We start from the raw sequence: 56,548 nt of genomic DNA, 5'->3' as shown, positions 1-56,548 counted from the left end.
ACGTTCAGCTCGCCGCCCTTGGCGATGCCCGCGTCGATCCCTTCGGTTTCCGCCACCGCGATGACTTCGTCAACGGTCTCGTTCAGCAATGTCTGGAACCGGCCCACGAGGTCCCGGCCATGATCTTTTACATACTGTCCGCGGCCGCCGGTAATGCTGTTCGTGAGCCAGCCGCCGTTACGGCCGGAGGCCCCGAACCCGGCAAACCGGCTCTCCAGCACCACGACCCGCAGCCGCGGCTGTGCCTTTTTCAGGTAGTAAGCAGTCCACAGCCCCGTATACCCGGCACCAACAATAACGACGTCGGCACTGATGTCTCCGTCGAGGGCCGGGCGGGGTTCGGGAAGCCCCTGCCCGGCATACCAAAAGGAGACCTGCCCGTTGGTGGTTTGCTGTGTTCCGGCGTCCATCTGCATCAGAGGTGGTTCAGGCCCTCCACCAGCACCGAGCGGAGGATTTGCTCAATCCGGTCGAATTCGGGCTGTCCGATTGTCAGCGGTGGCGCGAGCTGGACGACAGGGTCGCCGCGGTCATCGGCGCGGCAGTACAGCCCCGCCTCGAAGAGTGCATTGGAGAGGTACCCGCGGAGCAGGTGCTCGGACTCGTCGTCGTTAAAGGTTTCCTTGGTCGCCTTGTCCTTCACCAGCTCGATGCCATAGAAGTAGCCTTCGCCGCGCACATCGCCGACGATCGGCAGGTCCAGCAGCTTTTCGAGTGTCGCGCGGAAGGCCGGAGCATTCTGCTTGACGTTGTCGTTCAGGCCTTCACGTTCGAAAATATCCAGGTTTGCCATGGCGACGGCGGCAGAGACCGGGTGCCCGCCGAAAGTGTAGCCGTGGTAGAAGGTGGTGTCGCCGTGTTTGAAGGGCTCGAAGAGCCGGTCGGAGGCAATCATGGCGCCAATGGGGGAGTAGCCGCTGGTCATGCCCTTCGCGCAGGTGATCATGTCCGGCACGTAGTCGAAGTCGGTGCTGGCGAACATCGACCCAATCCGGCCGAAGGCGCAGATAACTTCATCGGAGACCAGCAGGACGTCGTACTCGTCGCAGATCTCGCGTACCCGCTTGAAGTACCCGGGCGGGGGCGGGAAGCAGCCGCCGGAATTCTGCACCGGCTCCAGGAACACCGCCGCCACCGTGTCCGGGCCCTCGAATTCGATGGCCTCGCCGATCCGGTCCGCGGCCCAGCGGCCGAACGCTTCCGGATCCTCCAGGCCTGCCGGAGCGCGGTACTGGTTGGTGTTCGGAACCCGGAAGGCGCCCGGCACCAGCGGCTCGAAGGGAGCCTTCATGTCGGGAATGCCGGTGATGGACAGCGCGCCCTGTGGTGTGCCGTGGTAGGCGACGGCCCGGGAGATCACCTTGGTTTTGTCCGGCTTCCCCGTGAGCTTGAAGTACTGCTTGGCCAGTTTCCACGCCGTTTCCACGGCTTCGCCGCCGCCAGTGGTGAAAAAGACGCGGTTCAGGTCACCGGGCGCATAATGCGCCAATCGCTCGGAAAGGTCGATGGCAGCCGGGTGGGCGTAGGACCACAGCGGCATGAAGGCCAGTTCCCGGGCCTGGCGCGCGGCGGCCTGCGCCAGCTCATCGCGGCCATGGCCGACCTGGACGACGAAGAGGCCGGAGAGTCCGTCGATGTATCCGTTGCCTTGATCGTCGTAGATCATGTGGCCCTCGCCGCGGCTGATCACGGGCACTTTGCCGCCGTTGGCCAGATTGGAGTGCCTGGCCATGTGCATCCAGAGGTGGTCGCGTGCGGCCTGCTGCCGGTCGGTTCCAGCAGGTGTCGTCGGCGTGGTCAAGGATTGGGCAGTGCTGGTGATTGTCATCTGGTCCCCCAGTTGTATTCCTGCTTGCGCAGCGATAGGTACATGAACGTTTCGGTGCTGTTCACACCGGGAATGTCGCGGATTTCGCTGACCAGGCGGACGAGATCCTGATCGTTTTCGCAGACGATTTCGGCAAGGATGTCGAATGAACCGGCACTCACCAGGCAGTAGTCGACCTGCCGCAAGGCCGCCACCCGGTCTGAAACGGCCAGGACATCGTTGCCGGCTTTGATGCCGAGCATCGCCTGCCGGGAGAAGCCAAGCTGCATCGGATCAGTGACGGCAACTATCTGCATCACTCCGTGATCGATGAGTTTTTGGACCCGCTGGCGGACGGCTGCCTCTGAGAGCCCGACAGCTTTGCCGATCGAGGCGTAAGACCGCCGGCCATCTTCCTGCAATTGTTCGATGATGGCTTTGGCCACGTCGTCCACGGAGCCATTGCTGCCCGCTTCAGAATTCATTCGTCCACCTCCTCAGTGGGACTCATCGGTTTTGTTGCCGTCCTGCTATTGAATCCGTTGTAAATCAGAAGCGCAATAGGCAGATTCCGTTGCATAACGAAAATTTATCTACGGAACCTATTGTTTGCAGGGCCAACGTCTGGAATTATCTACGGCACAACTTGTCGGCTTAATAAGGGGAGAATGCGATGACGCCACGACGCTTACCGGAAGATCCACAGCTGCGGCGGTTGGTCGTGGCACAGATGTCCCGCCGGAATGTGCTGACCGGAGCAGGCGGACTGACACTTGCCGGCCTGCTGGCCGCTTGCGGAACCGGAGGTACTCCAACCAGCCAGGGTTCTGCCGAGGGCGGGGCCGTCGTCGACCGGTCCGCCGAGGAGAAAATCGTCAACTGGGCCAACTGGACCTTGTATTTGGACTATGACAGTGAAGCCCAGACGTATCCTTCGCTCGACGCCTTCACCAAGCAGACCGGAATCCAGGCGAACTACTCCGAGGATATCGACGGCAACGACTCATACTTCGGCAAGGTCCAGGGGCAGCTGGCCGCTGGGCAGGACATTGGGCAGGACATCGTCACGCTGACGGACTGGATGACTGCCCGGATGATCCGGCTCGGCTACACCCAGGAACTTGACCGGTCCAATATCCCGAACGCGAAGAACCTCCTTCCGAACCTGCAGGACGTGGACTTCGATCCGGGCCGCAAGCACTCGCTGACCTGGCAGTCCGGTTTTGCCGGCATCGCCTGGAACAAGAAAGCCATCCCCGGTGGCCTGAAGAGTGTTTCCGATCTCTGGAATCCCGAGCTCAGGGGCCGGGTGGAGGTCCTCGACGAAATGCGCGACACCTTGGGGCTGATGATGCTGGAAAACGGCGTGGATATCGGCGGAAACTGGGGCGACGACGAATTCGACAATGCCTTGGACGACCTGCGCAGGGAGATTGCCAACGGGCAGATCCGCCAGGTCAAGGGCAACTCCTACAAACAGGACCTGATCTCCGAAGATGCGCTCGCCGTCGTCGCCTGGTCCGGTGACATCACCCAGCTCAACTTCGAGCAGGGCGATAAGTGGGAGTTCATCCTGCCGGAAGCCGGCGGCACGCTCTGGTCCGACAATCTGATGGTTCCTGTGGCATCACCGCATAAGACCAACGCGGAGAAGTTGATGAACTTCTACTACGATCCGGAAAATGCGGCCACCGTCGCGGCCTGGGTTAACTACATCTCACCGGTGGCCGGAGCCAGGGAAGCAATGGAAAAGGTCGATCCGTCGCTGGTCGACAACCCGCTGATTTTCCCCACGGACGAGTATCTGGCCAATGCGCATGTCATCCGCACGCTCAGCGCGGATGAAGAGACCAAGTACAACGACCGATTCCAGAAGGCAATTGGAAACTGATGGTATTGACGCACGCAGCAAGCGACAGCCGCATGGAAACCTCTGAAGACCGCGGAGCCGACCTTCGATTGAACGCCATCAGCAAGCGCTTCGATGACTTCGTCGCCGTCGACAATCTGGACCTGACGGTTCCGGCGGGGTCCTTCTTCGCGCTGCTCGGCCCCTCCGGCTGCGGGAAGACCACGACGTTGCGGATGGTGGCGGGGCTGGAGCGGCCGACGTCGGGCACTATCAGTATTGGCGGCCAGGATGTCACCAAGACCAGCGCCCATGAGCGGCCGGTCAATACGGTTTTCCAAAGCTACGCTTTGTTCCCGCATATGAGCGTGTTCGACAATGTGGTGTTCGGGCTTAAGCGCCGGAAGGTTAAGGATGCCGCGGCGCAGGCGAAAGCCGTACTCGAACTGGTCGAGCTCAGCCATCTTGGGGCAAGGCGGCCTGCCCAGCTGTCAGGCGGGCAGCAGCAGCGGGTCGCTCTGGCTCGGGCCATCGTCAATCATCCGGCTGTCCTGCTCCTCGACGAACCGCTCGGTGCCTTGGATATGAAGCTTCGGCGGCAGATGCAGACGGAATTGAAGAAGATCCAGATGGGCGTGGGACTCACCTTCATCCATGTGACCCACGACCAGGAGGAAGCCATGACGATGGCGGACACGGTTGCGGTGATGAACGCCGGACGGGTTGAACAGATGGGCGCACCGCGGGATCTGTATGACCTGCCGAAAACCCCCTTCGTCGCGAACTTCCTGGGCAAGTCGAACCTTGTGGCCGGCACTATCACCGAAGACCTCGGCGATGCTGTGGCCCTCAATGCCGGCGGAAACCGGATTATGGTTCATAAAACCCGCACCACCAGTACCGCTGGCCCGGTGCTGGTGGGAATCCGTCCGGAGAAGCTGCAGATCCTGCACGCGTCCGACGCCGCTCCCGGTCCCAACCAGCTTCGCGGCCGTGTGAGCGATGTGTCGTTCACCGGCGTCAGCACGGAATACCTCGTCGATGTTCCGGGAATCGGGGCGCTGGGGGTCTTCAGCCAGAACCGCGGACAGGACTCGGCCGAGCGCGGCGATGAAGTTGTCCTGGTCTGGGATACCGCGCATACCTTTGGGCTGGCCGGCACGGAAGATGCGCTCAGCGGCGTCGAAGAGGCGGCCGTGCTATGAGTCTGCTGGCCACCCGGCGCCAGCAGCAAACCGGCGCCGGCAAGGGCAAGAACGGCAGAAGGCGCAACAAACCGGAGGACTTCCGCAGTCCCGAGGAAGTCGCGGCCGACAAGCGCAAAAGCCACATGGGATATTGGCTGATCCTGCCCGGTTTCATCTTCATGTTGCTGTTCTTTGTGCTGCCGGTTTTTTCGCTGCTGGCAACTTCGCTTTATACCAAGCCGCCCGGGGCGGACATCGGGCAGTTCGCTCCTGCACTGCAGTTCAGCAACTATGCGGTCGTGCTGCAGGATTACTGGGCGGAATTGCTCCGTTCGTTCGGTTTTGCACTGATTGCCACCGTCGCTGCCCTGCTGATTGGCTATCCGATGGCGTACCTGGTTGCGGTCCGGCTGCGTCACCGGAATCTGCTGCGCGGGATCCTGCTGGTGCTGATTATTGCGCCGTTCTTCACCAGTTTTATCCTGCGCACACAGGCCTGGAAGCAGATCCTGGCGGATGAGAGTCTTATCGTCTCTGCCCTGCAGGCGGTGGCCTTATTGCCCGAGGACGGCCGGCTGACCGCCACCGCCTTTGCCGTGGTCTGCGGCCTGACCTACAACTTTCTTCCGTTCATGACGCTGCCGATCTACGCCAGTCTGGAAAGGCTGGATACCCGGCTTCTGGAGGCGGGTTCCGACCTTTACTCCAATGCGTTCACGACCTTCCGGAGGGTGACCCTGCCGCTGTCCATGCCCGGCGTAATGGCGGGGACGCTGCTGACCTTTATTCCGGCGTCGGGCGACTACATCAATGCGGCACTGCTGGGCAACAACCAGGACACCACCATGATCGGCCAGGTGATCGACTCCAGGTTCTTCCGCGTCGTCGACTATCCGGGGGCGTCGGCCTTGTCCTTCATCCTGATGCTCGCGATTCTGGCGCTGGTCACCTTGTACGTGCGTCGCTTCGGCACCAAAGAACTGATCTAGGGGAGCTGCACGTGAAACAAGCCATCGGCCGCTGGGTGATCCCGGTACTCGGCGGATTCGCCTTCCTGTTCCTGCTGGTTCCTGTTGCCTACGTCTTCGCGTACTCCTTTAACGACGGCGGCCGGGCGAACCTGACCTGGCAGGGCTTCACCTTGGATAACTGGGGAAACCCCTGCGGCGCTCCAGCCGTCTGTGAAGCGCTCTCCAACAGCCTGCAAATCAGCGCCGTCGCCACGGTTTTCGCCACCATCCTCGGTACCGCGATCGCCATTGGTCTGGTGCGCTACAGGTTCAAATTCAACGCCACGGCCAACATGCTGATTTTCCTGCCCTTGGCGACGCCGGAAGTTGTGCTGGGAGCTTCGCTGCTCGCGCAGTTCCTGAACCTGGGCGCGGACCTCGGCATCGGGACCATCATTCTTGCGCACACCATGTTCTGCATCTCCTTTGTGGTCGTGACGGTCAAGGCAAGGGTCGCCAGTCTCGATTCCAGAATGGAGGAGGCCGCGGCGGACCTGTATGCGTCCCCGATCCAGGCCTTCTGGCGCATCACCTTCCCATTGCTGCTGCCGGGTATCGTCGCTGCGGCGCTGTTGTCATTCGCCATCAGTTTCGACGACTTCATCATCACGAACTTCAACTCCGGCAATGTGGAGACTTTCCCGAAGTTCATTTACGTGGCAGCCACGCGTGGCATTCCCGCCCAGGCCAACGTGATCGGCTCAGCCGTGTTCCTGATAGCGCTGGTAATCGTCATCGCCGTGCAGATCCTCTCCGCCCGGCGCGCGAAGATGCTCGCCGCCCGCTAGGTTAGGATAGGGCGCTCGTCAGATCCGTGTGGCCAAAATCGTCGCCCTTAAACAGCAGGGGCTCGTGACGTTCCGCGGCCAGGGCGTAGGAAAAACAGTCCCCGAAGTTTAGCTGTGCCGGATGCCCGCCGCCCTTTCCGAAGTCCCGGTACGCTTGTCGTGCCCGGTTCGCCTGCGAAGCTGTCACCTCGACGATTTCCATGTCGTGAATCCGCAGTAAGTCGTCCAGCTTTCTTGCGATTACTGGATCGCTCATCCGATCCGCAATGATGCCCGCTTCCACGTAACTGGCCGCGGATAGGCTCACGGAATTGGCGCGGGAGAGCGCGGCGGCAATGTCCGCGGCTTCAGGCTCCTGCTTAATGATGGCGATCAGAGCCGACGTATCGACGATCACGCCGGAAGACCGTCGTCGTCATAAAGGGCCTCCGTGATCAGGCCGCGGTCCGCATCTGTCAGCCGGGCGGCGCAGAACGCGGCGACCTCCATGGTTTCTTTGTAGCGACGCTCGGACTCGGTCTGCTCATCGCGGGAAAGTCCGGCGATGAATTGTTCCAGTGCCAGACCGATCACCTCCGTCTGGGAGCGGCCGGTTCTTTGTGCAGCGTCTTTGGCCAAGGCGTGCACCCGCTCATTCTTTATGTTCAAGCTCAAGGTCTACCCTTTCTACCTTGTACGTCTCTTATTCTACCCTAGCTGCGCTGTAAAGTGCAGGAGTAGGTCAAGGCAGAGAGGGGATGCGATGGCAGGCAATACCTCCCAGCCGGGTGCCACCGTGCTCTCCCGGACGATGCAGATCCTTGGCTGCTTTTCGGAGGAAAAGCCGCGGTTGAGCCTGCGTGAAATTTCCGCCCTGTCCGGACTTCCGGTCACTACCGCGCACCGGATGCTCAAGGAACTCCAGCTCCAAGGACTGCTGGACTACGACGACGGCGGCAAGCGGTATTCGGTCGGCACAAGACTGTGGGAAATCGGCGAACTGTCCGATGTCAGTCTCCGGCCGCGCGAAACGGCACTGCCCTACATGCTGGAGCTCTATGAAGCGGCCGGTGAAAACGTCCATCTGGCCGTCCTCTCCGGCGCCGAAGCGCTGTACGTTGCCCGGTTGATCGGTCACCGCTCGGTGCCGACCGTCAGCAGGATGGGTGGACGGCTCCCGCTGCACACCACCGGCGTCGGAAAGGTTCTGCTGGCATTCCAACCGGATGACTTTGTCGATAATTACCTGGGCGATGCGTTGGCCAGGCCGACCGCCTATTCCGTTATTTCCGCGCCGAAGCTGCGGGCCGAAATTGAGCAGACACGTCGGAGCGGCTTTGCCCTCACCAGCCAGGAGATGACCCTCGGCAATGTGTCGATTGCAGTGCCGATTACCGACTCAGGGGACCGGGTGTTCGCAGCCATCAGCCTGGTCCTGCACACCGCCCGCGCAGACGTGCGCCGTTTCGTGCCGCTGCTGCGCCGGGCCGCTGCCGGTATTTCGGAGAGTCTGGCCAGTCATTCCACTGAGCGGGATTAATCTGTTGCCCGGCTGGTACGGTGCTGACAAGGTGAACTGAAACGTGCACCAAGGGAGAAACCATGACCGTTGAAACGACGAACCTCCCGGACAGGGGAGAGGGGTCGCAGGCGCAGATTTCGAGCGAGATCGAAACTCTGCATGCCGGGTACCAGCAGCGGCGCCAAGAAGGGGAACCGCCGGCATTGCAGCCGAGCCTCGACTTCCCGCCCTACCGCAGCAGCATCCTGCGCCACCCCACGAAAAACCCCCGCCATGTGGATCCGGAATCCATTGAGCTCGCCTCGCCGGCTTTCGGCCACACCGACGTCTCAGAGCTGGAGAGCAATCTGACGATTGTCCATAGCGGCGAACCGCTCGGCGAACGCATGGTTGTCTCCGGCCGGCTGCTTGACGGCGAGGGCCGCCCGGTCCGAAACCAACTGATCGAGCTCTGGCAGGCCAACTCCGCCGGGCGCTACATCCACAAGCGGGACCAGCATCCGGCACCCATCGACCCCAACTTCACCGGGGCCGGCCGCTGCATCACCGACGACGACGGCAACTACAGTTTCCTGACCATCAAGCCAGGTGCCTACCCCTGGAAGAATCACCGGAACGCCTGGCGGCCGGCGCACATTCACTTCTCGGTGTTTGGCACCGCCTTCACACAACGGATCGTGACCCAGATGTACTTCCCCGGAGATCCGCTCTTCCCGCTGGATCCGATTTACAACTCCATCGTCGATCCGGATGCCCGGGAGCGCCTGGTGGCGAAGTTCGACCACAACCTCACCTCGCCGGAATGGGCGCTGGGATATCGTTGGGACATTGTCCTCACCGGATCCAAAGCCACCTGGGTTGAGCCCGAAGGAGACGACGAATGAGCACCCCCTTAACCAGGCCGGCCCCGACGCCGGGCCAGACTGTTGGCCCGTTCTTCGGCTACGCCCTGCCCTTTGACGGTGGTCCGGAACTGGTGCCGCCACACGACCCGAAGGCTGTACGGCTGCATGGGTATGTCTACGACGGGAACGGCGATCCTATTCCGGATGCCATCCTCGAAATCTGGCAGGCGGACCAGGACGGCAGGATCCCCACAGAGCCGGGCTCGCTGCACCGCGACGGGCATACCTTTACCGGATTCGGCCGCTCGGAAACCGATGCAGCCGGGCATTACCAGTTCTCCACGGTGATTCCCGGCGCTGCTTCAACCAGCGGAACCCCGTTCATCGCTGTCGCAGTGTTCAGCCGCGGGCTTATCAATAAACTTCACACCCGGATCTACCTGCCCGGAAACGAGGACCTGCACGCCACGGATCCGTTCCTCACCAGCCTGGATGCGGATGAACACACCACCGTGGTCGCCACCGCCGATGGGATCGGTTCCGTCCGGCACGACATCCACTTGCAGGGTCCGCAGGAGACGGTGTTCCTTGCCTTCGACTGAGCCGGCCGAGTCTTCCACTGATCCGACTGAAATGCATAATTATTCGTTGACGGCGCCGATGTGGTCCGGCACGCCGGCCGCGGCAGCCACTTCGGATGAGTCCTTCCTGGCCTGCATGCTCGAAGCGGAGGTGGCGCTGGCTGCGGCGTTGGCCCGGCACGGTGCGATCCCGCAACTCCACGTGGATACCATCCGTACCGCGGCAGGTCCGGGCAATTTCGACGTCCGCTCCATTGCGCTGCGTGCCCGCGGCGGGGGAAATCCGGTGATCCCCCTGCTGGCCGATCTGCGGGATCAGGTGCGCAAGCTCGATCCGGAGGCGGTGGCTTCCGTACACAGGAGTGCCACCAGCCAGGACATCGTCGACTCCGCCCTCATGCTCCTCGCGGTACGGGCGACCCGGATCATCCTGGCCGATCTCCGCACGGCGGCGGAAGGTCTAGCCACGTTGGCGGACCGCCACCGGCCCACCATCATGGCCGCCCGCACGCTGACCCAGCAGTCGGTGCCCACCACGTTCGGGCTCAAGGCCGCGGGTTGGTTATACGGATTGACGACGGCGGCACGGCGGCTTGAGCGTCTGGCACCGGAGTTGCCGGCGCAGCTTGGCGGAGCATCCGGAACGCTTGCCGCCACTGCCCAGCTGTTGAATCCAGGTGAGGCGCTCGCCGTCGTCGACGCCTTCGCCGACGAACTGGGACTGCATGCGCCGGTGATGCCGTGGCACACCCGGCGGGCTCCCGTGACGGAACTCGGTGATGCGCTGGCAGGTGTCAATGACGCGCTGGGCAAGATCGCCGTCGACATTGCCTTGTTGTCCCGGACGGAAATCGCCGAAGTCTCCGAGCCCGCCGCGGCCGGCAGGGGCGGATCGTCCGCGATGCCGCAAAAACAGAACCCCGTGCTCAGCGTCCTGATGAACGCCGCGGCGCGGAAAGCACCGGCGCTGGCAGCGGAACTGCACCGCAGCGCGCTCGCCGTCGATGAACGGCCCGACGGAGCCTGGCACACCGAATGGTCGAGCCTGCAGGAACTGCTGCGGCTCGTCGGCGGATCGGCCGCGCTCGCCGCCGAACTGACCCCCGGGCTGCAGGTCGACGACGCGAAAATGAAGACCAACCTGGAGTTGACCGGGGGGCTGGTGCTGAGTGAACGCCTGATGCTGGAGCTCACTCCGGTGCTTGGAAAAGAGCAGGTGCAGCAGCTGATCAGCCGGGCCGGAGCCGGAGAGGATCTGCGGGAAGTCCTGACCGCTGCCCTTGACAGCATCGACGGTGCGGACAGCGGGAAACGACCCTCCGTGGAGCAACTCCTCGACCCTTCCGGGTACGTTGGCTGTTCGGACGCCATCATCGACCGCGCATTATCCGCATACCAACAACACTTCGTTAGACAGGAGCCATAATGGCCGGAACCAACCTCATCCTCGGTCCCTCCCTGGGAACATCCTCGTTCGTCTGGTCGAAGGCCGCCGCCCTGCTGCCGCAGGACTGGAACATCGCAAACTACGAGCTCCCTGGGCACGGACCGCAGGTCCCCGCGATGGGTCCGCTGACGATCTCCGCCGTGGCCGACCAGGTGGTCGAGCTTGCCGACACCCTCAAGATGGACACGTTCCACTACGCGGGGATATCGCTGTGCGGCAGCGTCGGCCTCGACCTCGCACTGCGCTATCCGGACCGGCTCGAGAGCCTGGCCGTCATCTGCTCCGGGGCCAAAATCGGCGAGGCGGAGGCCTGGGAGGAGCGCGCCGGACAAGTCCGCAAGCAGGGAACACCTGTGCTCGTGGATGGCTCCGCCAAACGCTGGTTCGCGCCGGGCTATATTGAGCGGGACCCGGACTCGGCGGCCCGCCTGCTGCACGACGTTTCGGATGCGGACAACGGCTCCTACGCCTACCTGTGCGAGGCGCTCGCCGGCTTCGATGTGCGGGACCAGCTTGGCGCCATTTCTGTGCCAACCCTCGTGCTTTCGGGCGAGCACGACGGCGTCACGCCGCCGGAGCTGGGACGGTCAGTTGCCGATGGGATCCCCGGAGCGAAGTACGCGACCATTACGGATGCCTCCCATCTGGCGCCCATCGAGCAGCCGGACCAGGTGGCACAAGCGATGCTGAACCTCGTCAAGGAGTCCGAATGAGCACGCAGGACGACGCACGAACAGAAGATTCAGCCCGGTTCGACGCCGGCATGGCAGTCCGCCGGGAAGTGCTGGGCGATGAGCACGTCGACCGCGCCAACGCCGGAATCGACGACTTCACCGCCGACTTCCAGAACATGATCACCCGCACCGCTTGGGGCGAGATCTGGACCCGCCCGGGACTGGACCGGAAAACGCGGAGCGTCATCACCATCACGGCACTGATCGCGGGCGGGCATATGGACGAGCTCGGTATGCACATCCGTGCGGGCCTGCGCAACGGACTGACACCGGACGAAATTAAGGAAGTCCTGCTCCAGTCCGCGGTCTACTGCAGCGTCCCCTCGGCCAACTCCGCGTTCAAGATTGCCCAACCGATTATCGCCGGGTCCGCAGCCCGCTAGCCTGCCGTGGATTGCGGCCTATGCCGCTGAGCTCGATAAAGTCGCTGACTCGACAAAGCGGTTGGCTTGGATAAATGTGCGTGGTGCGTAGCTGTTGGGCAGACCTTGACGGGCTCCTTTCGAGTACGACTGGTCCGATAGGCCGGTCTTCCCCCGCCCGGAACGGTGCTTAGCGTCCAGGACGGAGGTTAGCACCACCGTTCTGGACGCCGAGGACCGCTCTGGACAGGCCGACACTTCCCGGAGATGTCGCACCAGCCCGCTAGCCGCAAGGTTTTCCCAAGACCGGTGGAGCATGATCATCTTCCCGCAGGACCGTCAGCTGGGTTGGGGCTTGGAAGATGACGTCGAAAAAAGAAGCAGAAGAAACGGGACTCTGGGGCGTTTCGCGCCGGCAGTTCATGGTGGTATTCGGCGCCGGAGCCGCGACGATTGCCGCGGCCGGAACCTACGGCGTAGCAACCTCAGGCGTGGACCCCGGTGCAGGACCGATGGTCGGGGCGCCGGACAAACTGCAGGTAACCCGCGCAGTCCGCGGAGCCCGCCTGGGCGCAGATGGCACACCTGCATCCAGTGCCTCGCCCGGACCGAAGGAATTCCTCCGCCTGGTCAGCGCAGCGCAAAATGGACCGCCAAACCAGATTGCGGCGGAGGCAGACACGTTGGAGCGGACCTCCGCAGTCTCGGCCACCGGCATCGCCAACAACCGGGCAAATGGACACGGTAGCCACGGTGGGCAGGGTGGTTCAGTGCCCGCCACTGGCTATCCGCAACCCGGGAACCAGACGTGGGGCGACGTCGTCGTACTGGAAGTAAAAGTCTTCAACGAGGAAAAGGTGCCGGTGCCCTTTTCCCCAGGGCAATTGAGACTCAGGCGTCATGGCGGAGAGACCATCACGCCAAAGGATTTCAGCCGCCGCGCCGGGTCGATCCCGCCCGGAGCCATGGAGCTGATGTGGGTCAGTTACCTTGCCCCATCGGACGCGGAGGGTTTCACTCTGGAGTTCACCGATGCATTGCACGGTGAGCGCTTGTCACTCGGCATTCCGTCATTTGTTTCGGGGCAGTCATGAAAACCCTGAATGTCTATATCAATGACGGATTCGTTCCCATGGTGGACGGTGCGCTCGTCTACCACCGTGGATTTGGTGACCGGCCGACGGCGGTTGACGACGCCGCGCCAAGCCTCACCCTTCCTCCGCACGTGTTTACGGCCGATGGCCGGGTGGTGAAGAGCCGGAAGTATCCGCTGAATGCCCAGTCCCCGCATCTTGGACGGCCGGAACCGCTCTACTCCGACCCGATCAATCCCGGCCAGTATCTGGTCCGCCGGGCCTACTGGGCCAGTTATTTCCCGGAACGCACCATTATCGCCGAGGCCGGCAGCACCATCAGCTTGCGTGTGCACAACACCCTCGCAGAGGAGCATGAACTGTCGTTCCTCAACACAGCTCCCGGCGACTCGCCCACCGCCATCCGCAGACACACCACCACCGGAAAGATTGCTCCCGGGTCCTCGAAACTGCTGGAATTCGAGGCGCCGCCTGCCGGTACCTACATTTACTGCGACCCCGGTACGGGTTCTGAGGACGCCTTCCTGGATCCTGTCCAGCGCACTCTTGGCCTGGCTGGAGCGCTGCTCGTGGCCAATACCGGGCAGCCGTGGCGGATCGTCCCCGATGGGGAGGAGTTCGAACGGCAGTGGCTCTGGTTCTGCCATGACATCGAGCCGGAGTGGGCGCGGCTGGCCTCTCAGGGTAAAACGGTTGATCCCGCAGTGACGCCGGCCTATCCGCGGTATTTCACGCTCAATGACCGCAGCGGCTATGAGTCCCTGGGCATCAGCATCGACGAAGATCTTAACCATCTCCGCGAGGAAGACACCTTGATGTCCGGCGCTGCCCGGCAGGTGGATGTTAGGAACTTCAGTCAAGGCGTCACCCCCGACACAGTGCGGACCGGCCACATGATGCGGTTCATCAACGCTGGAGTCGTGCACCACCAGCTGCACTTCCACGGAAACCATATTTGGACTGTCAGCCGGAATGGCGTGCCGTTTCCGCGGTCGGGTGGTTTCGTGGATGCTGAAGGACACGTGAACCTGCAGCAATGGGAAGACGTCGTCGAGGTGCATCCGCTCGACCGGAAGGACTCGGTTTTGCCGGTCAAGCGCCCGCCGGAAGCGACCGCAGCTGTTTGGAATGCTCGGTCAACCGACTGGATCTATCCCATGCACTGCCACGCCGAACCATCCCAGGTTGCCATGGGTGGCATGTATCCGGCCGGGCTCGTAGGGCACTGGGCGATTTCCGCGCCGGTGGACATTCCGCCGCCACCGACCCCCGTTGAGGTACCGCCGGGCGGCACCACACAAGGCAACTCAGGCACGGTTTCGGAAGGACAAACACCATGAGCGAATCACCACACCATCTCTATCGCAGCCAAGTGGAGTTCAGCTCGGACCAGATCCAGGAGGGCAGCCCGGAAACGGAGTTGCTGGAGGATGCTGACCAGTCCTATGAGTTGGACTTCCGCAGCGATGATATGGAGTTCGACGACGGCGCCGAGCATGAGATGTGGTTTTTTGAGACCGACGAAGTAGAGAAGATATTTCCGTCGCCGCTGTTACGGGTAACGGAGGGAGAAATATTCCACGGAACCGTCAGCCCCAGTAAGGGTGCCCACACCATCCATTGGCACGGGATCGAACCGGATCCGCGCAATGACGGAGTGGGACACACCTCTTTCGAAGTATCGGGACACTACACCTACCAGTGGGTGCCCGAGGTCGGCCATTCCGGAGATGCGAATTCCGGAGCTGCAGGAACATACTTTTACCACTGCCATGTCAATACTCCCCTGCACGTGCAGATGGGAATGTTTGGTCCCGTGGTCATCGATCCGGTGGTCGACCCGAAGTACCCGGTGCGGCCCAACACCAGGAGGGCATTCGTCGACGGGCCGGAATATGACATCGATACCGAGGCCATTCTCATCCCGTATTCCTTGGATCCCCGCTGGCATGAGATGAACCATGCGGACGGCCTTTCCGGTGAAGACGCGGGTCTGGACCGCTTCGAACCGGAGCACTTCTATCTGCTCGGCGGCGAGCTGGCAAAGGGTCCGGAGGACGAGGGGCCCTGGCAGTTGCGCGGTGCCCTGCGTGCCAAGGCACCCGGCACAGGCGGGGCACCGACTCTTGTGCGGTTGCTGAATGCGAATTACTTCCCGGTCGACATGCACTTCACCGACGCTGCAGGTGCCCCCGTCCGCATGGCGGAGCTCATATCCCACGATGGCAGGCCGTTCCGGGATACCTCGGACCCATTGGGGGAATCCCCGCCAATCCGCGACGCAGGCAGCCCGTTACTAACCAGCATCATCAACTTCGGTGCCGCCGAACGATACGACATCCTTCTGAATCCGCCCGCAGCAGGCACGTACACACTGACGGTCGACCTCCTGCACTGGATCACCGAAGCCGTCCTGTTTACCCGCGTTGTCACCATCACGGCGGAGTAGTCCAACGAACATCAATCAGGGCACTGTGACCACCTGATCTGGATAATCGCGCATCGCGCGTAAGCAGGGGACAGCAGAGGGCCACAGCCAACACAACGTACGCGGGGCGGCCCCAGGCGTGCCGTCCACTACGTTTGCCATCATTTGCGGCATTGCCTTGTGACACTCCTCATGCTATGTTCACTAGTAGAACATAAGTTTGTAATGCGTACAGCCACGCGCGGAAGGACACCATGGTCAACAAGAGAGCCGGCAGCGCCGGCGAAGCGGTTGCCGACATCCCGGACGGCGCCACCGTCATGATCGGTGGATTTGGAAGGGCCGGACAGCCGGTTGAGCTCATTGATGCGCTGCTCGAACATGGCGCCAAGGACCTCGTCGTCGTCAATAACAACGCGGGGAACGGCACCACTGGGCTGGCTGCGTTAATCGGAGCCGGGCAGGTCCGCAAGATGATCTGCTCCTTCCCGCGGCAAAAGGACTCGCAGATTTTCGATGAGCGGTACCGGGCCGGCGAGGTCGAGCTCGAAATCGTACCGCAGGGGAACCTGGCCGAGCGCATCCGGGCGGCCGGCGCCGGCATCGGCGCCTTCTTCACGCCCACCGGTTTCGGAACCATACTGGCCGAAGGCAAGGAGACCCGCGAAATCGATGGGCGGAACTACGTCCTCGAGTACCCGATCAAGGCCGACTTCGCGCTGATCAAGGCGTTGAAATCCGACCGCCGGGGCAATCTGGTCTACCGCAAGACCGCGCGGAATTTCGGCCCCATTATGGCTGCAGCGGCGACGACGACGATTGCCCAGGTGGACAGCGTCGTCGAACTTGGGGAGCTGGACCCGGAAGCGGTGGTCACTCCCGGCATTTACGTTGACCGGTTGCTGGAGCTGCCACAAGACCCTGCCGTGACAGAAGGAAAGGCATCATGAAACTCAGCCGCACTGAAATAGCCGGGCGTCTGGCCGGTGACTTCCCCGACGGCGCCGTCGTTAACCTGGGCATTGGATTGCCGACCCTGGTCGCGGACTACCTTCCCGAGGACCGGGAGATCATCCTGCACACCGAAAACGGCATGCTCGGCATGGGCCGCGCCGCCGCGGAGGATGAGATTGACGGCGACCTGATCAATGCCGGCAAGATCCCGGTCACCGAACCGCCGGGAGCCAGCTACTTCCACCACGCCGACTCGTTCGCGATGATGCGCGGCGGGCACATCGATTACTGCGTCCTTGGCGCCTACCAGGTGGCCATCAACGGTGATTTGGCAAACTGGCACACCGGCGCGCCTGACGCGATTCCCGCCGTCGGGGGCGCCATGGATCTGGCCATCGGAGCCAAGCATGTCTATGTGATGATGGATCTCTTCACCAAGACGGGCGAGTGCAAGATCGTCGAGCAGTGCACATACCCGCTGACCGGCCTGGGCTGCGTGGAACGGATTTACACCGACATGGCCATCTTCGAAGTGTCCTCTGAACAGAACAGCCAAATCCGTGTCCTGGAGATCTTCGCCGACCTGGATCTTGCCGGGTTGGAAGAAGCCATGGGTGTGCGGTTGCAGGACGGTTTGGTGGCGGCATGAGCGGAAGCTTTATTTACGACGCCGTCCGCACCCCATTTGGGCGCTACGGCAAGGCGCTGGCCGGCATCCGGCCGGACGATCTGGCCGCCGGGGTACTGTCCTCGCTGCTGGCACGGCATCCAAACCTGGATCCCGCCGCGATCGACGAGGTGCTGCTGGGAGACGCGAACCAGGCCGGCGAAGACAACCGGAATGTCGCCCGGATGGCCGCGCTGCTCGCCGGGCTGCCGACCTCGGTGCCGGGCGCGACGGTTAACCGGCTTTGCGGGTCGAGCCTCGAGGCGGTCATCCAGGGCAGCCGTGCGATCGAAACCGGTGATGCTGATGTGATCGTGGCCGGTGGCGTCGAATCCATGAGCCGTGCGCCGTGGGTGCTGCAGAAGTCCGCGAAGGGCTTCCCTGCCGGCAATGAAACACTGCACTCAACCACCCTGGGGTGGCGGATGGTCAACCCGGAGATGCCGGATGAATGGACCGTGCCGCTGGGCGAAACCGCGGAAATCCTCGCCGACATGTACGGGATCAGCCGCGAAGAGCAGGACGAATTCGCGGTCCGCAGCCACCGGTTGGCAGCCCAGGCCTGGGACGAGGGTATCTACGCCAACGAAGTACTTCCGGTCGACGGCGTACTCGAGCGGGACGAAGCCATCCGGGCCGACTCGACGGTGGAGACGCTCGCCGGGCTCAAGCCGGTCTTCCGGGAGCACGGTACCGTCACCGCAGGCAACTCCTCGCCGCTGAACGACGGTGCGGGCGCCATTCTGCTCGGTGGCGAAAGTGCCGGTCTGGGAACGGAACCGCTGGCCCGGGTCGTGTCCCGCGGCGTTGCCGGCAATGATCCAAACGTCTTCGGAATCGCGCCGGTCGAAGCGGCCAACCGTGCCCTCGCCCGTGCCGGGCTGGGCTGGGACGATGTCGACGTCGTCGAACTTAATGAGGCTTTCGCGGCACAAAGCCTGGCCTGCCTGAAACTCTGGCCGGAATTGGATCCGGAGAAGGTCAACATCCACGGCGGCGCAATCGCCATGGGACATCCGCTCGGCGCTTCCGGGGCCAGGATCGTCGGCCATCTGGCGCATGAACTCAAGCGGCGCGGTGGCGGAATCGGCGTGGCGGCAATCTGCATCGGCGTCGGCCAGGGCCTTGCCGTGGTGCTCGAAAACAAATAGAAGACGGTGGCCAACTAGGATATTGGGATGACCGAGACGAGCGAAGCGCCATTTCCGAGCGGACAATACGTACAGTCACTGGCGCGTGGCCTCTCGGTGATCCGCGCCTTCGACAGCGACAGTCCGGAGATGACCCTGAGCGAGGTAGCGCGGAAAACGGGCCTGACGCGGGCGACGGCCCGGAGGTTTCTGCTGACCTTGGTCGAGCTGGGCTATGTGCGCACCGATGGGCGGCTGTTTGTGCTGACCGCGCGGGTGCTTGAGCTCGGCTACAGCTATTTGTCCGGACTGTCACTGCCCGAAATCGCGCAGCCGCATTTGGAGCAGCTGTCTATCGACCTGCATGAGTCGACGTCGGCTTCGGTACTGGACGGACACGAGATCGTTTATGTCGCGCGGGTACCCACCCGGCGGATCATGACGGTTGGCATCAATCTTGGCACACGGTTTCCGGCCTATGCGACCTCGATGGGCCGGGTGCATCTGGCCGCCCTGTCTCCGGGGCAGCTGGATGACTATCTGGCGGCGGCGGAGCTGAAGCCACTGACTTCCAACACGGTTCACGAACCGGAACGGCTGCGCGAAGTCCTGGGCCGGGTCCGGCGGCAGGGCTATGCCCTGGTGGACGAGGAGCTGGAAGCGGGCTTGAGGTCTATTGCGGCGCCGGTCCGGGACCGTAGCGGCCGCGTGACGGCGGCCATCAACGTCTCTGCCCAGACCTCCGGCGTCACGGTCGAGTCGATCGTCTCCGACTACCTCCCGCGACTGCTCAAAACTGTCTCCGCCATCGAAGCGGACCTGCTTGCGGCAACCCCTTCGGGCACCGGGACACTGACCCGCGGATAAGCCGCAGGGCCGGTTTGTCAAGAGCTGGTGCGACCCTGCCCGCGCAATTTTCCAAAGCAGCCTCTTCCGCGCCGGGAGCGCGATCCGGCGCTCCCGAAAAGTCTTCGCATGTCGTAATGTGACCTAATCGTGACATTCCGTTCAGCGCATTTACTGCATTGCCTGTCAGCTCATGGATAGATCGGGAACGGGCCGTCCGCCGCAAGGGGCCAAAACCGGCGTTTTAGGCGTCAGAAGCGGCTTCTCCGGTTGATTTTGGCTATCAGTTCGCTAGCTTTGGACAAATGGTTGTTCAACACGCAGAACCGCAAACACGTCCAAGCTCGGTTGCACAGTTCCATCGCCCGGCCCTCGATGACGGGCAGTACCTCTGGCGGATCGCCAAAGATTCCCAGACCCTGGATCTTAACTCCTCCTACACGTACCTGCTCTGGTGCCGCGACTTCGCCGACACCACGATCATGGCCAAGATCGATGACCAGCCCGTCGGGTTTATCTCGGCCTACTTCCGTCCGGAAGATCCGGAGACCCTGCTGGTCTGGCAGGTGGCCGTCGATGCAGATTACCGCGGCCGCAGGCTCGCCGCCTCGATGCTCGACGCCCTGGCCGACAGGGTGGACGGCGCCAAGTGGCTCGAGACCACCATCACGGCAGACAACGTCGCGTCCAACCGGCTCTTCCGGAGTTTTGCCCAGGAGCGCGGCGCATCGCTGGAGCGGGATCCGCTCTTTGAGGGCGAGCACTTCCCGGATGATCACGACACGGAATTCCTCATCCGCATCGGCCCGCTCAACTAAGTTTCCGCAACTTTCAGCAGGACGCCGAAACGTTGATATTTCCGCGTCCTGAACCAATACCTCAATCAGGAGGAAAGATCTTTATGACTGACATTTTCAACACTCTTGAGTCCGAAGTCCGCAGCTACTGCCGCGGCTGGCCGGCCGTGTTCGACCGCGCCAGCGGCAGCAAAATGTACACCGAGGACGGCCGGGAGTACCTCGACTTCTTCTCCGGCGCCGGTGCCCTGAACTACGGCCACAACCACCAGGACCTGCTGAAACCGCTGCTGGATTACCTGCGCAGCGGCTCGATCACCCACTCGATGGACATGCACACGCCCGCGAAACGGAAGTTCCTGGAGACCTTCCGCGACGTCATCCTCGAGCCGCGCGGTCTCGATTACAAGATCATGTTCCCGGGCCCGACCGGCACCAACACGGTTGAAGCCGCCTTGAAGCTGGCCCGCAAGGTGACCGGCCGTCAGCACGTGCTCAGCTTCACGAACGCCTTCCATGGCATGACGCTCGGTGCCCTGGCCGTGACCGGCAACTCGATGAAACGCCAGGGCGCCGGAGTGGCACTGACCAACAGCTCCAAGATCCCCTACGACGATTATTTCGACGGCGAGACCACCGATTTCCACTGGCTCGAGCGGGTGCTCGCTGACAGCGGTTCGGGTGTCGACCTTCCCGCCGCCGTCATTGTCGAGACTGTGCAGGGCGAAGGCGGCCTCAATGCCGCACGCGCTTCGTGGCTGCGCGCACTCTCGGACCTGTGCAAGAAGCACGACATCCTGCTCATCGTCGACGACGTCCAGGCCGGCTGCGGCCGCACCGGAACCTTCTTCAGCTTCGAAGAGGCCGGTATCGTGCCCGACATCGTTTGCCTGTCGAAGTCCATCTCCGGCTATGGCCTGCCGATGGCACTGACCTTGTTCCGCCGCGAACTCGACGTTTGGGGCCCGGGTGAGCACAACGGAACCTTCCGCGGCAGCAACCCGGCATTTGTCACCGCCACCGCCGCGCTCAAGCGCTTCTGGAGCGACCGTGAGAACTTTGAGCAGCAGATTGCTGTCCGCGCCAACCAGCTGCACGAGGGCTTGGCCCGGGTTGCGGCAACAACCGAAGGCGCCGTCGTGCGCGGCCGCGGTTTGCTGGCCGGCGTGGCCTTCCCCGACCCGTCCACCGCTGAGAAGATCGCAGCGGAATCGTTTGAGCGGGGATTGCTGGTGGAGACTTCAGGACCGGAGAGTGAAGTCCTGAAGCTGATGCCGGCGCTGACCATCAGCACCGAGGATTTGGCCCGCGGGCTGGACATCCTGATGGAAGCCGTCGATGCTTCTGTCGGCGAGCGGGAACTGACCGGCGTCTCTTAGTACCTGGGCCTGGCCGGGCGCCGTCGTTCTGCAACGGCGCCCGGCCCGGCTGCCGCCTGCCGTCGCCGTAATACGATGCGGCGGGTCCGCACCGTACGTAAGAGCGTGCCCCGGGTGCTCCTGTGCCCGGCCCCGAAACAAAATACTGATGGGAAATAGAAGTGATAGTTACACAGCTGAATGACCTCAATGACACCGAGCGGGACATCAAGTCCGAGACGTGGCGCAGCCGCCGGCTGGTGCTGGGCCGTGAAGGAGTCGGATTCTCCTTCCACGACACCGTGATCTACGCCGGAACCGAGTCCACCTTCTGGTACGCCAACCACATCGAGGCTGTCTACTGTGTCGGTGGGGAAGGCGAACTCATCAACGAGGAAACCGGCGATGTGCACCCGATCTCGGACGGTACGCTCTACCTGCTGGACAAGCATGAGAAGCACACGGTGAAGGCGAAAACGGACTTGCGGATGGCCTGCACATTCAATCCGCCGGTCACAGGCCGCGAGATACACGACGAGAACGGCGTGTATCCGCTAATAACTGAATAACACGCCAGGGTCTGGCGGAAACGAGCTGCCAGAGGAGACCGTTTCCGCCGGGCCCTTCTTTTTTCGGTGCGGGGACCGAAAATACCGCCCGCACCTTCGACAGATACTGAGGAGGATACGCATGACTGAAACAGTTGAAAGTCGCATCGATACCTATCCCACACGGGTCGATCCGGAACCGGAAGTGATGGACCGGGAGGATCCCGTCGCCTGGGGAACGCCGGAAGGTGGGCCGCTGTCAGCAAAGGAGCTGGGCGGCTACGACCAGAACGGCTACCTCGCCATTGAGGATCTGGTGACGCCCGGGGAAGTAGAGGCCTTCCGCGCAGAGTTGCGCAGGTTGTCCAACGACCCGGCCGTCCGCGCCGACGAACGCACCGTCGTCGAGGCCAAGTCGCAGGAGGTCCGTTCGATCTTTGACGTACACAAGATCAGCGACGTCTTCGCGAAGATTGTTTCCGATCCGCGCGTTGTCGAGCGTGCCCGCCAGATCCTCGGATCCGACGTGTATGTCCATCAGAGCCGGGTCAACTTCAAGCCCGGCTTCGAAGGCAAGGAGTTCTCCTGGCACTCGGACTTCGAAACCTGGCACGCAGAAGATGGCATGCCGCGGATGCGCGCCGTCAGCATATCCATCTCGATGACGGATAACTACTCCTTCAACGGTCCGCTGATGATCATGCCGGGCTCGCACCAGAAGTACATCAGCTGCGTGGGGGAGACCCCGGACGACAACTACAAGTCCTCGTTGGTGATGCAGGGAGCCGGAACGCCGGACAAGGAAACGCTGACCCGGTTCGCGGACACGTACGGCATCGATGTCCTCGAGGGCAAGGCCGGCGGAGCCATCATGTTCGATTCGAACTGCATGCACGCCTCCAACGGCAACGTCACACCGTTTGCGCGTTCGAATGTGTTCATCGTCTTTAACAGTGTAGAAAACACGCTGGAGGAACCGTTCGCAGCGTCCGCGCCGCGGCCTGACTTCATCGGATCCCGGGACTTTACCCCGGTTGGCAAGGCTCTGGGCGACTGAGAGCAAACGCGGCCGGCGCCCGCTGTGGGCGCCGGCCCCACCGGAGGTGTATTTAGTGAACAGACCCAAGAATCTTATCCGTACCGCCCTCGTCGGCTTTGGACTTTCCGGGCGGGCATTCCACGCACCAAACATCGCAGCGGATGACCGGTTCTCGCTGGACGTCATCGTCACCGGAAACCCGGAACGGGCGGCCGCCGCGGCCCAGCTTTATCCGCAGGCGCGCATCGTTCCGACCCGTGGGGAAATGTTCGCGATGGCGCCGGACCTGGACCTCATGGTCGTGGCGACTCCGCCCTATACCCACGTCGGATTCGCCACCGACGGCATCGCGCACGGGCTGCATGTCGCCGTCGACAAGCCTTTTGTTGTTAATTCGGCAGAGGGCAGTCAGTTGATTGAGCAGGCAACCGCTGCCGGTGTTTTGCTGACGGTCTTCCAAAGCCAGCGGTGGGACGAGGACTTCCTGTCGCTGCAGCAGATGATTGCGGACGGCCATTTCGGCGAGGTCCATACCTTCGAGTCCCGGTTCGAGCGGTGGAGCCCGCAGTGCCGCAACCATCCGGAAAAGCAGGCCACAGTCGCCGGCAGCGAAGGCTTGTTCTTCGACCTCGGAACCCGCGTCGTCGAGCAGGCCAAAGAACTGTTTGGACCGGTGAAGAAGGTCAGTGCAGATGACACCCGGCATAGTCTGGCGGCACGCTGGGATAACGACGACGACACTTACGTCGCGCTCGAACACGCCAGCGGCGTCCGGTCCCGGCTGTGGATGAACCGGACTGGACCACGCTTCCGCGTCCTCGGTTCCGAAAGCACCTACACGCAGTGGGGCCTCGACGGGCAGCAACCCGCGCTCGCCGCCGGGGTATTGCCCGAAGGATCGGAACCGGGAACGGACGAGGACGCCACCTGGGGACGGCTCGGCCCGTTGGGGGATCTGCAGTCCGCGGCGGATACCGGCGGTTCCACCCCGGATTTCTACCGGATGCTCGCGGACAGCCTGCTTGACGGCGGACCGGTGCCGGTGGATCCGGCCGGACCACTGGAGGTTTTGCGGATCATGGAGAGCATCCGCGCCTCGGCGTGACCGGCGCGATAGTCTGTTTGAATGACCGTCCAGCGCCCCATCCGTACTGCCGTAATTGGGTTCGGCCTCTCCGGCCGCGTCTTCCATGCTCCATTGATCGCCGCCGATGAGCAGTTCTCCCTCGACGTCATCGTGACAGCCGATCCGGACCGGGCGGCCGACGCCGCGGAACGGTATCCCGCTGCCCGGATCGTAGCCGGTGCGGAGGAGCTTTTCCGGCTGGCCTCCGAACTGGACCTGGTTGTTATTGGCACGCCGCCGAATACCCATACGGCGCTGGCCGGTGAGGCCATCACCCATGGGCTGCACGTCGTCGTCGACAAGCCTTTTGCCGTGAGTTCACCGGAAGCCGGTGCGCTGATGGACCGGGCGGCGGCGGCCGGCGTCGTGCTGACTGTGTTCCAGAACAGGCGGTGGGATGCCGATTTCCTGACGCTGAAGAAGCTCCTGGCCGATGGTGCGCTGGGAGACGTCTACTCGTTTGAATCGCGGTTCGAACGTTGGAGCCCCCGGAGCAGGACACCCTGGAAGGAACAGACGCCGGTGGTGGAGGGCGGCGGAATGCTGTTCGACCTCGGCTCGCACGTCATCGACCAGGCGCTGCAGCTGTTCGGGCCGGTCGAGAATCTATACGCCGAAACCGCCCGCCGCAGTATGGCAGACGGTTCGGATGCCGACGACGACACCTTCGTCTCGCTGCTGCACACCAATGGGGTGCGCTCCCGGTTGTGGATGAACAAGTTCGCGGCGCAGGTCGGCCCGCGGTTCAAGGTCTTGGGTTCCGAGGCCGGCTACACCAAGTGGGACCTTGACGGGCAGGAATCTGCGCTCGCGGCCGGAGTGCTGCCGACGGATGAGGATTACGGGGTGGAGAACGTCTGGGGAATGATCGGCCGGGACGGCGATGTGAAGCCGGTCCAGCCGGAACGCGGAAACTACCCCGCTTTCTATGCCCAGCTCGGACGGGCGGTGCTCGACGGCGGCGATCCACCGGTCAATCCGGCAGGATCCCTTGAGGTGCTGCGGATCATCGAGAAGATTCATGGTCTCGTCTGAGCCAATCGGTGTTTCCTTCGACGAACTCCTCTCCCTGGCGCGCGCCCTCGCCGTCCCGGGTACCCGGCGGATCCTGGGGCTCGTAGGTGCACCGGGCGCCGGAAAGTCGGCGCTGGCCGAGCGGCTCGTTGCCGCCTTGGAGGGGTTGGCAATCTGCGTGCCGATGGACGGTTTCCACCTCTCGAACGAAATCCTGGACATTCTCGGCAGCAGGGAACGCAAGGGAGCCATAGACACGTTCGACGACGGCGGCTACGCGGCGCTGCTGGAGCGGCTCCACCAACAGGACGCTTCTGAAGGGACCATTTACGCCCCCGAATTCCGCCGTGATCTTGAACAGTCCATCGGGTCCGCCCTGCCAATCGATCCCGACATCCCGCTGGTGATCACCGAGGGCAACTACCTGCTGCAGGATACCGGTGCGTGGCCGCGCGCACGCGCCTGCATGGATGAAACCTGGTACCTCCTGGCGGACCAAACGGTCCGGCAGGAACGGCTCATCGCGCGGCACGCATCGTATGGCCGGACTGCAGCCGAAGCACGTACGTGGGCATTGGGAAGCGACGAACAGAACGCCCGGCTGATCGAGACTTCGGCTTCCAGGGCAGACAGGGTGTTGCGGCTGGTTTGAGGTCTATAGTGATCTCTACGTGGATCGACTTGATCGCAATGGCGACCATCCGGTCCACAGCAACTGGAGGGCAAAATGTCCGACGAAAATAAGCCCAAAACCGTCATCGACCCCTCCGCGCCGATCGCCGTGACGGGCGCCAGCGGGTTCGTGGCCAGCTGGATCGTCCGCTATCTGCTCGAGGCCGGCCATACCGTTCGTGCAACAGTCCGCGACCCGGACAGGGTCAAGGGTCTGGAGCATCTGCATGCGCTCGCCGAGGATCATCCCGGACGCCTGTCACTGCACCGGGCGGATTTGCTGGAACCGGGCAGCTTTACGGAAGCTCTATCCGGCTGCGAACTTGTCATGCATACTGCCTCACCATTCCTGATGGGCCGGATCCGCGATGCCGAGCGCCAGCTGATCCGTCCGGCACTGGATGGCACCACGAACGTGCTCAACAGTGTTGATGCGACGCCGTCGGTGAAGCGGGTGGTGTTAACGAGCAGCGTGGCCGCCATGTACGGCGACAGCGTGGAATTGGCAGGCAGAGACGGCCTCACCGAAGCAGACTGGAACGTAACCAGCACAGCCGAGCACCAACCGTACCCGTACTCGAAAACCGTGGCCGAGCGGCAAGCATGGGAGATGTCCGCGCGGCAGGATAGGTGGGAGCTGGTGACCGTTCACCCGGGCATGGTGTTCGGTCCGTCTCTGACCTCAGTGAGCGTCTCGGGCAGCATGACGACAATGCGGCGCTTCGCCGACATGTCTTTGGCTGCGGGGGCACCTGCACTGTCTATGGCCGTCGTGGATGTGCGAGATGTTGCGCGGGTGCACATTGCAGCTGGGTTCACGCCCTCGGCGAGCGGGCGCTATATCTCCTGTGCCGAGACGCTGAGCATCCTCGACGTCGGCCGGGTGCTGCGGGGGCACTTCGGCAAGAAGCGATCGTTCCCTACCCGTGAGCTGCCCAAGTTCATGGTTAAGGCAACCGGTCCGACCATCGGGCTGACGCGTAAGTATGTCGAACGCAACGTTGGGTATCCGCTGAGTTTCGATAACACCCGGGTGCAGACGGAGCTCGGAGTCGGGTTCCGCCCGGCCGAACAGTCGATCGTGGAACATTATCAGCAGATGCTCGACGACGATAAGGTGCGCAAGGCCTGACCCGGACCCGCCATCCGAGCGAACCCGCCATCCCATCCCTAACCTTTCATCCCGTAACGAACCTGCGACCCCATGAGGGCGCGGCGATACGATGGGACGATGGCCCTCACCAACGACTTGGTCCGCAGCAGCGCCCTCACCCGGTTCCGGCTGGCACCGAACCCAGGCCCGATGAGCCTGGACGGAACGAACTCCTACATTATTGGCGCCCGTGAACCGCAGGTGGTCGCGAGCCCGGGGGCAACGGAACAGGTTCCCACGCCGCAGGTTCCCACGCCGCAGGGTTCCTCCGCGCAGCCACTGCCTACCGTCGTCGTCGATCCCGGCCCTTTGGATACGCAGCATCTTGAGCAGCTTGCGGCAGCCGGTCCGGTCGAGCTGATACTGATTACGCACAGGCACGCTGACCATACTGAGGCAAGCGAGCAGTTCCACCGGCTCACGGGTGCTCCAGTCCGCGCGCTCGATCCTGCCTACTGCCACGGTGGCGATCCCTTGACCGATGGCGAAGTAATCGAAGCAGCGGGTGTGGAAATCCGCGTGCTGGCCACTCCCGGACACACTTCGGACTCGGTCTGCTTCCACCTGCCGGCAGACCGGCCCGCGGGAACGGACGGGACGACTGGAGTGAAGGGGCAAACTGGAGATGCTGGACGAACTGAAGCAGACGGTCCTGGCTCAGTCCTCACCGGTGACACCATCCTGGGCCGCGGCACAACCATCCTCGACTATCCCGACGGCAGGCTCGGACCCTACCTCGAATCGCTCCAAAAGCTCGCACGGCTCGGCCACTCCACAGTCCTGCCAGCCCACGGGCCGGTCCTGCCCGATCTGGCAGAAATCTGCGGCGCGTATACCGAGCACCGGCAGCAGCGGCTGGACCAGATCCGAGGTGCCCTCGAGTCTCTGGGAGCCGACGCGGCGGCCGAGGCCGTGGCCGATCTGGTGTACAACGACGTGGCCCCGTCCGTCCGTGGGGCGGCGCTCAAATCGGTGCAGGCCCAGTTGGACTACCTCCGCGGCTGACCCGGCTGACCCGGCTGACCCGCTGACTCACTGACCCGACTAACCCGGCTGACTCACCAACCCCGCAGACTTGGCGTGCGCCCCGGCAACACGCCAAGTCCTTGATCCGCCGCCATTACTCGGAGATGGACCAATCCCAGACGTTCCACCAGACACCGTACAGCCCCGGGTTGTAGGCCAGGCCTTCGACCCGTTTGTCGGCTGCGCTGATTCCCGCGGACTGGAACAGGGGCAATCCGTAGCCGGTGTCGAACAGGATGCTGTCGATCGCCACCTGGATCTCCTGCTGACGTTCCGGATCCGTGGTGAGGATTAGTTCATCCATCAACTTCTGGGCTTTTTGATTGCAGAATCCGCTGAAGTTGGAGGCGGAGTCGCAGCCGTAAAGCTGCGGGACACCGGTCACGCCGACTCCCGGGCTGACCCAGGCGAAGATGGTGGCGTCATAGGTCCCGCTGCCCAAGGCTGCGCCCCACTTCGTGCTCGGCAGACCGCCATCGATGACTTCGAAGCCGGCTTTCTCGGCACTTTCGGCAATCAATGTATAGACATCGACAGTGTTGGGGCTTCCCGTGCTGTACATGATGCGGACCTTTGGAGTGGCACCGTCGAGCAGCTCTTTCGCTTTTTCGATATCGACGTTTTGGTAGTTCTCGGAACCATTGACCGGCACCGCCGCCTTGTATCCTTCAGTCCCCGGTACAAACAGATGTGAGTCGCGCGGCTTTGCATCAGGATCGATCTGCTTGACGGTGGCGTTGAGGATGGATTCCCGAGGGATGGTGTGCATGAAGGCCTTCCGCACATTCTCCTCCTCAAATACGCCGGAGTAGTTCAAGTCGATGTGCTTGAAGGCCAGTTCCAAGCCCTGCTGGATATTGATGCCCTCGATCTCCTTCAAGGAGGACAGCGTGTCGGCCGTCGCCTGTGGCGCGATTACGTCCACTTCGCCGTTGTTCAGCGCCTGGACCTGGGCATTGGCGTCACTGATATACCGGATCGTGATTTCGTCCAGTTTTGGTTCCGGTCCCCAATCGAATTTCTCGTTCCGGACCAGCGTCATGGAGCGGTCCGGCGTCATGCTCTCGACGATGAAGGGGCCACTCGACAGGTACATCGATGGATCCGACGGAAGCGACGTCGTATCGAACGCTGTATTCCAGAAGTCAGCAACCGCCTTCAATTTCGGGCGCTTCTGCGGATTGTCGGGATCACCCTCCGGAGTGCTGGTGATCAGGTCAGTCAACGCCTGCTCGTCCGGCAGACCGCCGCCTTTGGCGACGACGTGGGCCGGCTGGTCCATATTGAAGGCAATTTCCCAGTCGGCGTAGGGCTTCGAGTACGTCATCGTAATCGAACGGCCGTCGTCGCCGATCTTCGGCAAGTCTGTCAGTCCCAGGCCGGTGGTGCTTCCGGCGTAGGCAAAGTATTTGGTCCCTGAGGTGACTTTGTCATTCTCGTTGGTGGTGGCGTCGTCGAAGTACCCTGACTCAACCGCCCACGCCAGCATGAGGTCACCGGCGTCTATTGGGGTGCCGTCGGACCAGACGACTCCTTTGTTCACGGTGTATTTAACGGTCAACGGGTCTTTGGACAGGACCTTGTAAGTACCAAATTCTTCGTTCCGGACAATGTTGAGATCCTTGTCCACATAGTTGAAGCCCCAGTGCGTCAAGTAATCGACTTTGCCGTTGATGAGGACATTTCCGGTCGCACTGTCCGCGTTAAATGAGGTGAAGGAACCCACCTCCGCCACGCTGATGTTTCCACCCGGGCTGGTGGTCGAGCCACCGTCCGAGGAATCACCATCGCTTTCGGCGCTGGCACACGCGCTCAGAGCGAGGGCAGCGACCGCCGCCATTGTTGCTGCTCGGGAACTTCGGCTAAAGCGCATTCATTCTCCTATTCGCGTTGTGCAGCCCAACGCTGTTTCGCCAAGCCGCCATCACCGCTGGGAAGCGAAGTGATGTATCTCACGCCAGCGAGTCTAGGTTAAAACTTCCGTCCCCGTGGTCGGATTGTGACTTATCCACACGACGCCAAGTATGCTTATGAATCAGAATCTCCAAGTACACGGCCGCTGTTGGCGTGCGGGAAGGACGAGCCGATAATGAAGCAACCACTGGCACGGGGGCCGGTCAGTACGGCACTCCTGGACATATTGGGTTCGGCATCAGCGGATGATCCGCGGGCGGGCGAGCAACTGCAGGATCCTGTACTCACGGCCTTGTCGGGTACGCCGGACATTGCGTTCGACGACGACCTGCAGCTCACGCTTTTCTGCCTCTACGAGCTGCACTACAGCGGAATCGATGGGGTCGACGATGCGTGGGAATGGGCACCCGGATTGATCGGCGCGCGGCGGCGGATTGAGCAAGCTTTCGAGCAGAAGATGCGCGCCGCCGTCGAACTTCCGCAACGTCCACAAACCAACAGTGGTGACGTGGCAGCTGCTTTGTTTAAACTGACGGCGCCCGACGGCGGAGGCGGCATGCCCCGGTTTGCGGCCAAGCAGGCATCGGCCGGGCAACTGCAGGAATTCCTGACCCATAAATCCATCTACCAATTGCGCGAAGCCGATCCGCATACTTGGGCAATTCCACGCCTCAGGGGACGGGCGAAAGCGGCCCTGGTGGAGATCCAGGCCGATGAGTATGGCGGCGGACGGCCGGACCGGGTGCACGCAGAACTTTTCGCGCAGGCAATGCGCGGCGCAGGACTCAATCCCGAATTCGGCGGTTATGTCGACGACGTTCCAGCCATAACGCTGGCGACGGCGAACCTGATGTCCCTGTTCGGTCTGAACCGGCGGCTGCGTGGCGCCATTATCGGCCACCTGAGCGCCTACGAGATGACTTCGTCGCAGCCGAGCCGGATGTACGCGAACGGTCTGCGGCGTGCCGGTTTCGGCGACGACGTCGCGGAGTATTTCGACGAGCACGTTGAGGCTGATGCCGTACATGAGCAGATTGCCGGCCGGGACATGGCGGGCGGTCTGGTCGAAGCCGAGCCCGGGCTCCTGGACGACGTCCTGTTCGGCGCTGCCGCAGCGCTGGCCATCGAAACCTGGTTGGGTGAACACATCATGGCCGCCTGGGAAGAAGGCCGGTCGTCCCTTCAACCGCAGTCGTCGTTCGCCGTTTGAGGGGAGCTTTCCATGAAGGATGAAGATACCGTCGACGCTGTGGAACGTGAATCCACTGCCGCGAAGAGACCGGATCAGTCGATCGTTGCCTGTCCGGATGGACCCCTCCTGGTCCGGGGCGACTTCGAGATCGTCACGCCATCGGGGGAGCCGTTGCCGCGGAACCGTAAAACCGTGGCGCTGTGCCGTTGCGGTGCGTCGATTATCAAGCCGTACTGCGATGGGACCCACAAACTGATCGGATTCCGGACTGATGACTGAGACCCGGATGTCAGCGACCGTAACCGGCGAAGTTCAAGGCGTCGGGTTCCGGTACTGGGTACGGCGGCAGGCCGAGCAGCTCGGACTAACCGGCACGGCGGTTAATGAGCCGGACGGAAGCGTGACTGTGATTGTCGAGGGCCCGGCCAAGGCTGCAGAAACACTGCTGGACACCCTCCGTTCCGGCTATACTCCCGGACGGGTCCGCAATGTCGACAGCAGTTTTTCGGCCGCGACCGGCGAGTTCACCAACTTCCGCGAGCGCTGAGCCGGCAGGCGTCGCGAGCACTGAACCGGCGAACATCCCAACGCTGAACCGCGCGAATGTCCCTGGTGATAAGCCACGCGAATGTTACGTACGTTTCACATGAGGTTCAGCCCTCCAAGCTGCCGCGCTTAGGCTGTCGGTATGAGTTTCCCCTCCACCCCGAGTCCGGCTTATCTGAATCATCTGGAGACGGAGACCCGGCGCTTGATGCAGATGGTGAAGCCGGTCGAGTCGCCATACGCCGGGGCACCAAAGGAGTTGGCCGGCGTCGTCGAGTCTGCCGTCGACTCGCTGGAAGGCGACCTCAACGACGTCGTCCACGTCCTTCATGCCAATCCGGAAACCGCCTATCAGGAGCACCACAGCGCGCAATTGTTGACGGATTTGCTCTCCAAGCACGGCATCGAAGCCGAGACCGGCGCCCATGGTGTCGACACGGCGATCCGGGCCGAAGTTTCCGGCAGCCGGCCCGGCGGCACGATCGCCGTTCTGAGCGAATACGATGCGCTGCCCGACGTCGGACATGCCTGCGGCCACAACGTCATTGCCGCCACCGGCGTCGGCGCGTTCCTGGCCTTGGCGAAGACTTTGCGCGATGACCCGGACGCCTTTCCCGGCCGGGTCGTTCTGCTGGGCACGCCCGCCGAGGAGGGGCATTCGGGCAAGGAGGTGATGGCCCGCAATGGTGCCTTCGACGGGGTGGACGCCGCCATCATGGTCCATCCCTACGGCTACGATCTGGCAGAACAGGTCTGGCTTGGCCGGCGCCTGTTGACGGTCACCTTCACCGGCATTTCCGCCCATGCCTCAGCCCAGCCGTTCATGGGCCGCAACGCCCTCGACGCCGCCAGCCTTGCCTATCAGGGCGTGGGGTTGCTGCGGCAGCAGATGCTTCCGGTCGACCGCGTCCACGCCATTATTGACGACGGCGGCAGGCGGCCGAGCGTCATACCGGAGCAAGCGGTGATGAAGTTCTACGTCCGTTCCAAATACCCGGACACGCTGAAAGACCTGAGCCAGCGGGTCACCGACGTCGTCGAAGGCGCAGCCCGGATGGCGGGAGTCGGCGTGGAACTCGAATGGGACGAGCACCCCGCATCCCTGCCGGTGCGCACCAATCAGGCGTTGACCGGCCGCTGGGTTAAGGCCCAGCAACGCCGGGGCAGGAAGCCGCTGCCTGCCGGCGTCGTCTCCGAAACGCTGGCTGCGTCCACCGACTTCGGCAACGTCAGCTACCGGATTCCCGGGATTCACCCGCTAATCAGGATCGCCGACCCGAATGTGGCGCTGCATACCAGGGATTTCGCGGCGGCAGCCAACAGCCGGGCGGCGGAGTCGGGCGCGTTGGATGGCGCGGCCGGACTGGCGTTGACCGCACTCGACTGGCTCTGTGACGAGCAGCTGCGTGCCGGCGTCCAGCAGGAATTTGACGACGACGGCGGCGCGATCGACGTGCCGCGCTACTTCGACTGACACTCCTAATTCACCTCCAAAACCCCAATTTACGGAGCAAGAGGAAGAGTCTATGACTTCGACCACCGCGGAACGCACCAGCATTACGGACAAGTTCCTCAACGGCGTCGAACGCGTCGGCAATAAGCTGCCCGACCCGTTCATGCTGTTCATCATTCTGTTCAGCATTACGGCTGTTGTCTCCACTGCCATGGCCTGGGCAGACGTCTCGGTACGGCTTCCGGGCAGCGATGAAGTCACCGAGATCCGCGGATTCTTCACCGGCGAAGGGCTGACCTGGTTTACGCAGAACCTGGGACCGAACTACCTCGGTTTCCCGCCATTGACCACCGTGCTGCCCATCCTGCTGGCGGTTGGTGTCGCGGAAAAATCCGGCATGCTGGCCGCGATGATCCGCCGGGCCTTCGGATCCGCGCCGCGCTGGGCATTGCCCTACGCTGTCGGCGTCGTGGGCGTGCTCGGTTCCATCATGTCCGACGCCGCCTTCGTGGTCATTCCGCCGCTGGCCGCGCTGGTGTTCAAGGCCGCCGGCAGACACCCGGTGGCCGGTCTGCTCGGTGGGTTCGCCGCTGCCGGCGCGGGATATTCGACGACAATGCTCGTCACCAGCCTGGACGCTCTGTTCGCGGGAATTACGACGGCGGTCACGGAGGGTCTGCCGAATCCGGGAGCTCCGGTGACGCCGCTGTCGAACTACTTCTTCAACTTTGTCTCCGCCGCGGTGCTGATGGTGATTGCAGGGTTTGTGATCGACAAAATTCTGGAGCCACGGCTGGACCGGCAGGGGATCCCGCGGGATGAAACTGCCGACGACGACGGTGAGGTTGAAGGCGGAACGGGCAAGGCGTCCAATCAGTCGCTCAGTCCCCATCTCGAACCGGTTGAGAAGCGTGCCCTGAAGTGGGCCATGTTGTCAGGTGCCGCCGTCGCCGTCGTCATCATTGTCACGGTGCTGCTGCCGGATTCACCTTGGCGGAACGGGAACGGTGGCTTCCTGCCCGAGTCGCCCTTGCTGGGATCGATCGTGTTTGTCGTCTTCACGATGTTCACCATCCCCGGGTTGGTATACGGGAAACTGGTCGGAAGCATCGCCACCGCCGGTGATGTCCCGAAGGTAATGGGCCAGGCGCTGAAGGACATGACGGGGTTTTTGGTGCTGGCGTTCATCCTTGGCCAGTTCATCGCGCTGTTCAACTGGTCCGGCATCGGCCAGTGGATCGCCGTCGCCGGGGCCAGCGGTCTGGAGGCGATCGGCCTGACCGGGTACGCGGCGATCATCGGGTTCATCCTGCTCGCCTCGGTGCTCAACCTGTTCATCATTTCCGGCTCGGCCATGTGGACGTTGATGGCGGCCGTCTTCGTGCCGCTCTTCGCCTTGCTCGGCTACGAACCGGCGTTCATCCAGGGCGCCTTCCGGGTGGGCGACTCCGCGACCCAGGTCCTCACGCCGCTGAACCCATACATGATTGTGCTGCTGGCCATGCTGCGGAAATACGAACCGAGCGCGGGGCTGGGCACGGTGATGGCGCGGATGCTGCCGTTCGTCATTCCCTTCTGGCTCTCCTGGGTCGGCGTGCTCACGGTGTTCTACTTCTTTGAGATACCGATGGGTCCGGGCAACGACATCTTCATCGAGCCGAACCAGTAGCGCGGGCGGGACGCCAGTTCCGGGACGACGCCAGATCCGGAATGGTGCCTGATCCGACCGGAAATACTGACGAACCCGCCCGACTTACATCAAGAGGACCGAAAATTCCACGAAAGGCGCTCCATGAGCCAGGCACAGCCCAAGATCTTCGCCCTGCACGAGAACCCGGAGTGGTTTCCACCCTTTGCGCATGCATTCGAGCGGGAGGGACTCGCCTTCGAGGAGTGGCTGCTGACCGAGGGCACGCTTGATCTTGATTCGACGCCGCCCGAGGGGATTTTCTGGTCCCGGATCAGCGCCTCGTCCCACACCCGGGATCACAATCTGTCCAAGGACTACACCCGGGCGGTGCTGGCGTGGCTGGAGGCGCACGGATGCCGCACGGTCAACGGACGGCGGGTGCTCGAGCTGGAAATGAGCAAAGTCGATCAGCTGACGGCGCTCCGAGCGGCCGGGATTGATACTCCGCATACGGTTGCCGCCATCGGGCGGGACCAGATATTGACGGCGGCCAAGGGGTTTCCGACGCCGTTCATCACCAAGCACAATCAGGGCGGCAAAGGGCTCGGCGTTCGCAAGTTCGAATCCTTCGCGGAACTGGAAGACTATGTCCGCTCCGACGAGTTCGAAGAACCACAGGATGGCATCACGCTGATCCAGGAGTTCGTTCAGGCCGCCGAACCCTTCATCACCCGTGCCGAAATTGTCGGCGGCGAATTCATCTACGCGATCAAGGCCGACACAGCCCGCGGCGGATTCCAGCTCTGCCCGGCAGACGCCTGCGAGATCGACCCCACCACCGGTCGGCCGATCATGCCGCCGGGTGCCACGATCGAGCCGGAGCCGGACCAGCAATTGTTCAGTCTGCGCGAGGACTTCGACCACCCGGTCCTGGAGAAGTATCTGGAGTTCACCCGCCGGGTCGGCCTGGAAGTATGCGGGATCGAGTTCATCGAAGCCACCGACGGACGGCTGCTCACCTACGACGTGAACACGAACACCAACTACAACAGCGTCGTCGAAGCCCAGGCACCACGCTCAGCCCCCGGTGCGCTCGCGAAATATCTCAGTTCCCTGCCGGCATAGCCGCGCCACGTTCCTCCACGATCACCAGCACGGTCGACGGCTCTGCCCTGCCATTCGCCGGTGACCGGAACAATGCGAGGCTGCCGAATGCTTACGCCTGATGACAGTGAGACCGTTGTATGCTGATCGGTGAATCTACAGTGCGGATGCGTTGCAAGCGTATCGGTGTTGGAAACAGTGGGGGACGGCCGAAGGCTGCAGGCCGGTTTCCCACATCGTGAGAAGGAACGAAGCATGCAGAGCGAGGAACCGCGACTGAGCGTGGGGGTCGTCAAAGAGGCCAATGTGGGTGAACGGCGCGTTGCGTTGGTCCCCAAGGCTGTCGCCGGACTGGCGTCGAAAGGCCTGCGGGTGATTGTGGAGCCGGGGGCGGGGCTCGGAGCCCTGATGCCCGACGAACTCTACGTCGATGCCGGGGCCGAACTTGGTGATGCCTGGTCCGCCGACGTCGTGCTGAAGGTGGCTCCTCCGGCTCCGGCAGAGATCGGGCGCTTGTCGCCGGGCGCGACACTGATCGGCTTCCTGGCTCCGCGGAATGCGGACAACCCCATCGCGGCACTGCGGAAAGCGGGCGTCACGGCCTACGCGGTGGAGGCCATCCCACGCATCTCGCGCGCACAAGTAATGGATGCGCTGTCATCGCAGGCGAACGTGGCCGGATACCGGGCGACGTTGCTGGCCGCCTCGCTGTCCACGCGTTTCTTTCCCATGCTGACGACGGCGGCAGGTACAGTCCGTCCCGCCGGTGTCCTCGTCCTCGGTGTCGGCGTCGCAGGTTTGCAGGCGCTCGCCACAGCCAAGCGGCTCGGCGCCCGGCCGACGGGGTACGACGTCCGTCCCGAAGTCTCCGATCAGGTGCGCTCGGTCGGCGCGACCTGGCTGGACCTCGGCATCGATGCTGCCGGCGAGGGCGGTTACGCCCGCGAACTGACCGACGACGAACGCGCCCAGCAACAGCAGGCGCTGCAGGACGCGGTCGCGGCATCCGACGTCGTGATTACGACGGCGCTCGTTCCCGGGCGGCCCGCCCCGCGGCTTGTGACTGCGGCCGCCGTGAAGGGAATGAAAGCGGGAAGCGTCGTGATCGACCTTGCGGGCGAGACCGGAGGCAACTGCGAGCTGACGGAACCGGGACAGGTCGTGGTCAAGAACGATGTGACCATCGCCTCGCCGCTCAACCTTCCCGCGGAGATGCCCGAACATGCCAGCGAACTGTATTCCAAGAACCTCACATCGCTTCTCGATCTCCTGGTGAAGGACGGCCGGCTGGAACCGGATTACGACGACGAGATCCTCGCCAAAGCGTGTGTCACCAGGGCAACCCCGACCGAAAGCTGACCATGGACTTCTTCCTTGCCAACCTGGCCATCCTGGTGCTGTCGGGATTCGTCGGCTTCGCCGTCATCTCGAAAGTGCCCAACACGCTGCATACACCGCTGATGTCGGGGACCAACGCGATTCACGGCATTGTGCTGCTGGGAGCTCTGATCATACTTGGGACGGTGGACGATCCAGGTTTCCTAATGCAGGCCATCTGCTTCGTCGCCATCGTCTTCGGGACCGTGAACGTGGTCGGTGGATTCGTTGTGACTGACCGGATGCTGTCCATGTTCAAGGCGAAGACGCCGGCCCGTTCGACCAAGGCGGAGGATCGTTGATGGATCAGCTGGTCTACGGTCTGTACATCATCGCCGTCGGGCTCTTCATCTACGGTCTCATGGGGCTGACCCAGCCCAGGACGGCGGTGCGTGGCAACAAAATCGCCGCGGCCGGCATGGCGCTCGCCGTCGTCGCAACCCTGATCGAAATCCGTGCCACATCGAATTGGTTCCTGATCATTGCAGGTCTGGTGATCGGCGTGGCTCTGGGCATTCCGCCCGCGCTGCGCACAAAAATGACGGCCATACCCCAGCTGGTGGCCCTCTTCAACGGTGTCGGAGGCGGAACGGTCGCCTTGATCGCATGGGGGGAATTCCTGGAGAGTGACGGTTTCAGCGGCCTGGAGTCGGCCGATGGCCTGGTGGTTCCCGTCGTCGTCGCTTCCCTTTTAGCCTCGATCATTGGCTCGATATCCTTCTGGGGATCGGTGGTCGCCTTCGGCAAGCTGCAGGGCATCCTGCCGGGACGGCCGATCAGCATGGGGCGCTTGCAGCAGCCGGTGAATATCCTGATCCTGCTGCTGGCGGTCGTGGTCGCCGTCGTCATCGGAATCGGAGCAGCCTCCACCGGCGTGAGTCCCTGGTGGTTCCCGGTGATCCTCATTATCTCCGCGGTGCTCGGGCTGATGGTCGTGCTCCCTATCGGCGGCGCCGACATGCCCGTGGTCATTTCGCTGCTCAACGCGCTGACTGGAATTTCCGCGGCGGCGGCCGGTCTGGCCCTGAACAACGTGGCGATGATGGTGGCCGGCATGATTGTGGGTGCTTCCGGCACAATTCTCACCAAGCTCATGGCCACGGCCATGAACAGATCGATCGCTGCCATCGTGGCGGGCGGCTTTGGCGGGGGAGCAGTTGCAGCCCAGGAATCGGACGGAGAACGCACGGTCAGAGCCACTTCCGCGGCTGACGTCGCCATTCAGCTTGCCTACGCCAATCAGGTCATCGTGGTTCCGGGCTATGGACTCGCGGTGGCCCAGGCGCAGCTTGCAGTCAAGGACATGGCCATGATGCTGGAGTCCAAAGGCGTTGAGGTGAAGTACGCGATTCATCCCGTTGCCGGACGGATGCCCGGGCATATGAACGTGCTCCTCGCCGAGGCGGACGTTTCGTACGACGCGATGAAAGATATGGACGACATCAACGGCGAGTTCGCCCGCACCGACGTCGCCATGGTCATCGGCGCCAACGACGTCACCAACCCTGCGGCACGCACCGACCCGAGCTCACCGATCCACAGAATGCCGGTGCTCAACGTTGACGCGGCAAAGTCGGTTATCGTGCTGAAACGTTCGATGAATGCCGGGTTTGCCGGGATCGAGAACCGGTTGTTCTATGAACCGCAAACGACGATGCTGTTCGGGGATGCAAAGAAGTCGGTCAGTGACGTGACGGAGCAGCTCAAGGCACTGTGATGCGCTGCGTCGTGGCTGCACGGGTAATCCGGGATCAGTCCACGACGAACACGTGCAGGTGGACGGCATCGGCGCCGGTGAGGAACCTGGCTGTCTGACCCATCCGCCCTGCCGCTGCCGACGAATGACTAGTAGATTGACTACCAATTGTCGGAGTGGAGATACGGAATGAAACACAAGAGTTGGCTGGGCGCTGTCGCCATAGCGTCGGTATTGCTGTCCGGTTGCGCAGCTTCCACCTCCGCTTCGCCTGAAGATTCGCCCGCGTCGTCCTCGGCGGCTGCACCTTCCTCCGAGTCCGAGTCTCATGGTGGAGACACCCATACAATGGCCGACGGAACAGAAATGTCCGGGGCCGAACATGGGGCCGCCGGGCACGGAACCGAGGAGTCCGCCAAGAAGTCCACCGAGCAGACTGTCCGCGAGCCATCGGACGCCGCCCGGATGGTGTGCAACGGCCAAGTGGTCAAGAGCATCACCAGCTTCTTCGACCTCAAGGAAGCCCCCGTGCCGTCATCGACATGGGATCAGCCGACTTTCACCTGTACCTATGACCTGGAAAGCGGACCCTTGGTGCTGACGGTGCATGATGCCACCGACGCTGAGAAGGGCAAGGCCTACTACGAGTCGTTGAGGGAGAGTCTGGGGAGCCCCGAGGAGTTCAAGGGAATGCTTGGCCTGGGCAGGCCCGGCTTCGCCACCGGAGACGGCAAGGTTGCCTTCATCACGGATGGTAAAACTCTCGAGGTTGATGCCACTGGACTGAGCGGCAAGATGGGCGTGAACGGCACCTCGACACCAAGCGATGCAGCCTACGCGGTTGCTTCAGCCGTTCTGGCCTGCTGGATCGACCACGGGTAAAGCTGCGCCATCACTGCGGTGGCGGCTGCCCGCCCGGCACGGTTTGCTCCCAGGGTTGAGGCCGAAGCGCCGTATCCGGTCAGGAATACCCGCGGATCCTTCGCGACTTTCACGCCGTCGGTTCTGATGCCTCCGCCGGACTCGCGCAGATGCAGCGGTGCGAGGTGGTCGAGCGAGGCGCGGAAACCGGTCGCCCACAGAATGGCGTCGGCCTTCACCTCCGTGCCGTCGTCGAACACCACCGAGTCCTCCGTGATCGAGGTGAACATACGACGGGCGATGAGGACGCCGTCGTCAATTCCCTTTTGATACTCCGGAGTCAGCGGCAGACCCGTCGTGGCGACAACGCTCAATGGCGGTAATCCGGCCGCGGTGCGCTCGCGGACGCGCCGTTCGACGTCGCGGCCCCACTCGGCGTCGAAGGGACGGTCGGTGAAGTCCGGGGGCCGGCGGGTGACCCAGGTGGTGGTGGCGGCTTTCGAAATCTGCAGCAGGAACTGGACGGCCGACGTGCCGGCCCCGACTACGACGACGTGCTGGCCGCGGAATTCATCGGCGGAACAGAAATCGTGGGTGTGGAGCTGGCGTCCTTGGAAGCGGTCGCGGCCGGGATAGTACGGCCAGTACGGCCGGTCCCAGGTGCCGGTGGCGTTGATCAAGGTCCGCGTTTGCCAGGTGCCGGTGTTGGTGTGGACTGTCAGAGGCGCATCGGTGGCGCGATCGATGCCTCTGCTGTTGGGGCCGTTGGGCCCGCCGCTTGTGCCGTCGTCGGACCGGACACTTGTGCCGTCGTCGGACTCAACCTTGGAAACCGATACCGGACGGTGCACGGGAAGCTCGAATTCGCCCTCATACTTTTGGTAGTAACGGCAGACGACGGCGGACGCAGGCTCGTTCGGGTCCGGTTCGCCGAGCGGCATCCCGGGAAGATCGTGAATGTTGTGCGCCGCGCCGAGGGTCAGGGAGGGCCAGCGGTGCCGCCACGCGCCGCCGGGGCCGTCATTGGAATCCAAGACGATGAAGTCCTCTTCCGGAACCAGTCCCAGGCGCTTCAGGTGATAGGCGGCGGACAGGCCGGCCTGGCCTGCGCCGATCACGATCGCCTCCAGCATGTTTTCCTCTCCACGATGCGTTCACCTGTAGAGCGGCCGGCCACGCGGCGTTATTCCCGCCCTGCCTGGGCATGAATGCTCCCATCAGCAGGGAATCTCAGGGTGTGATCAGGGCGTGAATCCGCTCCGCGCAGGTTTGCGGCGCTTCCCAATGCACCATATGGCCGGCTCCCGGTATGACGGCAAGGTCCGTTCCGGCGTGCGAGTCGACGTATCCCTGCACTTCGGCCAGCGGACGTGTCTTGTCCGCAGCGCCGATGATGACCTGCACCGGTACGGTGAGCAGGCCGGGAACGTCCTGTTCAACCCCGTCGAGCGCGGCGAGCAGGCTGGCGTCGAGGACGTTCCGGCGGATCCCGAAGGGTGCATGCGTCATCGCGGCATCATCCGTCGGAGAGTTTCCATACCAGGCGTTGAGGCAGAACTGGATCGCATCCTCGCGGATGGGACCGTTCAGGAACAGACGGGTGAGCAGTTCGCGAGATGCGGACGACGGCGCGGTGGGCACCATTCCGAGCAGCGTCACCGAAGCAACGAGTTCGGGATACCGTGCGGCGATCGTGGCCGCGATGCTTCCGCCGAGGGAGTGGCCCGCCAGATGAACAGGTGCCTGCCGGCGGGCGGCAAATTCCGCAGCGAGAAGCTCGGCAACCGTTCCGACGCCCCACTCGAATCCGTCCGGCAACGGCGCGTCCCCGTAACCCGGAAGCGGAGGAGCGGCGGCGGAGTGCCCCAACTGCCCAAGCCCGCGTTGCAGTGGTTTCCAGTAACCCGCCGGGCAGGCCCAGCCGTGGAGGAGAACCAGATCAACTACCGGCCCGCCGTCGTCGGCATTGTGCATTGTCTGCTAACTCCTTCACATTAGATTGGGCAGTCACCACTTGGAAGGTTACGCCCTACCGTCAGCACGGCGGCGGCAACCGAGTCACGGCGTCTTATTTGGTTCCCCGGATGGGTGCCGGACGTCCGACGGCGGTAATATCGCCACGGTGACAATATCGCCACGGTGACGAGTCGGCGTACGCCACGGCCACTGGATGGCTGGAGGTATCTACATAGCGGGAGGTGAACGTGGCGGGAGTGCTCGAAGGCTTCGCCGTTATCGCCCTCGTGGTCGCCGTCGGCTTCGTTCTTGGACGGTTCAACGTGCTCGGAACCGACGCGCAGCAGGTAATCTCGCGGCTGGTGTTTTCGGCCGGTACGCCCGCCCTGCTGTTCGTCACCCTGACGGAGGCGGATCTCAATGCCGTCATCTCTCCGGGGTTGGCAGTGACGGCACTTTCGACCACCGCGATCGCGCTTCTCTACGCAGGCATCGCGCGGTTCGCCTTGAAACGCAGCACCGGTGAGACGGTGATTGGCGCGCTCGCCGCCTCGTATGTCAACGCCGGAAACCTCGGCATACCCATCACCGTTTTCGTCCTGGGCGACGCCGCCTACGTGGCCCCGGTAATGCTGTTCCAGGTTGTGGTGATGGCGCCCGCCGCCTACGCCATTCTCGACCTCGACGCGCAAAAGGCCTCCGATCCGGTGTGGAAGCGCGTCTTCCGGCCACTGCACAACCCGATCACCATCGGCAGCGGGCTGGGCATGCTCGCTTCCGGAACGGGAATGACTATCCCGGACCTCATCTATCAACCGATCGAGCTGGTGGCCGGCATGGCGGTGCCTGGAGCGTTGATCGCCTTCGGCCTTTCGCTGTCATCGGGATGGCGGATGACTTCGCCGCCGCCACGGGTGGATCTCACACTGATTTCGGTGCTGAAGCTCGTCATCCACCCGGCGCTGACGTTCGTGCTTGCCTTCTTCGTATTCCAGCTCTCAGGCATCCTGTTGCTTGCCGTCACCTTGTTTGCGGCCCTGCCCACCGCCCAGAACGTTCTGATTGCGGCGATCCGCTACAACCGCGGACCCGGTCTTGCCCGCCAGGCTGCGTTAATTACGACGGCGTCGTCTATCCTGCCGATGGTGCTGATCGTTACGCTGATTCCGGGCTGAATTCGATGCAGCGCGGGCCGGCAGCGCACTCGTAGCTGTCCAGGAACGCCAGTGCTCCCGTGGGCTGGTCGATCTGATAAACGGACAACCGGCTGGACACTTCGCCACACGCCAGCAGGTATTGGCCATCCGGAGTGATATTCATGCCGCGTGGCTGGGCTTCCGTAGGGAACGAGCCCAGGTAGGTGAGCTCGCCACTGCCGCCGTCGACCCCAAATGCCGTAATGGTGCTGCTGGACCGTTCGGTGGTGTAGAGGGAGCGGTTATCCGGCGTTAGCCGCAGCTCCGCGCACCAAATTGCGTCCGGGCCCGGTTTGGGAACCGATCCGTCGCGGACCCGCCCGGGGATCAGCTGCAGGTGTTCGGGGATGGAGGACACAGACTGCCGCTCCGTGAGCAAGCCCGTGGCGGCGTCGCGTTCGAAAACTGTGACGGTCCCGGCCATCTCGTGCAGCACATAGACGTGGTAGCCCGAGTTGGAGAAGCGCAAATGCCGGGGTCCGCTGCCCGGCTCGGAGGCGATCGTGCCGCCGTCGTCCAGCTTTCCTGTTGCGGGGTCGAAGGCCCACCAGGCGGTCAGGTCATCGCCGAGAGCTGTGGCATAGACGTACTTGTTGTCGGGTGAGGGGAGCACGGTGTGGGCGTGCCTGCCGGGAATGACCAGGGCAGTCCGCGCGCCGGTGGCCACGCCGTCGCCGATGCTGCTGACCGTCACGACGTCATCGTTATAGGAAGCCGCGAGTAGATGGGTGCCGCTGTGGTCGGGGGACAGGTAGGCCATTGAGGCGGCCAGCGGTGCGGTACCGGCCTGGTGGAGTCTGGAGCCTGAGGTTGAACCTGAACCTGAGGCTGAGCTCGAGGTTGAACCTGAGGCCTGAAGGGAGATTACGCTCGGCGGATCCGAACGGACTGCGGCGTACAACATGCTTCCGTCGGGGCCGGTCGCGAGCCACTGGACCTCGTCCTCAGCCTGGAACCGGCCATGGCCCGACAGCACCCCTTTTTCGAGGTCGAGCTCAAACGTATCGATCGACTTCCCCGCGGCACAGCCAACATAGACGGCGACAGAACTCATACTTACCTCCCGGGTTGGATTCACTGGCCAGCTTAGCTTGGCGCTATTCGCCGTGCGCCGGATTGCCCCGTAACGGATTGCCCCGTACCCGATTCCCCAGCGCCGGAATGCCCGGTTCAGTCTCATGGCCGTCACGCTGTTCCTGGCGGCCCAACCTGGTGCTGGTGCTCTTGAGCCCCGCGACGACGGCTTGAACTCCCGGTCGGCGCTGGTTCGTCCTTCTCACGACTGCGATGATCCGACGCCGGGTGGCTGGCGCCAGCGGCACGGTGACAATATCCGGTCCGACGGCGGTGACGGCCAGTTCCGGCAGCACCGTCACCCCGCGGCCGGCGGCAACAAAGGCGAGTCCGACGTCGGCATTGTGGAAGCGGGCAACCACAGAGGGACGGAAACCGGCTTCCACGCAGGCGCGCTGCACAAAGGCGCCGAGGTAGGTTTTCGATTCCTCCAGCAGCCACGGGTCTTCGGCGAGCTCCTCAATTCTGATCGACCGCGCCTTTGCCCGGGGATGGCCCGGCGGCAAAACGGCGAGCAGGCGGTCCTTCATCAGCAGTTCGCCGACCAGGCTCTCATCGATCAACGGTTCCTCCGCGAAGGAGTCGACGACGGCGACGTCGATATCTCCCACCGCCAAGCGGCGCAGGCTCTCGTGCGATTCACTCTCACTCACGGTGATATTCAGGTCCGGAAATCGTTCGTCGAGCGCGTTGCAGGTCCGGGGGAGGAGGGCGCGCGCTCCGCTGGAGAATGCGCCGATCCGGATTGTGCCCGCAACTTTCGTGCGGCTGGCCTGCAGGTCGGTTTCGGCCGCCTCGATGGAGGCAAGAATGCCGTGCCCATGGCGCACCAGCAGTGCGCCCTCTTCGGTCAGCCGCACCCGCCGGCCATGGCGCTCGAGCAGGCGGACCCCGGCCTCGCGCTCCAGGACAGCGAGTTGCTGGCTGACACCGGAGGTGGACAGGAAGCGGGCTTCGGCCACACGTGTCAGCGTGCCGAGCCGGTCGAACTCGAGGAGCAGGCTGAGGCGTTCCGGGTCAATCATCCGCAGATCCTTCACAAGCTTGGCAAAAATCATCAATAGACGGTGGAAGGTTTCCGTCTCAGACTGAGTATAGAACCAGCCTGTGCTGATTCCAGCGTCTCTGCACGCGCCGCCGTCGTTCCTGTAAAAGGAGTCTCCGTGTTCCCTGCACTGTCGGCCCGCTCCTGGGTCCCCGCACCAAGTGAGGATCTCGTGCGCCGCGTCTCGGAAGCCACCGCGGCGGACAGCCCTGCCGGCGTCCTCGGCGAGCTGGACCGCCTGGTCGAGCAGAACCGCACGATTCATGATGCCGACGCGGTCAACCTGAATCCCGCCACCAATGTGATGAATCCGAGGGCGGAGGCGATGCTTTCGGCCCAGCTTGGCCGCCCCTCGCTGGGGTATCCGGGCGACAAGTATGAGATGGGTCTGGAGGCCATCGAGCGGATCGAGATCATTGCCGCCGAACTCGCCGCAGAGGTCTTTTCCGCCCGGTATGCCGAAGTCCGGGTCGGCTCCGGTGCCCTGGCGAATCTCTACGCCTTCATGGCGACCTGCCAACCCGGAGACACGATCATTGCCCCACCGGCCGATATCGGCGGACATGTCACCCATCATGCACCCGGTGCGGCCGGAATGTACGGTCTCAACACGGTGCCCGCTCCGGTTCATGCGAACGGCTACACCATCGACGTCGACGCCCTGCGGACCCTGGCGCATGAAGTCCGGCCGAAACTGATCACCGTCGGCGGCAGCCTGAATCTGTTCCCGCACCCAATCTCCGCCATCCGCGGGATCGCCGACGAAGTCGATGGGTACGTCCTCTTTGACGCGGCGCATCTGTGCGGAATGATCGCCGGAAAGGCGTGGCCGCAACCCTTGGCAGAGGGTGCGCATTTGATGACTATGAGCACCTACAAAAGCCTCGGCGGTCCACCCAGTGGGCTGATTGTCACCGACGACGCCGACCTCGCCCAGCGGCTTGACTCCATCGCCTTTCCCGGACTGACCGCAAATTTCGACGCCGGCAAGACCGCTGCGCTCGCCGTCACCATGGTCGATTGGAAAGTTGCCGGAGCGGACTACGCACGGGCGATGATCGAAACTGCCCAGTCCCTCGCTGCTGAACTGGCCGACCGGGGCGTGGAAATCTTCGCAGCGGGCAGGGGAGGCACGACGTCCCACCAGTTCGGAATACCGGCGGCATCGTATGGCGGCGGCCAGCAGGTCGCGCACCGGCTCCGGAAGGCCAATCTGCTGGCCTGCGGGATCGGATTGCCCGGGCCGCTGGTTGAAGGGGATATGAACGGTCTGCGTATCGGCACGCCGGAAATCGTCCGGCGTGGCATGGGGCCGGCGGATATGCCGGAGCTGGCAGGCTTTATCGCCCGTGGCCTGGATCCGGATACCAATCCGGAACAGGTTGGCCCCGAGGTCTCTGCCTGGCGCAAACAATTCCATGGCATCCACTTCACCGCCGACAACCCGAACTGACCGGTTGGCGTTCGGGCGGGGAGTAGAACGTCACCCAGACACGCCATTTGTCCACTCGCATGGCGAGTTCTACTCCCGGGGCAAACGCTACGAGCGTTCACGTCTGCAAATCCGCTACCGCTCGTAGTGGCCCGGCCAGTCCGCGGCGCGGATCCGTTTGATCTCACGGATATGGCCGGCGGTGCCCCACTGGTCTTTGCCCAGGCGGGAAAGTGGTTGCAGCATCTCGACTCTGGGATGCGGGCCGTCCAGCACCTCGGTGGCGATTGCTGCGTGCAGGACCTCGCCGAAAACCACGGTGCAGTCACCGATCGGCAGCGTCTTATACAGCCGGCACTCAAGAGCAACAGGAGATTCTTTTACCCGTGGGGCCGCAACGGTCAGGGCCGGCTCCCGGGTGAGCCCAACGGCGTCGAACTCGCTGACGTCCGGCGGGAAATTGGTGCCGGTGGCATTGACCTGTTCGAAAAGGTTTTCCGGCGTCAGATTGACCACAAAGTCTCTTGTAGCCTCAATGTTCCGAAGCGAATCCTTCTCGCCGACTGAGGTGAATTGGATAATCGGCGGATTGACGGAAGCGACCGTATAGAACGAATGCGGTGCCAGGTTGTCCACGCCCGCTTCTGAGGTGGATGAAACCCATGCGATCGGACGGGGCACAACCACCGAGTTCAGCAGGGCATAAAATTCGCGGGCGGAAAGGTCATCGCGGCGGAAATCGGTTCGCATGCCTCAATTCCAACACACGGAAGCATCTCCGTCAGTTAAACACGAAATGCGCTCCGCGCCGGCAAAGAATGCCAGCAAGGAGCGCATTTGCGCGATACGGAGGTGTTACTGAGCCGGGAGCTGCAGAACGTCTCCGGTGAAGATGAGATCGGCGCTGATGAGGGTATCGGCGTTGACCTCGTACAGGGCCTGCCATCCGCCCTGGACGCCCAGCTTCTCGGCGATCTTGGCGAGCGTGTCGCCGGACTGGATGGTGTAGGTCTCGCCGCTGACGGCTGCGGCCGGAGCAGCAGGTGCCGGTGCGGGAGCAGGTGCCGGAGCAGGCGCAGGGGCGGGAGCAGGTGCCGGTGCAGGCGCGGGAGCCGGTGCTGGGGCAGGTGCGGGAGCCGGGGCAGGTGCGGGAGCAGGTGCCGGAGCGGGCTGCTCGATGGGTGCCTGAACCTGTGACTGCGTGCTGACCTGGCTCTCGGCAGCAGCGCCGCCGGTTGCGACAGGTGCGCCGCCACCGCCGGAGAGTCCGAGCTCGGCGGCACATGCAGGCCATGCGCCCCAGCCCTGGGTGTTCTGGACGCGCTCGGCGACGGCGATCTGCTCAGCCTTGCTGGCGTTCTGGGGAGCGCCGGTGCCGCCGAAGGCGGACCAGGTGCTTGGAGTGAACTGCAGGCCGCCGGAGAAGCCGTTTCCGGTGTTGATGCTCCAGTTTCCGCCGCTTTCGCACTGGGCGAGGGCATCCCACGTGGCAGTGGAAGCGGCCGAGGCTGAGGTCGCGGTGAGGCCGGCAGCAGCGGTGGTCATGGCTGCAATGGCGAGGCCGCGGCGTGCAGTGCGGGTGAAGGTGGTGTTTTTCATGAGGGTTGCGATGCTCCGAAGGGCTGCTTGCGCTCCATCCGTCCCCGGATTTCCTCGCGACGCCGCCTGCCCCTGACAAATTGAGGTCTTTAACGATGACTGCATTGGCGGCGTATAGCATGCTGCAGCACCGGGCATTTCCGACTGCCAGGTGAGTCCCAGCAGTCCCATCTCCCGAACGGGATCTCACGCAACCCTACGACATTTTTATAATCGTTGCAAAACCGAGATCAAACTGCCCGGCGTGTTACCGTTCCTTTATGGTCTGCCTGATATGGCGCTTGTCACGTTCCGGTTACGACGTCGGCCCAAGCTGACCGCCGTCTTTGCCGTCCAGGCTGCCGCTCCCGGCGAAAACAGTGTTGTTGCCATCCTTGATGACAGCCTGGTTCATCAGCGGGATCTGCAGTCCTGCGGCGTCGAGTTCGGACTTCAGCCGTGCGCGCATTTCACGGGCAACCCCCCACTGCTCCAGGGGCTTGGTCCGCAGCACGAGACGAATGGTGACAGATTCACCGGTGAGTGCTTGGACACCCCAGACTTCGGGTTCATCCAGGATGAGACGGCGCCATTGCCTGTCCATCCGCATCTTTTTAGCTGCCTGAAGGATGAGCTCACTGACGTGATCAAGGTCGGATTCGTAAGGAATCGGGATATCCAGGACGGCGCGTGCCCAGCCCTGTGAGAAGTTCCCCACGCGCAGCACCTCACCATTGCGGACGTGCCACAGCGTCCCATCGAGATCGCGGAGCTGGGTGATCCTCAGGCCGACATTCTCGACCTCGCCGGAGGCATCTCCCAGGTCGACAAAGTCACCAATCCCATATTGATCCTCGGCCACCATGAACAGCCCCGAAAGGTAGTCCTTGACCAGTGCCTGCGCGCCGAAACCAAGCGCGACACCGACGATACCCGCGCTTGCCAGCACCGGTGCCATGTCGAAGCCAAGCTCGGACATGACCGTTAGGCCCACTAGGACGGTGATGACGATAGTAGACAGCGACCGCAGCACCGAGCCGACAGTCTTGGCGCGCTGTGCCCTGCGGGCGTTCGCTAACGGCGAATCCTGAATGAGCCAATGCTTGGTCTCCTGCGCCTGACCCGTTTCGGCGGGTACCACCTCGTTGTCCAGCTTCGCGGCATCACCTTTGGCAATGTGGTCCATGGCCCTGCGGATGATCAACCGCAGGATCAGGTTCAGCACTATGCCGATGACAATGATGATCGCGATACGCAGGGGTTTATCGAGAAGGAAATCCCAAATCCCCGAAGCGGCAACCCCTGCGCTCTCGACTGCGTCCTGCGCCGTGTTTTCGTCCATAGTGCCGAGGTTAGGCGGAGCCGGAGGCAGCAGGCAAACTGTCAGGAACCACCCGGCTGTCATTCAACATGGCTGCAAAGTCCGGTTTTCGAAGGCGGCAGCCGCCGCCCGCTCCGATAGGCTCTATCGGAAGAGCCCGTGGCAGGACAAGGAGCGCCGTGGACATTTCGGTCGTAATCGCCATCGTATGTGCGTTATTGATTGTGGTCGGCGTTATCGGCGTCGTCGTTCCTGTGCTGCCGGGATCACTGCTGGTCGCCGCCGCCCTCCTGGTGTGGGCGGTGACTGTGCAGAGCACGACGGGCTGGATCGTTTTCGGTGCCGGGGCGCTGCTGCTGACCAGCGGAATGCTTGCCAGTGCGGTACTGACGGGGCGCCGGCTCAAGCGGCGGAAAATTCCGAACCGTTCCATTCTCGTGGCACTGGTCTTCGCCGTCGCCGGGCTGTTCCTGATCCCCGTAGTGGGGTTGTTCGTCGGATTTGCTGTGGGTCTCCTGCTGGCGGAATTCATCCGTCAGCGTGATTTCCAGGCTGCCGTTTCCTCCAGTTGGGCCGCCTTGAAAGCGACGGGCATCGGCATCCTGGTGGAGTGCGGATTGGCATGCCTGGCGGCGAGCGTTTGGGTCATCGGCATCTGGGTGCACTTCTCGGGCAGCTGAAAGGACCCCGCTGAACGTCGGTATGGTGGTCTGACCGAAGCCCGCGCCCGCGCCCGGAGTCAGCAAGTGACCCTCAGGCGAATGTGGTGAACCGTTGTTCGATAAGGCGCAGTTCCGCTTTGGTAAATCTGCCATTGAACGACGTCGGTTCGATCCTTTGAGCGGCGCCCTTTCCGATGCGCTTCCACGTGCCACGCACCTGGCTGTCGCGAACGATGGTTGGGCGGAACACGCCGTTGCCACCAGGGACAACTCGCTGGGCCTCGTCGGGCCTTAGGGCAGCCGACCGGTCCTGGTAACCAAGCAAGTATTCGTCAAAACCAGGCAGCAGGAACAGCCCGGATGTTTCATCCGCTTCGCCGCCCGGTAACGCCGCTGCTGCCGGATCCATCAGGTACTCAACGCCGTCGTACCAGCGGGTTTCCAGGTTCGGCCTGGCGAGTGCGACGGCGGTTTTCGCGTCCGCCGCCCGGAGTTTGGTCCACCAGCTGAAATCTTTCACGGTCGCCGGTCCGTGGCTGCGGAAATACCGTAAAGCCAATTCGCCCAGCGCCTCCTCAGGCCCGAGCCGGCGCGGGTGCGGAATCCAAGTATCGATGAGAACCAACAGTTGTTCACCCTTCTGGACCGGGCCGAAACACAGCACTCCGGTCATCGCCAGATGCCCGATCAGGTGGTAACCGCGTTCCTTCATCTCCAACAGGCCGGCCTGCCGCCACAGCGCGATCAAGTCATTCCGGCTGAGAGGCGTTCCATCACTCATCTTCGCCACCGCGATGTCCCGGGCAGCGGCGATGAGCCGGTCGTCGATGCCGAGTTCAGCGTGTCGGCGGGCCGACGTTGCGACGATCCGCGACGCCGTCGACCTCAACATCCATCCCAAATCCTCGGCCGGCACAAAGTGAAGCGTGCCCCGCATCGGCCAGGAGCGGACGACGGTCCCTGCGTTGAGGGCGGCAACGACCGCCTCCCGCCTCCCGTCATGGAACCGTAGTGCCACCGATGTGACGGCTCCATTGAAGTCCTGGGCCTGCATCGCCGTCATCCACCGCACGACGTCGGCAGCGCCGGCTTCCATTGGAGCGGCGATGCGTTGGGATATCAGTCTCAGGTGACCAATGCCGTGGTTGACTCGCACAGCATAATGCTAATCCGGATTAGTGCACGGCGGACCGGAAAACCCGGCTTCGTTGGAAGTACTTCCTGCCGGGGGTAGCGTTGAGCGGGAAAATAAGGAGACGTACTTTGCGATATGCGTTCCGTGGGGTCGTTTTGATTATCGCCCTGATGGCTTTGGCGGGTTGTTCCGCCTTCAATCCCGGCACTGCAAAAGCGGAGAAGACGGCCGAAGTGTTCCATGCACATCTGGCCGACTCTGAGTATGGAGCCGCCTGCAGGATGCTCACCGCCACCACACTGGAAACGCTGGAGGATGACGACGTCGGTACGTGTGCCGCCAAGCTCCGGGAACTTGCGATCGGTCCGGCCGGCAGCGTGGAATCGTCCGGCGCCTACGGGCGCAATGCCCAGGTGGTTCTCAGCCAAGACACGGTTTTCCTGACGTTATCGGGTCAGGAATGGAAGGTCATTGCCGCCGGCTGCACTTCCCGCGGCGAACGCCCCTACGACTGTGCTGTGGAAGGAGGCTGACATGCGCTGGCCATTTATTCTTTGCCTGGCAACCATCACTATAGGACTCGCCTGCATGATTTTCATCGGGGTGATAGCCCGGTGAAACGGACGATGCGGGACAACGGGCTGTTCCTGATTTTCGGTACTCTATTCGTGCTCTCCCTGATCGGCCAGGCGTTTACCGGCGTTGCGCTCTTTAACGAACAGCAAGTCGCTTCCGGCCTGGAGGAGATCGGGTTCTGGCAATACGTGACGTCGTCGTCATTCGGGGTTGATGTATCCGAGAACTGGCAGTCTGAGTTTCTTCAGTTCACGCTGATGATCGCAGCCACCGTCTGGTTCGTGCAGAAGGGTTCGCCGGAATCGAAGGCCGTGGACCGGCATGGGCTGGAATCCGATGAGAACCAAAAAGTTGGAAAGTTCGTTCAGGAAGATTCACCGGCCTGGGCGAAAGCGGGCGGCTGGCGGACAGCGCTCTTGTCCAATTCACTCGTCGTGGTCATGGGGTCGATTTTTCTGCTCTCCTGGCTGGCACAGTCCATCACCGGCTTTATCGCCCACGCCGAGCAGCAATTAGCCAACCTCCAGGACCCAGGGACGTGGTTGACATATTTGGGTTCACCCGATTTTTGGGGCCGGACATTGCAGAATTGGCAATCGGAATTCCTGGCCGTTTTGTCCATGGCGGTTCTGGCCGTGTATCTGCGCCAACGTGGTTCACCGGAATCCAAGCCAGTGGGCGAGCCGCATTCATCCACGGGCGTCCAAGGTTAGCGACGGAGGTGCCATGAAGGCATTGCCGCTGATTGCCAGCGGGACCGCACTGGTTGGTGCCACTTATGGGCTCGCGCGTTTCAGCTATGGCCTGTTTGTTCCGGCCTTCAGTTCGGAATTCGAGCTGACGCCGTCCCTGGCCGGAGTTATCTATTCCGGAAGCTTCCTCGCCTACTGTCTGGCCGCCGTCGTTGCCTTCCGCCTCGCTGACCGGCCCCGCTGGAGCATTCTTTTGGCCGGGGTCACAGCGGCAGGGGGCAGCGCCGTCGTCGCCGCCGCATTATCTCCGGCCATGCTCGCAGCCGGCATCCTGATCGCCGGTGCCGGGGCGGGTTTCGCGTCGCCTGGCCTGGTCGCACTCGTGGCCCACCACGTACCTTTCCGCGCCGCCGACCGTATCCAGACTGTCGTGAATGCCGGCAGCGGGATCGGCGTGGCGGTGGGCGGCCCGTTGGCGCTCCTGCTCAGCGGAAACTGGCGAACGGCGTGGTGGCTGATCGCACTCATTGCCGCCGTGGCGACCACCCTGACGCTGCTGACCGACCGCCCGGCGACCGGTGCGACGGTCAGGGCCGGCAGGGCGGATGGGGTGGAAAGAGCTGCCGCCAAATTGACGTTCTCAGGCTTGGCTCCGCTGCGGACCGCGATGGCGGCGGCCGCGCTCGCCGGGGCTGCCAGTGCGGGGGTGTGGACCTTCGGCCGCAGCCATGTCGTGGAATCGGGCGGATTGGCCCAAACCCAGGCAACGGTTTTCTGGGTCCTGGTCGGCATCGCCGGTGTGGCCGGCGCATTTTCGGGTGATGCGGTGGACCGGATTGGGCTACGCCGCAGCTGGATGACGACGTCGGCGCTGCTTGCGGGTGCAACGGCGGCGGTTGGTTTTTGGGCGGGGGAGCCGGTGGCGGCGTTTGCCGCGGGGGCAATCTTTGGCGGCACCTACGTGGCGCTGACCGGCATCCTGATCGTCTGGGCCGCCCACCGCGTGCCGGAGCAGGCAGCGGCGGGCACCGCGGCCCTCTTCATCGCGCTTGCCGTGGGTCAGGCGGCAGGCGCGGCGCTGCTCGGCGGTCTGCTCGAGGTAGCCGCGGCTTGGGTCGTTTTCCTGATTGCAGCATTAACCGGGGTCCTGAGTGCCTTTGCCGTGGCAGCGGATGCGGCTGCTGATGAGCGGCCGCGCAGTCCGGATTTGGTCTGAGGCGGCCTGGCCGGTTCCTAGGCGCCCGCGCCCACGATCAGCAGGATGCCCGCGAAGACGATGCCCGAAGCGATTAGGGTGACCATCGTGTAGCCGAGGATGTCGCGCATCTTCAGCCCGGCAATGGCCAGCAGCGGCAGCGCCCAGAACGGCTGGATCATGTTCGTCCACTGGTCGCCGTATGCCACCGCCATGATGGCCACCGACGGATCGACCCCCAGCCGGTCGGCGGCGTCGAGCATAATCGGTGCCTGAACGGCGAACTGTCCGCCGCCGGAAGGGACGAAAAAGTTCACCAGACCGGCTGAGAGGAGGGCCAGCACGCCGAAGGTGACCGGATTGGCGATACCAACCAGGAAGTCGGAGAAGACGGCGATGAGTCCCGTCGTCGTCATGATTCCCATGATTCCCGCGTACAAGGGGAACTGCAGCAGAATCTCACCGACGTTGGAGGCGGCGTTCTTGATCAAGCCGATGAGCTCGAACGGGTTGCGCACGAGCAAGAAGATCAGCGCCATGAAGGTCCAGTTCACGATGTCAAGGGTTGCCGTGCCGCCTTGGACGTAATGGATGACCAGATAGGTTGTCAGGGCGAGCCCGACAATCATGGTGAGGACGCGGCTGGCGTCGACCCGGTCCGCCGGAGTGACCACTTCGTCTTCGACGTCGACGTCGTCGGTGTTACGGGCATCGACCTTGAGTTCGATGATCTTGTCGCCGGCCCGAGGTGCGACGAGTGCAAGGGCCAGAGCCACGAAGATGATGGTGGCGATGGCGGCCGTGATGTTCCACCAGGTGAAGGTCGTCTCGCTAATCGGGATGGTGCGGCCGAGTTGTTCGGAGATGAATGAATCCGGGGTGGCGGCGACCAGCGGCCCCGATCCGGAGTAGCCCATATGCCACACAACGAAGCCGGAGAAACCGGCGGCGACGAGCATTGGGAAGTGCAGGGCCATGCCTTTTTCGCGGCCCTGCGCGGCAACTTCCTTTGCCAGCAAGCCGCCCACGACGAGTCCCAGTCCCCAGGTGATCAGCGAGGCGATGGCTGCCACGACGAAGACGAAAACGTATGCCTGAACCGGGGTCTTGGGAACACCGCCGAGAAACGCCAGCAATTTGCGGACCGGTCCGGTGTTGGCCAGCGTATGCCCTAGCAGCAGGATCAGCGCCATCTGTGTCATGAAGGCCAGCAGGCCGGACAGGCCGTCGCCCCAGCTGGAAACGACGTCGACGAAACCGGCGTCGGTCAGCAACAGCGCCAGTATTCCGACCACCAGGGTGAGGACGACGGCGAACACCAGCGCACTGGGGATGTAGCGTTCGACGACGGAGTTGACCGGCCGCATCGCAGCGGAAAGGCCGGACGATTTCTGCTTGGGTTCAGGGCTTGAGGTAGGCATGATACATACTCTAGGCCTACGTGCATACCGGTTCCGGCATTTTGCCAGCCAATTCTGTGACAACCTTCACAAGCAGCGCGTCCTATGCATACGTTCGAATAACTACGTTCGCACGAGCGGCCGGCAGCGACGGGCAATCCCCTTCAGCAAGCGGCTGCTCTTTTCTTTGGAGGTACATGCATGGCTCGACTAACCCGGCTTATAGGAGCTTCGGTGATCAGCGCCGCTTTGGCGGTGAGCCTGGGCAGCACAGTGGCAACAGCACACGACGACGGCAAGGGCGCCGTCCAGCCACCGTCAATGGAAGCCCAGGAACACGAGTTTGAAAACGTTGCTGCCTCGGCTGCAAATCCGGAGAGTAACGCTCCGAACGGATTTGCGCCCTGCATCAACGGCATGGCCGCCAAAACCTACCCCTGTGACGGCGTCGACATGATGAGCCATTTGACGAGGGCAGACCTCGGGCTCAGCTTCGTGAACGATATCTGGGGCTGGACGGATCCGAAGACCGGACACGAGTACACCCTGGTCGGCGGTATCGAAGGCACGGTCTTCGTCGACATCACCGATGCCAAACGCCCCGACGTCGTCGGCATCCTGCCCACGCATTCCACGCTGGGCGGCGACGTCTGGCGGGATATCAAGGTCTCGGGCCACCATGCCTACATAGTGTCCGAGAACGCCGAGCATGGGATGCAGGTTTTCGACCTCAGGGAACTGCGCGGTGTCACCGGTGAGTCGACCGTCTTCGAAGAGACCGCCCACTACGGCGAATTCGGCAGTGCCCATAACCTCAACATCAACGAGGATTCCGGCTATGCCTACGTCGTTGGCAGCCGCACTTGCGACGGCGGCCTGCACATGGTGGATATCAGCGCCCCGGCAAGCCCGGACTTTGCAGGATGCTATTCCAGTGCCGGCTACATCCACGATACGCAGTGCGTGATGTACGAGGGTCCGGATGTCACCTACCAGGGCCGTGAGATTTGCTTCAACTCGAATGCCGATGGTGGAGAAAACTCCCTGACCATCGCGGATGTCACCGATAAGTCGAACCCGGTGACGCTCTCGAAGGTGTACTACGAGAACGATGGCTACAGCCACCAGGGCTGGTTGACGCCGGGACAGGGTTACTTCCTGCATGGGGACGAGCTCGATGAGGCAACACGGGGAATCAACACGACCACCCGGGTGTGGGATGTCCGAGACCTGGACAACCCCGAGGTGATCGGCGCCTACGACAACGGAACCGATTCCATCGATCACAACATCTACACCGAAGGCGACCGGGCGTTTGCCTCGAATTACACCTCCGGTCTGCGAATCTTCGATACCAGCCAGGTCGCCGACGGCGAGCTCAGCGAGGTCGGATTCTTCGACGTCTACCCGGAGAACAACAACGCGACCTTCGAAGGTGGAACCTGGAGCAACTACCCCTACTACGAGCAGAACGTCGTGGCGGTGGGCAGCATCGACAGGGGACTGTTCGTGCTGAAGCCCCGCGGCGACGTCGGCCCATAACCGCCGTT

The 56,548-nt window shown here is 62.9% G+C and carries 58 protein-coding genes (1 of these 58 only partly in view); 43 read left to right on the top strand and 15 right to left on the bottom strand.

Annotation, left to right across the window (positions count from 1 at the left end; translation table 11 throughout):
• The 3 genes in view from ACX80B_RS14060 to ACX80B_RS14050 are tightly spaced (at most 5 nt apart) and all read right to left on the bottom strand, a layout consistent with a single transcriptional unit that may run on beyond the window.
• Positions 1-410, bottom strand: the 5' portion of a protein-coding gene (locus ACX80B_RS14060; protein ID WP_459297190.1) for an NAD(P)/FAD-dependent oxidoreductase. It extends 982 nt beyond the left edge of the window; 410 of the gene's 1,392 nt are visible here — the first part of the coding sequence; it begins with the start codon at positions 408-410; its stop codon lies beyond the left edge, outside the window.
• Positions 411-415: 5 nt separating this feature from the next.
• Entirely contained in the window at positions 416-1,828 is a 1,413-nt protein-coding gene (locus tag ACX80B_RS14055) for an aspartate aminotransferase family protein (RefSeq protein ID WP_459297188.1), read from the bottom strand.
• Positions 1,825-2,292 (bottom strand): Lrp/AsnC family transcriptional regulator, encoded by a 468-nt coding sequence (locus tag ACX80B_RS14050; protein WP_459297186.1) that lies wholly within the window; start codon positions 2,290-2,292, stop codon positions 1,825-1,827. The genes ACX80B_RS14055 and ACX80B_RS14050 overlap by 4 nt, the downstream gene beginning before the upstream one ends.
• A 188-nt stretch (positions 2,293-2,480) precedes the next feature.
• On the opposite strand from ACX80B_RS14050, the gene ACX80B_RS14045 reads away from it, so the two are divergent.
• From ACX80B_RS14045 to ACX80B_RS14030, 4 genes are read left to right on the top strand one after another with little or no spacing between them, the layout of a single operon-like run.
• Positions 2,481-3,698, top strand: a complete 1,218-nt coding sequence (locus tag ACX80B_RS14045) for an ABC transporter substrate-binding protein (RefSeq protein WP_459297184.1) — start codon at positions 2,481-2,483, stop codon at positions 3,696-3,698.
• Positions 3,699-3,730: 32 nt separating this feature from the next.
• Positions 3,731-4,861 carry an ABC transporter ATP-binding protein gene (locus ACX80B_RS14040; protein ID WP_459297182.1) on the top strand — a complete coding sequence of 377 codons (1,131 nt, stop codon included), beginning with the start codon at positions 3,731-3,733 and terminating at the stop codon, positions 4,859-4,861.
• Positions 4,858-5,832 (top strand): ABC transporter permease, encoded by a 975-nt coding sequence (locus tag ACX80B_RS14035; RefSeq protein ID WP_459297180.1) that lies wholly within the window; start codon positions 4,858-4,860, stop codon positions 5,830-5,832. The genes ACX80B_RS14040 and ACX80B_RS14035 overlap by 4 nt, the downstream gene beginning before the upstream one ends.
• A gap of 11 nt (positions 5,833-5,843) precedes the next feature.
• Positions 5,844-6,641, top strand: coding sequence for an ABC transporter permease (locus tag ACX80B_RS14030; RefSeq protein ID WP_459297178.1), 798 nt, complete (start codon positions 5,844-5,846; stop codon positions 6,639-6,641).
• Position 6,642: 1 nt separating this feature from the next.
• On the opposite strand, the gene ACX80B_RS14025 is transcribed toward ACX80B_RS14030, so the two are convergent.
• Together ACX80B_RS14025 and ACX80B_RS14020 are read right to left on the bottom strand one after the other, a co-directional pair.
• The gene (locus tag ACX80B_RS14025) at positions 6,643-7,038 is read right to left on the bottom strand and encodes a type II toxin-antitoxin system VapC family toxin (protein ID WP_459297176.1); all 396 of its coding nucleotides are present in this window, start codon (positions 7,036-7,038) and stop codon (positions 6,643-6,645) included.
• Positions 7,035-7,289, bottom strand: coding sequence for a type II toxin-antitoxin system VapB family antitoxin (locus tag ACX80B_RS14020; RefSeq protein ID WP_459297175.1), 255 nt, complete (start codon positions 7,287-7,289; stop codon positions 7,035-7,037). The genes ACX80B_RS14025 and ACX80B_RS14020 overlap by 4 nt, the downstream gene beginning before the upstream one ends.
• A 94-nt stretch (positions 7,290-7,383) precedes the next feature.
• On the opposite strand from ACX80B_RS14020, the gene ACX80B_RS14015 reads away from it, so the two are divergent.
• The 22 genes from ACX80B_RS14015 (at position 7,384) to ACX80B_RS13910 (ending at position 27,942) form a co-directional block, all read left to right on the top strand.
• A complete protein-coding gene (locus ACX80B_RS14015; RefSeq protein ID WP_459297173.1) occupies positions 7,384-8,160 on the top strand; it encodes an IclR family transcriptional regulator in 777 nt (258 codons plus the stop codon).
• A 62-nt stretch (positions 8,161-8,222) separates the two neighbouring features.
• Entirely contained in the window at positions 8,223-9,026 is an 804-nt protein-coding gene (gene pcaH / locus ACX80B_RS14010) for a protocatechuate 3,4-dioxygenase subunit beta (protein WP_459297171.1), read from the top strand.
• The gene (gene pcaG / locus ACX80B_RS14005) at positions 9,023-9,589 is read left to right on the top strand and encodes a protocatechuate 3,4-dioxygenase subunit alpha (RefSeq protein WP_459297169.1); all 567 of its coding nucleotides are present in this window, start codon (positions 9,023-9,025) and stop codon (positions 9,587-9,589) included. The genes pcaH and pcaG overlap by 4 nt, the downstream gene beginning before the upstream one ends.
• Positions 9,576-10,994, top strand: a complete 1,419-nt coding sequence (locus ACX80B_RS14000) for a lyase family protein (protein WP_459297167.1) — start codon at positions 9,576-9,578, stop codon at positions 10,992-10,994. The genes pcaG and ACX80B_RS14000 overlap by 14 nt, the downstream gene beginning before the upstream one ends.
• Positions 10,994-11,728, top strand: a complete 735-nt coding sequence (locus tag ACX80B_RS13995; protein ID WP_459297165.1) for an alpha/beta fold hydrolase — start codon at positions 10,994-10,996, stop codon at positions 11,726-11,728. Before ACX80B_RS14000 ends, ACX80B_RS13995 begins: the two co-directional genes overlap by 1 nt.
• On the top strand, positions 11,725-12,132 hold the full coding sequence (gene pcaC / locus ACX80B_RS13990; RefSeq protein ID WP_459297163.1) for a 4-carboxymuconolactone decarboxylase: 408 nt from the start codon (positions 11,725-11,727) through the stop codon (positions 12,130-12,132). Before ACX80B_RS13995 ends, pcaC begins: the two co-directional genes overlap by 4 nt.
• A gap of 341 nt (positions 12,133-12,473) precedes the next feature.
• Positions 12,474-13,205 carry a hypothetical protein gene (locus tag ACX80B_RS13985; protein ID WP_459297161.1) on the top strand — a complete coding sequence of 244 codons (732 nt, stop codon included), beginning with the start codon at positions 12,474-12,476 and terminating at the stop codon, positions 13,203-13,205.
• Positions 13,202-14,545 (top strand): cupredoxin domain-containing protein, encoded by a 1,344-nt coding sequence (locus tag ACX80B_RS13980; RefSeq protein WP_459297159.1) that lies wholly within the window; start codon positions 13,202-13,204, stop codon positions 14,543-14,545. The genes ACX80B_RS13985 and ACX80B_RS13980 overlap by 4 nt, the downstream gene beginning before the upstream one ends.
• Positions 14,542-15,654, top strand: a complete 1,113-nt coding sequence (locus ACX80B_RS13975) for a multicopper oxidase domain-containing protein (protein WP_459297157.1) — start codon at positions 14,542-14,544, stop codon at positions 15,652-15,654. Before ACX80B_RS13980 ends, ACX80B_RS13975 begins: the two co-directional genes overlap by 4 nt.
• Positions 15,655-15,887: 233 nt before the next feature.
• Entirely contained in the window at positions 15,888-16,583 is a 696-nt protein-coding gene (locus ACX80B_RS13970) for a 3-oxoacid CoA-transferase subunit A (RefSeq protein ID WP_459297155.1), read from the top strand.
• A complete protein-coding gene (locus ACX80B_RS13965; RefSeq protein WP_459297153.1) occupies positions 16,580-17,236 on the top strand; it encodes a 3-oxoacid CoA-transferase subunit B in 657 nt (218 codons plus the stop codon). The genes ACX80B_RS13970 and ACX80B_RS13965 overlap by 4 nt, the downstream gene beginning before the upstream one ends.
• The gene (locus tag ACX80B_RS13960) at positions 17,233-18,405 is read left to right on the top strand and encodes a thiolase family protein (protein WP_459297152.1); all 1,173 of its coding nucleotides are present in this window, start codon (positions 17,233-17,235) and stop codon (positions 18,403-18,405) included. The genes ACX80B_RS13965 and ACX80B_RS13960 overlap by 4 nt, the downstream gene beginning before the upstream one ends.
• A gap of 27 nt (positions 18,406-18,432) precedes the next feature.
• Complete coding sequence (locus ACX80B_RS13955) at positions 18,433-19,251, top strand: IclR family transcriptional regulator domain-containing protein (RefSeq protein ID WP_459297150.1); 819 nt, start codon at positions 18,433-18,435, stop codon at positions 19,249-19,251.
• A gap of 284 nt (positions 19,252-19,535) precedes the next feature.
• Positions 19,536-20,048 carry a diaminobutyrate acetyltransferase gene (gene ectA / locus ACX80B_RS13950; RefSeq protein WP_459297148.1) on the top strand — a complete coding sequence of 171 codons (513 nt, stop codon included), beginning with the start codon at positions 19,536-19,538 and terminating at the stop codon, positions 20,046-20,048.
• Positions 20,049-20,131: 83 nt separating this feature from the next.
• Positions 20,132-21,406, top strand: a complete 1,275-nt coding sequence (ectB, locus tag ACX80B_RS13945) for a diaminobutyrate--2-oxoglutarate transaminase (RefSeq protein WP_459297146.1) — start codon at positions 20,132-20,134, stop codon at positions 21,404-21,406.
• Positions 21,407-21,567: 161 nt separating this feature from the next.
• The gene (locus ACX80B_RS13940; protein ID WP_459297144.1) at positions 21,568-21,954 is read left to right on the top strand and encodes an ectoine synthase; all 387 of its coding nucleotides are present in this window, start codon (positions 21,568-21,570) and stop codon (positions 21,952-21,954) included.
• 121 nt (positions 21,955-22,075) lie between these two features.
• Positions 22,076-22,990 carry an ectoine hydroxylase gene (gene thpD / locus ACX80B_RS13935; protein WP_459297142.1) on the top strand — a complete coding sequence of 305 codons (915 nt, stop codon included), beginning with the start codon at positions 22,076-22,078 and terminating at the stop codon, positions 22,988-22,990.
• 55 nt (positions 22,991-23,045) lie between these two features.
• On the top strand, positions 23,046-24,077 hold the full coding sequence (locus ACX80B_RS13930; protein WP_459297140.1) for a Gfo/Idh/MocA family protein: 1,032 nt from the start codon (positions 23,046-23,048) through the stop codon (positions 24,075-24,077).
• 21 nt (positions 24,078-24,098) lie between these two features.
• Positions 24,099-25,133, top strand: coding sequence for a Gfo/Idh/MocA family protein (locus ACX80B_RS13925; RefSeq protein WP_459297138.1), 1,035 nt, complete (start codon positions 24,099-24,101; stop codon positions 25,131-25,133).
• Positions 25,120-25,764, top strand: a complete 645-nt coding sequence (locus tag ACX80B_RS13920; protein ID WP_459297136.1) for a nucleoside/nucleotide kinase family protein — start codon at positions 25,120-25,122, stop codon at positions 25,762-25,764. Before ACX80B_RS13925 ends, ACX80B_RS13920 begins: the two co-directional genes overlap by 14 nt.
• A gap of 75 nt (positions 25,765-25,839) precedes the next feature.
• Positions 25,840-26,916: an NAD-dependent epimerase/dehydratase family protein gene (locus tag ACX80B_RS13915; protein WP_459297134.1), complete on the top strand. Its 1,077-nt coding sequence runs from the start codon at positions 25,840-25,842 to the stop codon at positions 26,914-26,916.
• A gap of 99 nt (positions 26,917-27,015) precedes the next feature.
• A complete protein-coding gene (locus tag ACX80B_RS13910; RefSeq protein WP_459297132.1) occupies positions 27,016-27,942 on the top strand; it encodes an MBL fold metallo-hydrolase in 927 nt (308 codons plus the stop codon).
• A 115-nt stretch (positions 27,943-28,057) separates the two neighbouring features.
• Here the strand turns inward: ACX80B_RS13910 and ACX80B_RS13905 are convergent, their stop codons facing one another.
• Entirely contained in the window at positions 28,058-29,803 is a 1,746-nt protein-coding gene (locus ACX80B_RS13905) for an ABC transporter family substrate-binding protein (protein WP_459297130.1), read from the bottom strand.
• A gap of 249 nt (positions 29,804-30,052) precedes the next feature.
• Between ACX80B_RS13905 and ACX80B_RS13900 the strand changes: the two genes are divergently transcribed.
• The 10 genes from ACX80B_RS13900 (at position 30,053) to ACX80B_RS13855 (ending at position 39,757) form a co-directional block, all read left to right on the top strand.
• Entirely contained in the window at positions 30,053-31,087 is a 1,035-nt protein-coding gene (locus tag ACX80B_RS13900) for an iron-containing redox enzyme family protein (protein ID WP_459297128.1), read from the top strand.
• A 12-nt stretch (positions 31,088-31,099) separates the two neighbouring features.
• The gene (locus ACX80B_RS13895) at positions 31,100-31,348 is read left to right on the top strand and encodes a CDGSH iron-sulfur domain-containing protein (protein WP_459297126.1); all 249 of its coding nucleotides are present in this window, start codon (positions 31,100-31,102) and stop codon (positions 31,346-31,348) included.
• Positions 31,341-31,616 carry an acylphosphatase gene (locus ACX80B_RS13890; protein ID WP_459297124.1) on the top strand — a complete coding sequence of 92 codons (276 nt, stop codon included), beginning with the start codon at positions 31,341-31,343 and terminating at the stop codon, positions 31,614-31,616. The genes ACX80B_RS13895 and ACX80B_RS13890 overlap by 8 nt, the downstream gene beginning before the upstream one ends.
• 141 nt (positions 31,617-31,757) lie before the next feature.
• Positions 31,758-33,089: a M20 family metallopeptidase gene (locus tag ACX80B_RS13885; protein WP_459297122.1), complete on the top strand. Its 1,332-nt coding sequence runs from the start codon at positions 31,758-31,760 to the stop codon at positions 33,087-33,089.
• Positions 33,090-33,141: 52 nt separating this feature from the next.
• Complete coding sequence (locus tag ACX80B_RS13880; RefSeq protein ID WP_459297120.1) at positions 33,142-34,737, top strand: AbgT family transporter; 1,596 nt, start codon at positions 33,142-33,144, stop codon at positions 34,735-34,737.
• Between the two features lie 123 nt (positions 34,738-34,860).
• Entirely contained in the window at positions 34,861-35,823 is a 963-nt protein-coding gene (locus ACX80B_RS13875; protein ID WP_459297118.1) for an ATP-grasp domain-containing protein, read from the top strand.
• Positions 35,824-36,057: 234 nt separating this feature from the next.
• Complete coding sequence (locus ACX80B_RS13870) at positions 36,058-37,161, top strand: NAD(P) transhydrogenase subunit alpha (protein ID WP_459297116.1); 1,104 nt, start codon at positions 36,058-36,060, stop codon at positions 37,159-37,161.
• Positions 37,162-37,163: 2 nt separating this feature from the next.
• Positions 37,164-37,481, top strand: a complete 318-nt coding sequence (locus ACX80B_RS13865) for an NAD(P) transhydrogenase subunit alpha part 2 (protein ID WP_459297114.1) — start codon at positions 37,164-37,166, stop codon at positions 37,479-37,481.
• On the top strand, positions 37,481-38,896 hold the full coding sequence (locus ACX80B_RS13860) for an NAD(P)(+) transhydrogenase (Re/Si-specific) subunit beta (protein ID WP_459297112.1): 1,416 nt from the start codon (positions 37,481-37,483) through the stop codon (positions 38,894-38,896). Before ACX80B_RS13865 ends, ACX80B_RS13860 begins: the two co-directional genes overlap by 1 nt.
• A gap of 168 nt (positions 38,897-39,064) precedes the next feature.
• Positions 39,065-39,757: a hypothetical protein gene (locus tag ACX80B_RS13855; protein WP_459297110.1), complete on the top strand. Its 693-nt coding sequence runs from the start codon at positions 39,065-39,067 to the stop codon at positions 39,755-39,757.
• Here ACX80B_RS13855 and ACX80B_RS13850 read toward each other — a convergent pair.
• Positions 39,709-40,869, bottom strand: coding sequence for an NAD(P)-binding domain-containing protein (locus ACX80B_RS13850; protein ID WP_459297108.1), 1,161 nt, complete (start codon positions 40,867-40,869; stop codon positions 39,709-39,711). The two genes, ACX80B_RS13855 and ACX80B_RS13850, sit on opposite strands and share 49 nt — an antisense overlap.
• Positions 40,870-40,966: 97 nt before the next feature.
• Complete coding sequence (locus ACX80B_RS13845; protein ID WP_459297106.1) at positions 40,967-41,710, bottom strand: alpha/beta fold hydrolase; 744 nt, start codon at positions 41,708-41,710, stop codon at positions 40,967-40,969.
• Positions 41,711-41,934: 224 nt separating this feature from the next.
• On the opposite strand from ACX80B_RS13845, the gene ACX80B_RS13840 reads away from it, so the two are divergent.
• A complete protein-coding gene (locus ACX80B_RS13840) occupies positions 41,935-42,867 on the top strand; it encodes an AEC family transporter (protein ID WP_459297104.1) in 933 nt (310 codons plus the stop codon).
• Here ACX80B_RS13840 and ACX80B_RS13835 read toward each other — a convergent pair.
• Positions 42,848-43,942 carry a lactonase family protein gene (locus ACX80B_RS13835; RefSeq protein ID WP_459297102.1) on the bottom strand — a complete coding sequence of 365 codons (1,095 nt, stop codon included), beginning with the start codon at positions 43,940-43,942 and terminating at the stop codon, positions 42,848-42,850. The genes ACX80B_RS13840 and ACX80B_RS13835 overlap by 20 nt on opposite strands.
• A gap of 43 nt (positions 43,943-43,985) precedes the next feature.
• On the bottom strand, positions 43,986-45,020 hold the full coding sequence (locus ACX80B_RS13830) for a LysR family transcriptional regulator (RefSeq protein WP_459297100.1): 1,035 nt from the start codon (positions 45,018-45,020) through the stop codon (positions 43,986-43,988).
• 105 nt (positions 45,021-45,125) lie between these two features.
• Here ACX80B_RS13830 and ACX80B_RS13825 point away from each other — a divergent pair, with 105 nt between their 5' ends.
• Positions 45,126-46,460 carry an aminotransferase class I/II-fold pyridoxal phosphate-dependent enzyme gene (locus ACX80B_RS13825; protein WP_459297098.1) on the top strand — a complete coding sequence of 445 codons (1,335 nt, stop codon included), beginning with the start codon at positions 45,126-45,128 and terminating at the stop codon, positions 46,458-46,460.
• A 114-nt stretch (positions 46,461-46,574) separates the two neighbouring features.
• On the opposite strand, the gene ACX80B_RS13820 is transcribed toward ACX80B_RS13825, so the two are convergent.
• The 3 genes from ACX80B_RS13820 to ACX80B_RS13810 all read right to left on the bottom strand — a co-directional run bounded on the left by ACX80B_RS13820 (position 46,575) and on the right by ACX80B_RS13810 (position 49,359).
• The gene (locus tag ACX80B_RS13820) at positions 46,575-47,189 is read right to left on the bottom strand and encodes a flavin reductase family protein (RefSeq protein ID WP_459297096.1); all 615 of its coding nucleotides are present in this window, start codon (positions 47,187-47,189) and stop codon (positions 46,575-46,577) included.
• 105 nt (positions 47,190-47,294) lie between these two features.
• Positions 47,295-48,038 (bottom strand): transglycosylase family protein, encoded by a 744-nt coding sequence (locus tag ACX80B_RS13815; protein ID WP_459297094.1) that lies wholly within the window; start codon positions 48,036-48,038, stop codon positions 47,295-47,297.
• A gap of 295 nt (positions 48,039-48,333) precedes the next feature.
• Positions 48,334-49,359, bottom strand: a complete 1,026-nt coding sequence (locus ACX80B_RS13810) for a mechanosensitive ion channel family protein (protein ID WP_459297092.1) — start codon at positions 49,357-49,359, stop codon at positions 48,334-48,336.
• 158 nt (positions 49,360-49,517) lie between these two features.
• On the opposite strand from ACX80B_RS13810, the gene ACX80B_RS13805 reads away from it, so the two are divergent.
• Positions 49,518-50,018 carry a DUF456 domain-containing protein gene (locus ACX80B_RS13805; RefSeq protein ID WP_459297090.1) on the top strand — a complete coding sequence of 167 codons (501 nt, stop codon included), beginning with the start codon at positions 49,518-49,520 and terminating at the stop codon, positions 50,016-50,018.
• 73 nt (positions 50,019-50,091) lie between these two features.
• On the opposite strand, the gene ACX80B_RS13800 is transcribed toward ACX80B_RS13805, so the two are convergent.
• Complete coding sequence (locus tag ACX80B_RS13800; RefSeq protein WP_459297088.1) at positions 50,092-51,156, bottom strand: winged helix DNA-binding domain-containing protein; 1,065 nt, start codon at positions 51,154-51,156, stop codon at positions 50,092-50,094.
• Between the two features lie 107 nt (positions 51,157-51,263).
• Between ACX80B_RS13800 and ACX80B_RS13795 the strand changes: the two genes are divergently transcribed.
• The 3 genes from ACX80B_RS13795 to ACX80B_RS13785 all read left to right on the top strand — a co-directional run bounded on the left by ACX80B_RS13795 (position 51,264) and on the right by ACX80B_RS13785 (position 53,619).
• Positions 51,264-51,668, top strand: a complete 405-nt coding sequence (locus tag ACX80B_RS13795) for a hypothetical protein (protein WP_459297086.1) — start codon at positions 51,264-51,266, stop codon at positions 51,666-51,668.
• Between the two features lie 81 nt (positions 51,669-51,749).
• A complete protein-coding gene (locus ACX80B_RS13790) occupies positions 51,750-52,424 on the top strand; it encodes a DUF6766 family protein (RefSeq protein ID WP_459297084.1) in 675 nt (224 codons plus the stop codon).
• Between the two features lie 13 nt (positions 52,425-52,437).
• Positions 52,438-53,619 carry an MFS transporter gene (locus ACX80B_RS13785; RefSeq protein WP_459297082.1) on the top strand — a complete coding sequence of 394 codons (1,182 nt, stop codon included), beginning with the start codon at positions 52,438-52,440 and terminating at the stop codon, positions 53,617-53,619.
• Between the two features lie 17 nt (positions 53,620-53,636).
• Here ACX80B_RS13785 and ACX80B_RS13780 read toward each other — a convergent pair whose 3' ends face one another.
• A complete protein-coding gene (locus ACX80B_RS13780; protein ID WP_459297081.1) occupies positions 53,637-55,019 on the bottom strand; it encodes a short-chain fatty acid transporter in 1,383 nt (460 codons plus the stop codon).
• Between the two features lie 180 nt (positions 55,020-55,199).
• On the opposite strand from ACX80B_RS13780, the gene ACX80B_RS13775 reads away from it, so the two are divergent.
• Complete coding sequence (locus tag ACX80B_RS13775; RefSeq protein WP_459297079.1) at positions 55,200-56,540, top strand: choice-of-anchor B family protein; 1,341 nt, start codon at positions 55,200-55,202, stop codon at positions 56,538-56,540.
• Positions 56,541-56,548: the final 8 nt, after the last annotated feature.

The organism is Arthrobacter monumenti, assembly GCF_054511255.1.
The sequence above is the reverse complement of the archived record's forward strand: the minus strand, read 5'-3'. Positions and strand labels throughout refer to the sequence as shown.

Coding starts and splice junctions, on each gene's coding strand:
- ACX80B_RS13965 (WP_459297153.1), top strand. CDS start 16,580: ATGAAACTCAGCCGCACTGAAATAGCCGGGCGTCTGGCCGGTGACTTC.
- ACX80B_RS13835 (WP_459297102.1), bottom strand. CDS start 43,942: ATGAGTTCTGTCGCCGTCTATGTTGGCTGTGCCGCGGGGAAGTCGATC.
- ACX80B_RS13970 (WP_459297155.1), top strand. CDS start 15,888: ATGGTCAACAAGAGAGCCGGCAGCGCCGGCGAAGCGGTTGCCGACATC.
- ACX80B_RS13780 (WP_459297081.1), bottom strand. CDS start 55,019: ATGCCTACCTCAAGCCCTGAACCCAAGCAGAAATCGTCCGGCCTTTCC.
- ACX80B_RS13995 (WP_459297165.1), top strand. CDS start 10,994: ATGGCCGGAACCAACCTCATCCTCGGTCCCTCCCTGGGAACATCCTCG.
- ACX80B_RS13905 (WP_459297130.1), bottom strand. CDS start 29,803: ATGGCGGCGGTCGCTGCCCTCGCTCTGAGCGCGTGTGCCAGCGCCGAA.
- ACX80B_RS13830 (WP_459297100.1), bottom strand. CDS start 45,020: ATGATTTTTGCCAAGCTTGTGAAGGATCTGCGGATGATTGACCCGGAA.
- pcaC (WP_459297163.1), top strand. CDS start 11,725: ATGAGCACGCAGGACGACGCACGAACAGAAGATTCAGCCCGGTTCGAC.
- ACX80B_RS13785 (WP_459297082.1), top strand. CDS start 52,438: ATGAAGGCATTGCCGCTGATTGCCAGCGGGACCGCACTGGTTGGTGCC.
- ACX80B_RS13865 (WP_459297114.1), top strand. CDS start 37,164: ATGGACTTCTTCCTTGCCAACCTGGCCATCCTGGTGCTGTCGGGATTC.
- ACX80B_RS13925 (WP_459297138.1), top strand. CDS start 24,099: ATGACCGTCCAGCGCCCCATCCGTACTGCCGTAATTGGGTTCGGCCTC.
- ACX80B_RS13880 (WP_459297120.1), top strand. CDS start 33,142: ATGACTTCGACCACCGCGGAACGCACCAGCATTACGGACAAGTTCCTC.
- ACX80B_RS13955 (WP_459297150.1), top strand. CDS start 18,433: ATGACCGAGACGAGCGAAGCGCCATTTCCGAGCGGACAATACGTACAG.
- ACX80B_RS14035 (WP_459297180.1), top strand. CDS start 4,858: ATGAGTCTGCTGGCCACCCGGCGCCAGCAGCAAACCGGCGCCGGCAAG.
- ACX80B_RS13900 (WP_459297128.1), top strand. CDS start 30,053: ATGAAGCAACCACTGGCACGGGGGCCGGTCAGTACGGCACTCCTGGAC.
- ACX80B_RS13910 (WP_459297132.1), top strand. CDS start 27,016: ATGGCCCTCACCAACGACTTGGTCCGCAGCAGCGCCCTCACCCGGTTC.
- pcaH (WP_459297171.1), top strand. CDS start 8,223: ATGACCGTTGAAACGACGAACCTCCCGGACAGGGGAGAGGGGTCGCAG.
- pcaG (WP_459297169.1), top strand. CDS start 9,023: ATGAGCACCCCCTTAACCAGGCCGGCCCCGACGCCGGGCCAGACTGTT.
- ectA (WP_459297148.1), top strand. CDS start 19,536: ATGGTTGTTCAACACGCAGAACCGCAAACACGTCCAAGCTCGGTTGCA.
- ACX80B_RS13855 (WP_459297110.1), top strand. CDS start 39,065: ATGAAACACAAGAGTTGGCTGGGCGCTGTCGCCATAGCGTCGGTATTG.
- ACX80B_RS13775 (WP_459297079.1), top strand. CDS start 55,200: ATGGCTCGACTAACCCGGCTTATAGGAGCTTCGGTGATCAGCGCCGCT.
- ACX80B_RS13980 (WP_459297159.1), top strand. CDS start 13,202: ATGAAAACCCTGAATGTCTATATCAATGACGGATTCGTTCCCATGGTG.
- ACX80B_RS13875 (WP_459297118.1), top strand. CDS start 34,861: ATGAGCCAGGCACAGCCCAAGATCTTCGCCCTGCACGAGAACCCGGAG.
- ACX80B_RS13915 (WP_459297134.1), top strand. CDS start 25,840: ATGTCCGACGAAAATAAGCCCAAAACCGTCATCGACCCCTCCGCGCCG.
- ACX80B_RS13895 (WP_459297126.1), top strand. CDS start 31,100: ATGAAGGATGAAGATACCGTCGACGCTGTGGAACGTGAATCCACTGCC.
- ACX80B_RS14050 (WP_459297186.1), bottom strand. CDS start 2,292: ATGAATTCTGAAGCGGGCAGCAATGGCTCCGTGGACGACGTGGCCAAA.
- ectB (WP_459297146.1), top strand. CDS start 20,132: ATGACTGACATTTTCAACACTCTTGAGTCCGAAGTCCGCAGCTACTGC.
- ACX80B_RS13885 (WP_459297122.1), top strand. CDS start 31,758: ATGAGTTTCCCCTCCACCCCGAGTCCGGCTTATCTGAATCATCTGGAG.
- thpD (WP_459297142.1), top strand. CDS start 22,076: ATGACTGAAACAGTTGAAAGTCGCATCGATACCTATCCCACACGGGTC.
- ACX80B_RS13860 (WP_459297112.1), top strand. CDS start 37,481: ATGGATCAGCTGGTCTACGGTCTGTACATCATCGCCGTCGGGCTCTTC.
- ACX80B_RS13845 (WP_459297106.1), bottom strand. CDS start 41,710: ATGCACAATGCCGACGACGGCGGGCCGGTAGTTGATCTGGTTCTCCTC.
- ACX80B_RS13920 (WP_459297136.1), top strand. CDS start 25,120: ATGGTCTCGTCTGAGCCAATCGGTGTTTCCTTCGACGAACTCCTCTCC.
- ACX80B_RS13975 (WP_459297157.1), top strand. CDS start 14,542: ATGAGCGAATCACCACACCATCTCTATCGCAGCCAAGTGGAGTTCAGC.
- ACX80B_RS14045 (WP_459297184.1), top strand. CDS start 2,481: ATGACGCCACGACGCTTACCGGAAGATCCACAGCTGCGGCGGTTGGTC.
- ACX80B_RS13960 (WP_459297152.1), top strand. CDS start 17,233: ATGAGCGGAAGCTTTATTTACGACGCCGTCCGCACCCCATTTGGGCGC.
- ACX80B_RS13850 (WP_459297108.1), bottom strand. CDS start 40,869: ATGCTGGAGGCGATCGTGATCGGCGCAGGCCAGGCCGGCCTGTCCGCC.
- ACX80B_RS13810 (WP_459297092.1), bottom strand. CDS start 49,359: ATGGACGAAAACACGGCGCAGGACGCAGTCGAGAGCGCAGGGGTTGCC.
- ACX80B_RS13820 (WP_459297096.1), bottom strand. CDS start 47,189: ATGCGAACCGATTTCCGCCGCGATGACCTTTCCGCCCGCGAATTTTAT.
- ACX80B_RS13985 (WP_459297161.1), top strand. CDS start 12,474: ATGACGTCGAAAAAAGAAGCAGAAGAAACGGGACTCTGGGGCGTTTCG.
- ACX80B_RS13890 (WP_459297124.1), top strand. CDS start 31,341: ATGACTGAGACCCGGATGTCAGCGACCGTAACCGGCGAAGTTCAAGGC.
- ACX80B_RS13870 (WP_459297116.1), top strand. CDS start 36,058: ATGCAGAGCGAGGAACCGCGACTGAGCGTGGGGGTCGTCAAAGAGGCC.
- ACX80B_RS14040 (WP_459297182.1), top strand. CDS start 3,731: ATGGAAACCTCTGAAGACCGCGGAGCCGACCTTCGATTGAACGCCATC.
- ACX80B_RS14055 (WP_459297188.1), bottom strand. CDS start 1,828: ATGACAATCACCAGCACTGCCCAATCCTTGACCACGCCGACGACACCT.
- ACX80B_RS13815 (WP_459297094.1), bottom strand. CDS start 48,038: ATGAAAAACACCACCTTCACCCGCACTGCACGCCGCGGCCTCGCCATT.
- ACX80B_RS14015 (WP_459297173.1), top strand. CDS start 7,384: ATGGCAGGCAATACCTCCCAGCCGGGTGCCACCGTGCTCTCCCGGACG.